57 protein-coding genes, 1 tRNA gene and 1 rRNA gene (1 of these 59 running past the window's edge) are annotated in these 56288 nt (G+C 61.4%); 23 read left to right on the forward strand and 36 right to left on the reverse strand.

The genetic code is table 11. From position 1 onward, the window contains the following. Both B5G16_RS01795 and B5G16_RS01800 read right to left on the reverse strand, forming a co-directional pair. Positions 1-115 (reverse strand): 16S ribosomal RNA (locus tag B5G16_RS01795); the annotation flags it as partial. A gap of 99 nt (positions 116-214) precedes the next feature. Then, complete coding sequence (locus tag B5G16_RS01800; protein ID WP_143260807.1) at positions 215-688, reverse strand: hypothetical protein; 474 nt, start codon at positions 686-688, stop codon at positions 215-217. A 128-nt stretch (positions 689-816) separates the two neighbouring features. Here B5G16_RS01800 and B5G16_RS01805 point away from each other — a divergent pair, with 128 nt between their 5' ends. Then, on the forward strand, positions 817-1446 hold the full coding sequence (locus B5G16_RS01805) for a YiiX/YebB-like N1pC/P60 family cysteine hydrolase (protein ID WP_087260529.1): 630 nt from the start codon (positions 817-819) through the stop codon (positions 1444-1446). A gap of 14 nt (positions 1447-1460) precedes the next feature. On the opposite strand, the gene B5G16_RS01810 is transcribed toward B5G16_RS01805, so the two are convergent. Together B5G16_RS01810 and B5G16_RS01815 are read right to left on the reverse strand one after the other, a co-directional pair. Further along, on the reverse strand, positions 1461-2132 hold the full coding sequence (locus B5G16_RS01810) for an MgtC/SapB family protein (protein ID WP_087260531.1): 672 nt from the start codon (positions 2130-2132) through the stop codon (positions 1461-1463). Between the two features lie 54 nt (positions 2133-2186). Next, positions 2187-3686: a S41 family peptidase gene (locus tag B5G16_RS01815; protein WP_087260533.1), complete on the reverse strand. Its 1500-nt coding sequence runs from the start codon at positions 3684-3686 to the stop codon at positions 2187-2189. Positions 3687-3819: 133 nt separating this feature from the next. Between B5G16_RS01815 and rpmI the strand changes: the two genes are divergently transcribed. The 3 genes from rpmI (at position 3820) to B5G16_RS01830 (ending at position 5862) form a co-directional block, all read left to right on the forward strand. Further along, entirely contained in the window at positions 3820-4014 is a 195-nt protein-coding gene (gene rpmI, locus B5G16_RS01820; protein WP_009598828.1) for a 50S ribosomal protein L35, read from the forward strand. Positions 4015-4134: 120 nt separating this feature from the next. Further along, positions 4135-4479: a 50S ribosomal protein L20 gene (rplT, locus tag B5G16_RS01825; protein WP_087260534.1), complete on the forward strand. Its 345-nt coding sequence runs from the start codon at positions 4135-4137 to the stop codon at positions 4477-4479. A 177-nt stretch (positions 4480-4656) separates the two neighbouring features. After that, entirely contained in the window at positions 4657-5862 is a 1206-nt protein-coding gene (locus B5G16_RS01830) for an MFS transporter (protein ID WP_087260536.1), read from the forward strand. 126 nt (positions 5863-5988) lie between these two features. On the opposite strand, the gene B5G16_RS01835 is transcribed toward B5G16_RS01830, so the two are convergent. Then, on the reverse strand, positions 5989-6924 hold the full coding sequence (locus B5G16_RS01835; protein ID WP_239405920.1) for a hypothetical protein: 936 nt from the start codon (positions 6922-6924) through the stop codon (positions 5989-5991). 159 nt (positions 6925-7083) lie between these two features. Between B5G16_RS01835 and B5G16_RS01840 the strand changes: the two genes are divergently transcribed. Together B5G16_RS01840 and B5G16_RS01845 are read left to right on the forward strand one after the other, a co-directional pair. Next, positions 7084-7740, forward strand: a complete 657-nt coding sequence (locus B5G16_RS01840; protein WP_087260540.1) for a DUF6250 domain-containing protein — start codon at positions 7084-7086, stop codon at positions 7738-7740. A 20-nt stretch (positions 7741-7760) separates the two neighbouring features. Then, positions 7761-8483, forward strand: a complete 723-nt coding sequence (locus B5G16_RS01845) for an MBL fold metallo-hydrolase (protein ID WP_087260541.1) — start codon at positions 7761-7763, stop codon at positions 8481-8483. Positions 8484-8670: 187 nt separating this feature from the next. On the opposite strand, the gene B5G16_RS01850 is transcribed toward B5G16_RS01845, so the two are convergent. The 5 genes from B5G16_RS01850 to B5G16_RS01870 all read right to left on the reverse strand — a co-directional run bounded on the left by B5G16_RS01850 (position 8671) and on the right by B5G16_RS01870 (position 12848). Next, complete coding sequence (locus B5G16_RS01850) at positions 8671-8991, reverse strand: heavy-metal-associated domain-containing protein (RefSeq protein ID WP_087260542.1); 321 nt, start codon at positions 8989-8991, stop codon at positions 8671-8673. A 31-nt stretch (positions 8992-9022) separates the two neighbouring features. Beyond that, complete coding sequence (locus B5G16_RS01855; protein ID WP_087260544.1) at positions 9023-11416, reverse strand: TonB-dependent receptor; 2394 nt, start codon at positions 11414-11416, stop codon at positions 9023-9025. An 85-nt stretch (positions 11417-11501) separates the two neighbouring features. Continuing rightward, on the reverse strand, positions 11502-11924 hold the full coding sequence (locus tag B5G16_RS01860) for a Fur family transcriptional regulator (RefSeq protein WP_087260546.1): 423 nt from the start codon (positions 11922-11924) through the stop codon (positions 11502-11504). A 130-nt stretch (positions 11925-12054) separates the two neighbouring features. Beyond that, a complete protein-coding gene (locus B5G16_RS01865; RefSeq protein WP_087260548.1) occupies positions 12055-12582 on the reverse strand; it encodes a hypothetical protein in 528 nt (175 codons plus the stop codon). Then, a complete protein-coding gene (locus B5G16_RS01870) occupies positions 12579-12848 on the reverse strand; it encodes a PqqD family protein (RefSeq protein ID WP_087260923.1) in 270 nt (89 codons plus the stop codon). The genes B5G16_RS01865 and B5G16_RS01870 overlap by 4 nt, the downstream gene beginning before the upstream one ends. Positions 12849-12922: 74 nt before the next feature. Between B5G16_RS01870 and B5G16_RS01875 the strand changes: the two genes are divergently transcribed. The 4 genes from B5G16_RS01875 (at position 12923) to B5G16_RS01890 (ending at position 17708) form a co-directional block, all read left to right on the forward strand. Continuing rightward, positions 12923-14890, forward strand: a complete 1968-nt coding sequence (locus tag B5G16_RS01875) for a RecQ family ATP-dependent DNA helicase (protein WP_087260550.1) — start codon at positions 12923-12925, stop codon at positions 14888-14890. A 24-nt stretch (positions 14891-14914) separates the two neighbouring features. Beyond that, positions 14915-15523 (forward strand): 3'-5' exonuclease, encoded by a 609-nt coding sequence (locus B5G16_RS01880; RefSeq protein ID WP_087260552.1) that lies wholly within the window; start codon positions 14915-14917, stop codon positions 15521-15523. Next, entirely contained in the window at positions 15520-16719 is a 1200-nt protein-coding gene (locus tag B5G16_RS01885) for a class I SAM-dependent rRNA methyltransferase (RefSeq protein ID WP_087260554.1), read from the forward strand. Before B5G16_RS01880 ends, B5G16_RS01885 begins: the two co-directional genes overlap by 4 nt. Positions 16720-16862: 143 nt before the next feature. After that, the gene (locus tag B5G16_RS01890; protein WP_087260925.1) at positions 16863-17708 is read left to right on the forward strand and encodes an alpha/beta hydrolase; all 846 of its coding nucleotides are present in this window, start codon (positions 16863-16865) and stop codon (positions 17706-17708) included. A gap of 145 nt (positions 17709-17853) precedes the next feature. On the opposite strand, the gene yidC is transcribed toward B5G16_RS01890, so the two are convergent. The 3 genes from yidC to B5G16_RS01905 all read right to left on the reverse strand — a co-directional run bounded on the left by yidC (position 17854) and on the right by B5G16_RS01905 (position 23940). Then, positions 17854-19797 (reverse strand): membrane protein insertase YidC, encoded by a 1944-nt coding sequence (gene yidC, locus B5G16_RS01895; protein ID WP_087260556.1) that lies wholly within the window; start codon positions 19795-19797, stop codon positions 17854-17856. A 56-nt stretch (positions 19798-19853) separates the two neighbouring features. Continuing rightward, complete coding sequence (locus B5G16_RS01900; RefSeq protein ID WP_087260558.1) at positions 19854-21470, reverse strand: CTP synthase; 1617 nt, start codon at positions 21468-21470, stop codon at positions 19854-19856. A 139-nt stretch (positions 21471-21609) separates the two neighbouring features. Beyond that, positions 21610-23940 carry a DUF349 domain-containing protein gene (locus tag B5G16_RS01905; RefSeq protein WP_087260560.1) on the reverse strand — a complete coding sequence of 777 codons (2331 nt, stop codon included), beginning with the start codon at positions 23938-23940 and terminating at the stop codon, positions 21610-21612. 250 nt (positions 23941-24190) lie between these two features. Between B5G16_RS01905 and B5G16_RS01910 the strand changes: the two genes are divergently transcribed. From B5G16_RS01910 to buk, 7 genes are all read left to right on the forward strand, one after another. Further along, positions 24191-24862 (forward strand): response regulator transcription factor, encoded by a 672-nt coding sequence (locus tag B5G16_RS01910; RefSeq protein ID WP_087260561.1) that lies wholly within the window; start codon positions 24191-24193, stop codon positions 24860-24862. Positions 24863-25054: 192 nt separating this feature from the next. Further along, on the forward strand, positions 25055-26146 hold the full coding sequence (gene proB / locus B5G16_RS01915) for a glutamate 5-kinase (RefSeq protein WP_087260563.1): 1092 nt from the start codon (positions 25055-25057) through the stop codon (positions 26144-26146). Between the two features lie 4 nt (positions 26147-26150). After that, entirely contained in the window at positions 26151-27407 is a 1257-nt protein-coding gene (locus B5G16_RS01920) for a glutamate-5-semialdehyde dehydrogenase (protein WP_087260565.1), read from the forward strand. Positions 27408-27511: 104 nt separating this feature from the next. Continuing rightward, the gene (gene crcB, locus B5G16_RS01925; RefSeq protein WP_087260567.1) at positions 27512-27883 is read left to right on the forward strand and encodes a fluoride efflux transporter CrcB; all 372 of its coding nucleotides are present in this window, start codon (positions 27512-27514) and stop codon (positions 27881-27883) included. A 118-nt stretch (positions 27884-28001) separates the two neighbouring features. Next, positions 28002-29204 carry an acetate/propionate family kinase gene (locus B5G16_RS01930; RefSeq protein ID WP_087260569.1) on the forward strand — a complete coding sequence of 401 codons (1203 nt, stop codon included), beginning with the start codon at positions 28002-28004 and terminating at the stop codon, positions 29202-29204. Between the two features lie 60 nt (positions 29205-29264). Then, positions 29265-30173 (forward strand): phosphate acyltransferase, encoded by a 909-nt coding sequence (locus tag B5G16_RS01935; protein WP_087260571.1) that lies wholly within the window; start codon positions 29265-29267, stop codon positions 30171-30173. Positions 30174-30228: 55 nt separating this feature from the next. Continuing rightward, the gene (buk, locus tag B5G16_RS01940; protein ID WP_087260573.1) at positions 30229-31296 is read left to right on the forward strand and encodes a butyrate kinase; all 1068 of its coding nucleotides are present in this window, start codon (positions 30229-30231) and stop codon (positions 31294-31296) included. Between the two features lie 66 nt (positions 31297-31362). Here buk and B5G16_RS01945 read toward each other — a convergent pair whose 3' ends face one another. The 3 genes from B5G16_RS01945 to aroQ are packed head-to-tail and all read right to left on the reverse strand — an operon-like array spanning position 31363 to position 34756. Further along, on the reverse strand, positions 31363-32811 hold the full coding sequence (locus B5G16_RS01945; protein ID WP_087260575.1) for a lipopolysaccharide biosynthesis protein: 1449 nt from the start codon (positions 32809-32811) through the stop codon (positions 31363-31365). 3 nt (positions 32812-32814) lie between these two features. Then, on the reverse strand, positions 32815-34287 hold the full coding sequence (gene pyk / locus B5G16_RS01950; protein WP_087260576.1) for a pyruvate kinase: 1473 nt from the start codon (positions 34285-34287) through the stop codon (positions 32815-32817). Positions 34288-34330: 43 nt separating this feature from the next. After that, on the reverse strand, positions 34331-34756 hold the full coding sequence (gene aroQ, locus B5G16_RS01955; protein WP_087260578.1) for a type II 3-dehydroquinate dehydratase: 426 nt from the start codon (positions 34754-34756) through the stop codon (positions 34331-34333). 113 nt (positions 34757-34869) lie between these two features. Here aroQ and thiL point away from each other — a divergent pair, with 113 nt between their 5' ends. Next, on the forward strand, positions 34870-35805 hold the full coding sequence (gene thiL / locus B5G16_RS01960; protein WP_087260580.1) for a thiamine-phosphate kinase: 936 nt from the start codon (positions 34870-34872) through the stop codon (positions 35803-35805). 141 nt (positions 35806-35946) lie between these two features. Here thiL and B5G16_RS01965 read toward each other — a convergent pair whose 3' ends face one another. The 18 genes from B5G16_RS01965 to trkA all read right to left on the reverse strand — a co-directional run bounded on the left by B5G16_RS01965 (position 35947) and on the right by trkA (position 52644). Continuing rightward, complete coding sequence (locus B5G16_RS01965) at positions 35947-36222, reverse strand: FtsB family cell division protein (protein ID WP_087260582.1); 276 nt, start codon at positions 36220-36222, stop codon at positions 35947-35949. After that, entirely contained in the window at positions 36223-36858 is a 636-nt protein-coding gene (locus B5G16_RS01970; protein ID WP_087260583.1) for a 7-carboxy-7-deazaguanine synthase QueE, read from the reverse strand. It abuts the gene before it with no gap. Beyond that, positions 36859-37401 carry a hypoxanthine phosphoribosyltransferase gene (hpt, locus tag B5G16_RS01975; protein WP_087260585.1) on the reverse strand — a complete coding sequence of 181 codons (543 nt, stop codon included), beginning with the start codon at positions 37399-37401 and terminating at the stop codon, positions 36859-36861. It lies immediately after the preceding gene. Positions 37402-37584: 183 nt separating this feature from the next. Beyond that, positions 37585-38163 carry an electron transport complex subunit RsxA gene (gene rsxA / locus B5G16_RS01980; RefSeq protein WP_087260587.1) on the reverse strand — a complete coding sequence of 193 codons (579 nt, stop codon included), beginning with the start codon at positions 38161-38163 and terminating at the stop codon, positions 37585-37587. 2 nt (positions 38164-38165) lie between these two features. Then, complete coding sequence (locus B5G16_RS01985) at positions 38166-38750, reverse strand: RnfABCDGE type electron transport complex subunit E (protein WP_087260589.1); 585 nt, start codon at positions 38748-38750, stop codon at positions 38166-38168. Next, positions 38743-39408, reverse strand: a complete 666-nt coding sequence (locus B5G16_RS01990; protein WP_239405921.1) for an RnfABCDGE type electron transport complex subunit G — start codon at positions 39406-39408, stop codon at positions 38743-38745. Before B5G16_RS01990 ends, B5G16_RS01985 begins: the two co-directional genes overlap by 8 nt. A gap of 12 nt (positions 39409-39420) precedes the next feature. Further along, entirely contained in the window at positions 39421-40395 is a 975-nt protein-coding gene (locus B5G16_RS01995) for an RnfABCDGE type electron transport complex subunit D (protein WP_087260593.1), read from the reverse strand. A 45-nt stretch (positions 40396-40440) separates the two neighbouring features. Further along, positions 40441-41790 (reverse strand): electron transport complex subunit RsxC, encoded by a 1350-nt coding sequence (gene rsxC / locus B5G16_RS02000; protein ID WP_087260595.1) that lies wholly within the window; start codon positions 41788-41790, stop codon positions 40441-40443. A 16-nt stretch (positions 41791-41806) separates the two neighbouring features. Then, positions 41807-42859 (reverse strand): RnfABCDGE type electron transport complex subunit B, encoded by a 1053-nt coding sequence (locus tag B5G16_RS02005; protein ID WP_239405922.1) that lies wholly within the window; start codon positions 42857-42859, stop codon positions 41807-41809. Continuing rightward, positions 42859-43281: a SoxR reducing system RseC family protein gene (locus B5G16_RS02010; protein WP_087260597.1), complete on the reverse strand. Its 423-nt coding sequence runs from the start codon at positions 43279-43281 to the stop codon at positions 42859-42861. The genes B5G16_RS02005 and B5G16_RS02010 overlap by 1 nt, the downstream gene beginning before the upstream one ends. 3 nt (positions 43282-43284) lie before the next feature. After that, positions 43285-44865: an NAD+ synthase gene (locus B5G16_RS02015; RefSeq protein WP_087260599.1), complete on the reverse strand. Its 1581-nt coding sequence runs from the start codon at positions 44863-44865 to the stop codon at positions 43285-43287. 259 nt (positions 44866-45124) lie between these two features. Next, positions 45125-45886 (reverse strand): zinc ribbon domain-containing protein, encoded by a 762-nt coding sequence (locus tag B5G16_RS02020; protein ID WP_087260601.1) that lies wholly within the window; start codon positions 45884-45886, stop codon positions 45125-45127. Between the two features lie 21 nt (positions 45887-45907). Further along, entirely contained in the window at positions 45908-46693 is a 786-nt protein-coding gene (locus tag B5G16_RS02025) for a Nif3-like dinuclear metal center hexameric protein (protein ID WP_087260602.1), read from the reverse strand. A gap of 90 nt (positions 46694-46783) precedes the next feature. Then, a complete protein-coding gene (locus B5G16_RS02030) occupies positions 46784-47452 on the reverse strand; it encodes a MerR family transcriptional regulator (protein ID WP_087260603.1) in 669 nt (222 codons plus the stop codon). A gap of 2 nt (positions 47453-47454) precedes the next feature. Then, complete coding sequence (locus B5G16_RS02035) at positions 47455-48900, reverse strand: methyltransferase RsmF C-terminal domain-like protein (RefSeq protein WP_087260604.1); 1446 nt, start codon at positions 48898-48900, stop codon at positions 47455-47457. After that, positions 48897-49517, reverse strand: coding sequence for a deoxynucleoside kinase (locus B5G16_RS02040; protein ID WP_087260606.1), 621 nt, complete (start codon positions 49515-49517; stop codon positions 48897-48899). Before B5G16_RS02040 ends, B5G16_RS02035 begins: the two co-directional genes overlap by 4 nt. Positions 49518-49587: 70 nt before the next feature. Then, on the reverse strand, positions 49588-51072 hold the full coding sequence (locus B5G16_RS02045; protein WP_087260608.1) for a GH3 auxin-responsive promoter family protein: 1485 nt from the start codon (positions 51070-51072) through the stop codon (positions 49588-49590). A gap of 231 nt (positions 51073-51303) precedes the next feature. Continuing rightward, on the reverse strand, positions 51304-52644 hold the full coding sequence (trkA, locus tag B5G16_RS02050) for a Trk system potassium transporter TrkA (RefSeq protein ID WP_087260609.1): 1341 nt from the start codon (positions 52642-52644) through the stop codon (positions 51304-51306). Between the two features lie 156 nt (positions 52645-52800). On the opposite strand from trkA, the gene B5G16_RS02055 reads away from it, so the two are divergent. Then, positions 52801-53073, forward strand: a complete 273-nt coding sequence (locus B5G16_RS02055) for a hypothetical protein (RefSeq protein WP_087260611.1) — start codon at positions 52801-52803, stop codon at positions 53071-53073. 115 nt (positions 53074-53188) lie between these two features. Here the strand turns inward: B5G16_RS02055 and B5G16_RS02060 are convergent, their stop codons facing one another. Then, a complete protein-coding gene (locus B5G16_RS02060) occupies positions 53189-54034 on the reverse strand; it encodes a 3'(2'),5'-bisphosphate nucleotidase CysQ family protein (protein WP_087260612.1) in 846 nt (281 codons plus the stop codon). A gap of 254 nt (positions 54035-54288) precedes the next feature. Between B5G16_RS02060 and rplU the strand changes: the two genes are divergently transcribed. Both rplU and rpmA read left to right on the forward strand, forming a co-directional pair. Then, a complete protein-coding gene (gene rplU, locus B5G16_RS02065; RefSeq protein ID WP_022308068.1) occupies positions 54289-54600 on the forward strand; it encodes a 50S ribosomal protein L21 in 312 nt (103 codons plus the stop codon). 21 nt (positions 54601-54621) lie between these two features. Next, on the forward strand, positions 54622-54882 hold the full coding sequence (gene rpmA / locus B5G16_RS02070; protein ID WP_087260614.1) for a 50S ribosomal protein L27: 261 nt from the start codon (positions 54622-54624) through the stop codon (positions 54880-54882). Between the two features lie 307 nt (positions 54883-55189). Here rpmA and B5G16_RS02075 read toward each other — a convergent pair whose 3' ends face one another. Next, positions 55190-55618: an META domain-containing protein gene (locus B5G16_RS02075; RefSeq protein WP_239405923.1), complete on the reverse strand. Its 429-nt coding sequence runs from the start codon at positions 55616-55618 to the stop codon at positions 55190-55192. Positions 55619-55828: 210 nt separating this feature from the next. Between B5G16_RS02075 and B5G16_RS02080 the strand changes: the two genes are divergently transcribed. Both B5G16_RS02080 and B5G16_RS02085 read left to right on the forward strand, forming a co-directional pair. Beyond that, positions 55829-55902 (forward strand) — tRNA-Arg (locus B5G16_RS02080). Between the two features lie 164 nt (positions 55903-56066). Further along, positions 56067-56288 carry the beginning of a 30S ribosomal protein S16 gene (locus B5G16_RS02085; protein ID WP_087260616.1) on the forward strand. 369 nt of this gene lie beyond the right edge of the window, so 222 of the gene's 591 nt are visible here — the first part of the coding sequence; it begins with the start codon at positions 56067-56069; its stop codon lies beyond the right edge, outside the window.

The raw sequence follows: 56288 nt of genomic DNA on the forward strand, positions 1-56288 counted from the left end.
CCCGTGCGCCGGTCGCCGGCAGTTGAAGCAAGCTTCAACCCCGCTGCCCCTCGACTTGCATGTGTTAGGCCTGCCGCTAGCGTTCATCCTGAGCCAGGATCAAACTCTCCATTGTAAAAAATGTTTTGTTTATAGATCTTTCGCTCAAATCTCAAAGGTATTGTTTGAAATCACTCTCGTGTGAGAGTGGGAAACTTTTAGCTGCTCAAATACTTCAAAGAACGCTGTTCACTATATTACTATAAGAACAATTTCTTTCTTTTTGCCGGGTCGGATCCTTCGATCTTCGCCGCGGTTCCGCCGCCATTTTTTTGGCGGGAAAGTGGTGCAAAGTTAAGTCAACTTTTTCAAACCACCAAATCTTTTCGAAAGATTTTTTCAGAAAATTTTCAGAACCTTTTCGCTTCTTCCTCGAATCGTTTTTCGATTTCAAAGCGGCTGCAAAGGTAAAGACTTTTTTCCGAACCACCAAATCTTTTTTGAAGATTTTTCCGACTTTTTTCAGAACCTTTCTGCTTCTTCTTCGAATCGTTTTTTTCGATTTCAAAGCGGCTGCAAAGGTAAGTTCTTTTTTCGAATCTCCAAAAGATTTCGGAACTTTTTCAAAATTTTTCAGAACCTGTTTCGTTTCGTTTTCAGAGCTGTTTCTCTGTCGAAGCGGGTGCAAAGATAAGGTCTTTTCGGACAAACTTCCAAATATTTTCCGGACTTTTTTTACCACCCTTTGGGGCACTCCCGGTCAGAATTCTATGAATCAGCAGTTTAGTTCCAAAAATTTTTTAATATCTTTGTTCCCATCCAAACACAACGAAAACCATGCACCGACTATTATATATAGGTATCTTTTTTGAGCTTGCCGCCTGTACGCCAAAACACCCGAAGCCGCTCCCGGGCGATCTTCTGTTCCAGGTCGGGAGAAGCTCCGCCATGAATGAGGCGATCGCGGAAGCAACCGACAACAACAACGAACTGACATTCACGCATGTAGCAATATTCTTCGAGGAGGGCGGCAGCGATTCGGTACTGGAAGCCACAAGTCCCGGCGGTGTGCGGATCACCCCGTTACAGGAATTTCTGGACCGGGCGGAGCGTGTGAAGGGAAGGCCGGGCGTCGTTGTGATGCGGCTGCGCGACACGGCAGGGCTTGCAAGGTCGGTCAAGCGGGCAAAGGAGTATCTGGGACTCCCCTACGACTTCTCCTATCGGCCCGACAACGGACGGCTGTATTGCAGCGAGTTGGTTTGGGAGAGCTACCGCGACACCTGCGGCCGACGCATTTTCCCGGCCCGGCCGATGAACTTCCGGGCGGCCAACGGTGCGATGCCCGCATTCTGGACCGAGCTCTTCGAAAAGTTGGGCGAGCCGATCCCCGAAGGCGTCCCGGGCACGAATCCAAACGACATGGCCCGCGAAGGAATTCTTACCGAAGTGGGGCGCTATTTTTAGCGCTGGACTTCCGTTCAGACGATCTTCTCGACCGTGATGTCGGGATTCGCCCGCAACAGGTCGATATACTCCTCCTCTTTGGCCGATCCTTTGGCCCGGATGACCAGCGTCGCCCGGTGTACGATGCCGTCGGGAGTCCGCGCCGCCTCCACCTCATAGGAGATCACCGAGTAGTCGCGGCTTTCGAGCCGGTCGAACATCTCATCGACCGTTGCCCGATTCGGAGCCGAGAAGACGATCATCGTGCGGCGGCGCCCCAGCTCGCCGAAAAAGAGCGTCAGGACCTCCAACCCGAAGAGGGTCAGCAGGGTCGCGGCGCCCGCCACGACATACATGTGCGCTCCGGCCGCCAGACCGATTCCGGCCGTGGCCCAAAGGCTGGCCGCGGTGGTCAGTCCGCGCACCAGCTGCCGGTGGATGATGATCGTCCCGGCACCGATGAAACCGATTCCGCTGACGACCTGCGCGGCGATCCGACTGGGATCGAGGCGCAGCCCGTCGTGCGAAGCCAGAAACTCCTCGAACCCGTATTGCGAAACGATCATCATCAGGGCGCTGCCGAGCGCCACCAGAAAATGCGTCCGAAAACCGGCATCCTTCACGCGGTACTCCCGATCGAGTCCGATCACCGTACCGCACAACCCCGCCACACACAACCGGACCAGTAAATTCCACTCCATATCCATCGTTTCACCTTTTAAAATCCATTCCTTCCGCTCCGAATGCGCCGTCCCGACGATTTACTTGTCGCGCAGGATTTCGAGCGCCTTTTCCAGGAGGGCATCGCGGCCCGAAAGCACGTCCTGCATCGTATTCTCCACCACGACATCGGGCGCAATTCCGCATCCGACAAACTCCCTGCCATCGGGGAGGCGCACCTCCTCGGTGCAGACATCGCACAGCAGCCCCGGAAGCACCTCATACGTAACCTTCTTTCCGGCAGAACCCGACGTGGCGACTCCGACGGTCGAGATATGGGACTGCGACGACGCCCAGGCGACGAAGGTTTCGGCGGCGTTCGCCGTAACGTCGTTGACGAGAATCACGGTCGGGACAACCAGCCGCCCGTCACGCTCCTCCGGAAAACGATACTCTTCCCGTTCGGGTTCGGAGAAGGCTTCGTCATTGTAGTGCTGATAGGCGACCCGCACGCGGGCGTTGCGAACCGTATCCTCAGGTTCGGCCCCGGCTCCCCTTGCTGCGAGAGCCGCATCATAGATGCGTGACCGCGACACGGGACCGTAAAGAACCGTATCCCGGGTCAGGCGGGAGAAGGTTTCCGCAGCCGTGTAATTGATTCCCTGCCTGTTATCCCGCAGGTCGAGAATAAGTTTGCGAGCCCGGGCCCGGATCTCGGGGAATGCGTTGCGGAAGGCCTGGGCCTCTCCGTACTCAAAAGAACCGATCTTCAAATAAGCCACATCGCCGGGATACCACATCAGCCGGAAATTCTCGTTCAACTCCGTCCCGCTGTACCCGGGCAGCGCTGCACAGGGCATATCCACATCCGGTTCGGCGCCATAGCGGGGGTTGACCAGCCGCACGGAGCCTTCCGACCCGTCCGGGCGGCGGAACTCCACCTCATGCGAGGTGCCGACCGGCCCGTACAGCAGGATCCTGACGGCCCAACGGCGCCGCGTCCGCTCCGTCGATGCCGGGATGCAGGGCATCAACCCCGCGATCCGCTCCCCGACGGGTTTTCCGTTCACGGAGAGGATCTCGGAGCCGGGCGGCAGGATCGCGGCCTTCTCACCGCAGACCTCGGAGACGACCACATGCCCCCCGACATCCATCAGACGGAGTACCCACCCCTCTTCGTAACCGATGGAGGTAAGCGGGAAATTACGGAATGTGCGGACATAGGTCCGACTGTTCCCCAGCGAAGCGTAGAATCCCGCGAGCAGGCGGTAGAACTCCAAATCGTCGCGGGTCTGCATCGCAGGCGTGATCAGGGCCCGGTAGAGCGAGTCCCAGCGCCCGACGCCGAAACGGTCCAGATAGGCGTAGTTGCGGTGGACCTCCATCCAGCATTTCGACAGGGCGAAGAGTTTCTGTTCGACGGTCCAGGCCCGGCCCCGTCCTCCGGGACCTCTTCGGATGGGCACGGGCACCACACGATAAACCATCGTATCCCCTTTCAATTCGACACCCACAGTCTGCATCGCGGGTTCCTGGGCCCAGCCCCCGGACATTGCCCCGACCGCAGCGAGCAATGCGATCCCCCAACAACCAATTCTCATGACGCAACATTTTTTGCCACTACAAATTACGAAAAAAGGCGGAGTTCTCAAAGTTTTTGCGGCAAAAGATTGCGGGAAGCGAAAAAATTCGTACTTTTGCAGGCTATGTTTAACTAATTAACTGTTTACGACAATGCCGAAAATGAAAACCAATGCCGCGGCGAAGAAGCGTTTTACCTTCACCGGCACAGGAAAGATCAAGCGTAAACACGCTTATCACAGTCACATCCTGACCAAAAAGACGACGAAGCAGAAGCGGAACCTCTGCTATTCGGGTACCGTATCTGCGGCCGACGAGGCCAAGATCAAGAACCTGCTGGTGAAGTAATCCACCGGTAGCGTCGGATAGCCGCCCGCAAGGGCAAACACATTCACAAACCGGGATGAACCAGCCCCGAAGAATACGGGAGAACCGTATCGCTGGCAGTCCTCAAAAAACTTTTACATTATGCCACGTTCAGTAAACGCTGTTGCGTCTCGCGCACGTCGAAAGAAAGTTTTGAAACTTGCCAAAGGCAACTTTGGATCAAGGGGAAACGTTTGGACCGTAGCGAAAAATACGGTCGAAAAGGGCTTGTGCTATGCCTATGCACACCGCCAGCTCAAAAAGCGGACATTCCGTTCGCTGTGGATCATGCGTATCAACGCCGCGGTCCGCGCGCAGGGAATGACCTATTCGCAATTCATCGGCAAACTCAACGCCAAAGGAATCGCCCTGAACCGCAAGGTGCTGGCCGACCTGGCAATGAACGAGCCGAAGGCATTCGAGGCAATAGTTAACGCAGTTAAATAACCCTTCACGCGAGGGTTGGCACGGCGGGCTCCCTCTGGGATGCCCGCCGTTTTTTCACTCCCCGGGGCGCAAGGCCCGGCCACCAAGACCACAAGCCCCGATCAGTCCCGCCCCCGAAATAACCACCTCCGAGAACCCCGAAAACCACCCAACCACTCCCCCACGCACTCAACCGACATGCAGAACTGGAAACGGACCTTCGCCATCATTTGGAGCGGACAGCTGATCTCGATCCTCAGCAGTTCGATCGTCGCCTATGCGATCATCTTCTGGATGAGCATCGAGACCCGTTCGGCCGAGGTGCTGACCCTGTCGGCCATCGCCGGGATGCTTCCGCAGGCCGTGCTGGGGCTCTTCGTCGGGGTCTATGTCGACCGCTGGGACCGCAAGCGCACGATGATCCTTGCCGACAGTTTCATCGCCCTCTGCACGCTGGGGCTCGCCGTGCTCTTCTGGCTCGGCACCGCCGAACTGTGGCACGTCTACCTGCTGCTGGCCTGCCGCTCCGTGGGTTCGGCCTTCCACGTTCCGGCCATGCAGGCCTCGGTGCCGTTGCTGGCCCCGCAATCGCAACTTACGCGCATCGCCGGCGTCAATCAGGTGATCTCGTCGCTCTCCGACATCGCGGGCCCGGCCCTGGGAGCTCTGCTGCTGGCCATCACGTCGATCGGCAACATCCTGCTGCTGGACGTTCTCGGAGCCCTCGTCGCCTGCACGACGCTGGCCTTCGTCCGCATTCCGAACCCCGAACGCCCGGCCCGGCATCCGGATCTGTGGCGGGAGTTCCGCGAAGGCTTCGCGGCCATGCACAACCAACCCGGACTGGGGTGCTTCTTCGGGCTGGCCATTGCCGTGTGGTTCTTCATCATGCCCGTAGGGGTGCTCTTCCCGCTGATGACGCTCAACCACTTCGGCGGCGGAACCGGCGAGATGAGCTTCGTCGAGATCATCTGGGGCATCGGAGCGCTGGCCGGCGGCGCCATCATGGGCGCCCGCAACTACCGCATCAACCGCATCGTGCTGATCAACCTGATGTATCTGACCGTCGGGGCCTCCTTCCTGCTGTCGGGGCTGCTGCCGCCGACGGCCTTCTGTCTCTTCGCCGCCTTCACGGCCGCCGCGGGTGTTTCGAGCAGCGTCTTCAACGCCTCGTTCGTCTCGGTACTCCAAACACGGATCGAAGCGGGACTCCTGGGGCGGGTGCTGTCGCTCTACCGCAGCTTCGGACTCCTGCCCTCGATCATCGGGCTGTTGAGCACGGGATTCCTCGCCCAGCGCGTGGGACTGACGACCACCTTCGTGATTGCCGGCAGTTTCATCTGCCTGCTGGGCGTGATCGCCTTCTGCATTCCCTCTGTTCTGCGGCTCGACAGCCGGAAATAAGCGGCGGAAAAGCGAGGGGCCCCATCGCAGAATCCCCCGGCAACGCATCCCGACACAGGCAAAAAAGCGGCGGCACTTTGTGGTGCCGCCGCTTTTTCCGCAAATGCCGACAGGGCAACCGGCAGGTTACTCCTTCGGATAGACGTAGCCGTTGTAGTAGATCCGGTACTGGCCGTTGGTCCAGACGCAGCGGACATCCGAGGCAGGATAGGTCGCGGTGTCGTAATCGAGCGGCGAAGTGAACTTGGCCTCCTCCGTACCGTCGACGATCTGCAAGCCCACGTATTGACCCTCCGAAACGCTGTACGAGAGATTCAGGGGCTCCGTACCATAGATATTCGCGTAGAGCGAGGCCCCGGCGGCGGAACCCTCGACATCGAAGGTCTTGCCCTTGCAGGAGGAGTAGGCCAGCGTAACGCTCTCATCGGCCGGGCGCACGACAAACGAACCCGACCAGTTCGAAGCCCCCGACTTGCCGTTCTCGATCGACGCGGCGATGTTGGCGATCCGGATCGTACAGGAACCGCCGGCACTGGCCGTGATCGTGGTCGTACCGCCCTCCATGTTGACCTGCGACTCCGAACCGCCGTAGGAGGAGTAGCTGTACAGTTTGAAATCATCCTGCATCTCGACATTCCACGTCGCACCCTCGGTGAGTTCCGACGCACCGTTGGTGCGGATCAGCAGCGACCCTTCGAGGTAGAAGTAGTCGGGCATCGGATAGTTCTTGTTGAAGGTGAGTTTATAACCCTCCTCCACGGTTTCGATCGTCGTCATCGAGTTGAACAGTTTCTTGTATATCAACACGTTGTTATCCTCGACGGTCTCCACGGCAACCTCTTCTCCCCCTTCGGCGCGCTGCTTGGCGACCTCGGCGGCCAGGATGGCCACACGCATGCCGGCGTTGGCAGCCTGCATGGCGACACGGTTCTGCGTGGCGGCGCAGTTGTAGATGTTCATTCCCGGCTGCACGGGCAGCAGGTCCTTGTAGGAGTCGTTCTCCTTCACACAGCTCGACAGCGCGAGGGCTCCGAGCGTCAGCATAGCAAAAATTCGATTCATGAGATGTTGTCGGTTAAACTTTTCCTATAAACGCACTCCGGAGGGATTTACTGCATCCGGAGACAAAAAAATAATCCCTCCGGATCAAAGGTACGATTTTTTTCGCGGACGGCCCGGGAATTTGGACATTTCGCGATAAAATCGTATCTTTATTCCACGATGAAACGATTCGCAATACTCCTATCAGCCGTTTTGACGGTCGGATGCGGCGGCTCCGCGACCTGGATCGCCGAGGACGAAACGGGCGGCGCAACGCTGGCCGAGCGTGGAGACACGCTGGAAATCACGGCTCCGGCAGGTCTGACCCTGTGGTACGCAACGCCGCTGCGGGGCAGCTATCGGATCGTCTATGAGGCCACGGTGCTCGTGGAGGGCGGCCCGCACGACCGGCTGGCGGACCTGAACTGCTTCTGGGCGGCGTCGGACCCGGAGCATGCGGAGGATTTCTTTGCCCGGTCGGAGTGGCGGGGCGGGATCTTTGCACGCTACAACTCGCTGGACCTTCTCTATGTGGGTTATGGCGGGAACGAGAACAGCACGACACGCTTCCGCCGCTATTACGGGCAGCGCTTCGGAGCCCCGGCCGACGAGGTGAAACCGCTCATCGGCGAATACACCGATGCCGGACATCTGCTGGTCGCCAACCGCCCGCTGCGAATCGAGATCGCCGTCACCGGCGACCGTACGTCCTACTCCGTGAACGGCGAGGAGCTCTTCTCCCGCAAACTCGCCCCCGGCGAAGGGGACGGCTACTTCGGATTGCGGTTGTTGAGCAACCGGACCCGGATCGTCGGATTCCGGATCGAACAACCATGAGAACTTATTTCATAACGATTATGTCACTGTTTTCCCTTTTCGGATGCGGCCATGCGAAGACCCCCGAATACCCGTCGGATACGCTTACGACACGCGACGGGACAGAGATCACATTTCATTTCTTCAAACACGCCTCGCTGTCGCTGACCATCGGCGGGAAGACGATCTACGTCGATCCCGTCGGTTCGAATGCGGATTACGGCTCGCTGCCGAAGGCGGATGTGGTGCTGATCACCCACTCGCATTACGACCATCTGGACGTGGCGGCCGTCGATCGGATCCTGACCCCGGACACGGAGATCGTCTGCGACCGGACATCGGCCGAAGCGTTCGAGATGAACTGCCACACGATGCGTCCGGGAAGCGTGGCCCTGCCGCGCGACTACGTGAAGGTAGAGGCGGTGGCGGCCTACAATACGACGCCGGGACACCTGCAATTCCATCCGAAGGACCGGGAGGATTGCGGCTACGTGCTGACGATCGGCGGCACGCGCATCTACCTCTCGGGCGACACGGAGCCGACACCGGAGATGAAGAGCCTGAAAAACATCGATATCGCGTTTCTGGCGGTGAACCAGCCCTACACGATGACCGTCGACCAGGCTGTCGAGGCGGTGAAGATCCTGCGGCCGGCGATCTTCTACCCCTACCACTACGGGGAGGTGGAGGAGAAGACCGACATCGAACGTCTGGCCCGCGAGCTGGAAGGCATCACCGAGGTCCGCATCCGGCCGATGGAGTGACCCGCCGCGAGGTGGCAGGATGTGCTCCGCGGCAAAAAAGCACACCCTCCACCGACCGGAAGGCATCGGTCCGTCTCGACATGAGCTGTCAATAAAAGCCGGAGGGCCCCCGCATGGGGGCCCTCCGGCTTTCGATAACAACCCTTCGGGGCGGGCAGCGCAAAACTCCCGTCCCGATCCGTTCCGGCTATTTTCCGGTGCCGGACTCCCGGACACTCCTGGGTTCGGCCTTGACTTTGAGCGACGCAAAGCCCTTGACGATGTTCTCGTCGTTGTTCTTCGAGGCGTCGTAAACGACCGTCACCTCCTTTTTCGGCAGGTCGACCCGCACGTCCTTGATCCCCTTGCCGAGCGACGGCACGTTGTTCATGATCTTCTGCACGCAGTGTTCGCAGTCGATGTCGGTTGCGAAGACCGTCGTGACGATCTTTTTCTGGGCGGGCTTTGCCGCCGTTGCGATGCCCGCGCCCATCACGAGCGCCAGGCATACCATCAGCAGTTTTTTCATCTATTCCGTTGTTTTAAGGTAATTTCCTGTTTTAATAAATGTTGAGCCGCATACCGATATAAAACTTGCGGCCCATCAGAGGTCCCCAGACGTTCATCGAGTTGAAGGCCGCCGAGTAGGGATTCTGCGCATTGAGGATCGGATCCTTCTGGATGTAGTCGGCGATGTTCTCGCAGCCGACGTAGAGATCGAACTTGCCCAGCTTGCGGCTCACCTGTGCGTAGAACATCGGGTAGCGCGGCGAATAATTATCATAATCAGGAAGAAGCGTTCCGGTACCATTATCGACAAAGCGGGGAACGCGGGCCGGGCCGTTCAACTGGGCCGTGGCATCGAACGTCCAGCGGCGGAACTTCGTGGCATACTGGATGTTGAGCAGCGTCTTGTACTGGCTGACCAGCGGCCGTTCGACCCGTGCCGACGTGCCGTCCGCCCGGCGGATGGTCATCTCGCTGTCCGTGTAGCGGAACGTGGCGAAGATGTCGAGCCGCTCGACGGGCGACCACGAGAAGTCGATCTGATAGGTATCGGTGTAGGAACGCCCGTCGGTGTTGTAGAAGACGAGCTGCTCGGCATACATCTCCTGATCGGCGACCACCGAGTTGTAGAACTGCGTGCGGAAGTAGTCGACGCTGATCGTCGCGTCGCCCGGCTCCACGAGTCCGAAGGTCTGGGTGAGGCTTCCGCCGAAGGTGAGGGCCTTCTCCATGCGGTCGATGTCGGCGAAGCGCCCGTCGACGGGCAGCCCGTCGCGGAAGGTCACGGGACGGATGGCGCGGCCCGTAGCCAGCACGCCGATGTTGTCCGTGATAAGGTTCGTCATGCGGTATCCCAGCCCGGCCGAGGCACGGAAGGTGGTCGAGGGGGTGATGTTCCATTTCAGATGGCCGCGGGGCGTGACGAAGAAGCGGTCGCACCAGTCGTTGTAGTCGCCGCGGATGCCCGCCACGATCGAAAACTTCTCCTTGACGGCATAGGTGTACTCGGCATAGGCGCCGGCTTCGCGCTCGTTGCGGTCGAGGTCGAAATCGCCCTCCTGTAAATCCGCGATCCAGGGCGTGCGGTTCAGCAGCCCCTCACGGTAATAGTCCAGATGGGCCTGGACGCCGAAGATCAGCGACGAGCGGTAGGTGAAGTAGTGGTTGTACATCAGGTTCAGCGCCACGGAGTTCTGGCTTCCGTCGTAATCGTTCAGCCCGAAGTAGGCGTCCTCGCCGAAATGGTCGTAATCGGCCACGAAGGCGAGGTTCGAACGCATCTCGTCCTGCTCGTCGGCGTCGTAGACGGCCGGTCCCACGGGCATGCCGACCTTGAAGTAGGCGTTGGCGTTGCGGTTGCGGATGTGCGACCCGTAGAGGGGCATTTTCTCATCGGTCTGCGTCCAGTCCCAGTCGTCGCGCATGGCGTCGCGCATGTCCGCCGTGTTCTTGTAGCCGAGCATGCCGCCGAGACGGTTCTCCTGCACGAACTTCCATCCCCAGCGGATCTGCGTGCCGTTGTCGGCGGCATAGAGCCACTTGTTCGCCACGTTGATCTGGTCCGAGAGGGGCAGGTCGCGGAACCCGTCGTCGTTGTGGTCCATCCGGCGCACGTCGGTGTCCATCGAGCCGTGGAGCAGGACGACGCTCGTGAGTTTCTTGTCCTTCGTCACGGGGAATGCCGACGAGAGGTTCACCTCGGGGCGCAGTTCGTCGTCGAGGTAGAGGTTCAGGAAGAGCCGCTCCTCATCGGTAGGCTTGCGGTGTTCGAGGTTGATCTGCCCGGTGATGGCCTCATGCCCGGCGGTGACGGAGGCGACGCCCTTCGAGACCTGGATCGAGTTGAGCCACATGCCGGGCGTATAGCTCAACCCGTAGGGGGCGCTCAATCCGTGCATGATCGGGCGGTTCTCGTCGAGGATCTGGGTGTAGGTTCCGGCCAGCCCGAGCATCTTGATCTGCCGGGCTCCGGAGATGGCGTCGCTGTACCCGACGGTTACCGACGCGGAGTTTTCGAACGATTCGGCGAGGTTGCAGCAGGCCATCTTGCAGAGGCCCGCGAAGGAGATCATCTCGCCCTTCATGATTCCGTCGCGCTTGACGAAGTTGCCCTGGAGGTTGCCCTCGACGACGACATCCTCCAACGCGACGCCTTCGGCGCGGAGGGCGAATTCGAGACGTTCGGCGCCGGTCTCGACGCGGATCGTGTCGTTGACATAACCGAGGTACGACGCCACGAGACGGTCATACCCCCTGACGCGGTGGAGCAGGAAGGCCCCTTCGGCATCGGTGCTTGCGCCGATGGTCGTGCCGGCCCAGTAGACCGAGGCACCGACGAGCGGCTGGTTGTCGGCATCGCGCACCACGCCGCGCAGGTCCTGGGCACGGGAGCTTCCGAGCCCCAGCAGGATGGCGCAGAACGCCATCATACAATGCAGTTTTTCCATGAAATGTTCGGTTTTGTTTCGCCGGCAAAGATAACGCACCGCAATTGCAACCCGATTGCAAAAGCGCATGGTGGAATCCGAAGATTCAGTTCTTTGAGCGGCAGGCGGGACAACGTCCCTTGACCAGATAGTTGATTTCCCGGACTTCATATCCAGCGGGATAATGAATCACGGGGACATGGACATCGTCCAGGCAGAAAGTCTTCCCGCAGACCTCGCAATGGAAATGGCAGTGCAGCTCCTCGATCCGACATGCGTGATCGTTGTGACAGAGGCAATACTTCGTGGCGCCGCTGCCGTCCTCGACGACATGCAGCAGATGGTGCTCGGCAAAGAGAGCCAGCGATCGGAAGATCGAGGATTTGTCGAGCGTATCGGCTTCCGTTTCGAGGTCGGCGAGACTGAACGTATGCTCGAAGCGTTCCATGACTTCGAGCAAGAGGATACGGACGGCCGTCGGACGAATACCGTGCTTCAAAAGAATTGCTTCACAGTGGCTGCTGTTCATTTTGTCCAGAAGAGCGACCGTATGCAACCGGTCATTCAACGAAAACAAGGGCGAGATACAAAACGGGGGAAGGCTCCATTCAGACCCCGCCACAGCGGGGCAAGCAAAGGTTTCGGAGCGGCCCGGAACGCTACGCCAGAGCCGGCGGGGCTCTCAACCCCCGGATCGACAGAACAACGTCCTGCGGAAGCGGCTGTTTGCGCAGGATTTCGTTTCCGGATGAGACAGCAAAAGAGAGGGGCTGAACGCATTCGGCCGCCATCGAGGGCGGGAGCTCCGCGACGATGCAACGGACGTATTTCTCGCTGTCGTCGGAGTGCGACGCCGTGTAGAGATTGATTTCGATGGAGTGGAGATCACACCCGCAGCAGGCACGCAGCGCACACCCGGGGCAAACGTCGCAACAGGCCTCCGGTTCCTCCGTGCGATCCTCCACCGTGCGGCTTTCCGCCCCGGAGACAGCGTTGTTTTTCCACGAAGTCTCCGCTCCGGACACCATTCCGGTCTCCGGCCCGGCATGGCAGTGCCCGGTGCAGAGATGCGCAACCGGGGCCTTCATGCCCGGACACTTGCAGGTCAACGACGCCAGCGCCGTCCCGACCGTAGCCGAGAGGTAGAGTGCACAGAGCACCAGAGCTATGCAGCGTTTCCACGTCATGGTTCGATGATTCCGCAGTCCGTCAGCCGTTCGATCCATTGCCGGGCGTCGTCGCACGCGACATCGGGCGCGACGTCGTAGCGTGCCATGAGGAGCCGTGCGGCCTCTTCGGGCGAGAAATCCCGCCCCTGCAACTCCTCCCACAGGTAGAGCGCCGAGGCATTGAGTGCAAGGATCCGCGTGAGACCGGCACCCTCGGGTGCGGGAACCACGACGACGTGTTCCCCGGCCAGTTCGCGCACGCTGTATTCCCGACGTATTCTCATGATCCGAATGCTGCGGTCGGTGCAAAAATAGGAAAAATTCTCCGAACCGCCCAAATTTTCCTACCTTTGTGGATATGGAATCCGCAAACGGGCATATTTACGAGGTGCTGCGCCGCTGGTGGGGCTTCACGACGTTCCGCTCCACGCAGGAGGAGATCATCCGCGCGGTGCTCGACGGACGCGACACGCTGGCGCTGATGCCGACCGGCGGCGGGAAGTCGCTGACCTACCAGGTCCCGACGATGGCCCGCGACGGGTTGTGCATCGTCGTCACGCCGCTCATCGCCCTGATGAAAGACCAGGTCGACCGGCTGCGGCGGCTCGGCATCCGGGCCACGGCAATCCACTCGGGGCTCTCGACGCGGCAGATCGACATCGCACTGGACAACTGCGTCTACGGCGACGTGAAGTTCCTCTACGTGGCGCCCGAGCGGCTGGCGACCGAAGCCTTCCGGCTGCGGGTCGTGCGGATGAACGTCTCGCTGATCGCCGTCGACGAGGCGCACTGCATCTCGCAGTGGGGCTACGACTTCCGGCCCTCGTACCTGCGGATCGCGGAGCTGCGCGAACGCCTGCCGGGGGTTCCGGTGCTGGCGCTCACGGCCTCGGCGACGCAGCCCGTGGCCGAGGACATCATGCGTCACCTGAAATTCCCCGAGCCGCACATCGTGCGGAGCAGTTTCGCCCGGCCCAACCTCTCATACAGCGTCCGCCGCACGGACGACAAGGAGGGTCAGCTGCTGCGCCTGCTGCACAACGTCCCCGGATCGGGAATCGTCTACACGCGGACGCGCGACGGCGCCGAACAACTCGCGGAGTTTCTGCGCACGGAGGGGGTTCCGGCGGCAGCCTACCACGGCGGACTGGGACATGCCGAGCGCGCGCTGCGTCAGGAGGAGTGGCTCGCAGGCAAGGTGCGGGTGATGGCGGCGACGAACGCCTTCGGCATGGGGATCGACAAGCCCGACGTGCGGTTCGTGGTGCACTACACGATGTGCGACTCGCTGGAAAACTACTATCAGGAGGCGGGGCGCGCCGGGCGCGACGGAAAACGGGCCTATGCGCTGCTGCTGGTGGCCTCCGACGACGAGGGGCGCATCGTGCGGCGCTTCGAACAGGAGTTCCCGCCGCTGGACCGGATCAAGGAGATCTACGAACGGATCTGCTCCTACCTGCAAATCGGAATCGGCGAAGGGGGCGAGAATGCCTACCTGTTCAACCTTTCGGACTTCTGCGCCCGCGAGCACCTCTATCCGGGGAGCGTGCAGAGCGCCCTGAAACTGCTCCAACAGAATGGCTACATGACGCTCACCGACGCACAGGACAATCCGGCGCGGGTGATGTTCTGCGTGAGCCGCGACGAGCTCTACAAGCTGCGCGTGAAACGCGACGACCTGGACCACTTCATCCGCACGCTGCTGCGGCTCTACAACGGCGTTTTCTCCGATTTCCGCCCCATCGACGAAGGAGAACTCGCAACGTGGAGCGGCTACTCGGTGGAGCGTGTGAAGGAGCTGCTCAAACAGCTCTGGCAGCTGCGCGTGATCCGCTACATCCCGTCGAACCGCTCGCCGATCCTCTTCATGAACGAGGAGCGGCTGCCGCGCGCCGACCTCTACATTGCGCCGGAGACCTACCGCCGACGTCAGGAGCTGATGCGCGAGCGCTTCGAGCGGATGCTCGCCTACGCCGCCAACGAGGAGGAGTGCCGGAGTACGGTGCTGGAACGCTACTTCGGGAGCGAGACGCCGACACCGTGCGGGATCTGCGACGTGTGCCTGGCCCGGAAACGGGCCGCACGGGCGGCAGAACATGCGTCGGATGCGGCCCCGCAGCCGGCGGAAGCCGCCCCGAAGAAGGAATCCGACCTCGACCTCCGGAATACGGTGCTGCGGCGTCTGGCCGCCTCGCCGGCCGATCCGCGGGAACTTGCCGCCGGATGTTCCTGTACGCCGGAACGGCTGGCCCGCGTCGTCCGCGAATTGCTCGAAGAGGGCAAAATCGTCGGCGACAAGGGCGGGATATTGAAAATTATTCCGTAATTTTGCAGGAACATTCACATCGGGATGACCACAGTCAACAACTTTACGGACAAAATCAGCAACGAAGAGGCGGCCGCTCTGCCGGCCATCGAGTTCGGGGGCGAAATCCGCATCGTCGACCACGAGCGCGACATCGCCGAGGCCTGCAAGGCCCTCGCGTCGGAGCCCGTCATCGGATTCGACACCGAAACCCGCCCGTCGTTCCGTCCGGGAGTTACGTTCCGCGTGTCGTTGCTGCAACTCTCGACGCCGACGGTCTGCTTCCTGTTCCGGCTGAACCGGATCCCGCTGGGGCGCCCGATCCTGCGGCTGCTCGAAGATCCGAAGATCCGGAAAATCGGTGCGGACGTCGCCGGCGACCTCCGGTCGCTGCGCCAGATCCGGCACTTCCGCGACGCGGGGTTCGTCGACCTGCAAGCCATCGCCCCGCAATGGGGCATCGAAGAGAAGAGCCTGCGCAAACTCTCGGCCATCGTGCTGGGACAACGCGTCTCGAAGGCCCAGCGATTGAGCAACTGGGAGGCCGCGACGCTCACCGACAAGCAGCAGCTCTACGCCGCGACGGATGCCTGGGTCTGCATCCGCATCTACGAACGCCTGCTCCGCACCCCGCAAAAACCGCTACGCCCATGATACCGCAAATCATTCTTCGCAAAGGCAAGGAGGAGTCGCTCCTGCGCCGCCACCCGTGGATCTTCTCGGGGGCCATCGACCACATCCGGGCCGAGGAGGAGTCGGACTTCGCCGAGGGTGCGCTCGTCGAGGTGTACAGCCGTTCGGGGGATTTCATCGCCCAGGGACACTACCAGATCGGCTCGATCGCCGTCCGTGTGCTGTCGTTCGAGCGCGAAGCGATCGACCAGGCGTGGTGGAACCGGCGCATCGCCGTGGCCCACGACGTGCGCCGCACGCTGGGGCTTACGGACGACCCGGCAACGACCTGCTATCGGCTCGTGCACGGCGAAGGGGATTCGCTGCCGGGACTGGTGGTGGACATCTACGGCACGACGGCCGTCATCCAGTGCCACTCGGTGGGGATGTACCGCTCGCGGCAGGAGATCGCCGCGGCGCTGCGTGCGACCTACGGCGAACGGCTGACGGCGATCTACGACAAGTCGTCGCAGACGCTCCCCTACAAGGCCGACCTGGGGGCCGTGGACGGCTACCTCCGGGGCCATGCGGAGCGCGCCTCGCAAGTGGTCCTCGAACACGGGGAGAGGTTTCTCGTCAACTGGGAGGAGGGGCAGAAGACGGGCTTCTTCCTCGACCAGCGGGAGAACCGCGAACTGGTGAAACGCTACGCCGCAGGGCGCACGGTGCTCAATACGTTCTGCTATACGGGCGGCTTCTCGGTCTACGCCCTCTCGGGCGGCGCAAAGGAGGTCGTCTCGGTGGACTCCTCGGAGCGCGCCGTGGAGCTGGCCACGGAGAACATGAAACTGAATTTCGGCGATACGGCGAACCATACGGAGATCGCGGCCGACGCCGTGGAGTACCTGAAAGAGATCGGCGACCGCTACGACCTGATCATCCTCGACCCGCCGGCCTTCGCCAAGCACCACAAGGTGTTGAGCAACGCCATGCAGGGCTACCGGCGGCTCAACGCCCGCGCGCTGTCGCAGATCCGCCCGGGCGGGATCCTCTTCACCTTCTCGTGCTCGCAGGCCGTATCGAAGGAGTTGTTCCGCACGACGGTCTTCTCGGCAGCGGCAATCGCCGGCCGGAAGGTGCGGATCCTGCACCAGCTGACGCAGCCCGCCGACCACCCGATCAACATCTACCATCCCGAGGGCGAATACCTCAAAGGGCTGGTCCTCTACGTCGAATAGGCGCCGACCGCCCAAGCCCCGCCGCGGTACCACGAAAATCCCGGCGTTCCGGCGGCCGACCCGTGCGGCACCACGAAAACCCCGGCATTCCGGCGGCCGACCCGCGGGACACCGACTGCTACCGACCCAACACACACCAACCCATGAAACACCTGCTGATCCTTGCGGCAACGCTGTGCCTTGCCGCCCCGCTGACGGCCCGGAGCCGTCTGGAAACCGTCACGCTCCACAGCGAGCTGCTCAACGCCGACAAGAGCTGTACGGTCTATCTGCCCGACGGCTACGACCGCGACACGACGCGCCGCTACCCGGTGCTCTACCTGCTGCACGGCGCCAGCGACACCCATACGGCATGGGTCGAGAAGGGCAACATGCAGCAGATCGCCGACGAGGCATTCGCCGCGGGGCTGGCCGCGCCGATGGTGATCGTCATGCCCGACGCCTCGGGCGAGGGCGAGAACCACACGGGCATCCACATGGGATATTTCGACGTGCCGGGCTGGCCCTACGAACGCTTCTTCTTCGAGGAACTTCTGCCGGAGATGGAGCAGCGCTACCGGATCCTCGGAGACAAACGGCACCGCGCCATTGCGGGGCTTTCGATGGGCGGAGGCGGCACGGCGGTCTATGCCCTGCGGCATCCGGAGCTCTTCGGATCGGCCTGCACGATGAGCGGGCTGCTGGACATCTTCCCGAGTCCGCGCAACTACGACAACGACTTCCAGCGTTCCGTCGTGGAGAACTCCCCGGTCGCACGGCTGCGGGGGATGTCCGACGCCGAGTTGGAAGCCGTGCGCACGGTCCGCTGGTGGGTGGACTGCGGCGATGACGATTTTCTGTGGCGCTGCAACCTGGACTTCTACGCGCTGATGCGCGAACGCAACGTTCCGATCCAATACCGGATGCGGGACGGCGGCCACTCGTGGCGCTACTGGCAGAAGGTGCTGCCCGATGCGTTGACTTTCTTCTCGATCGGTTTCGGCGAATAATCGGCGCACCCCGCCGAATGGAAAATCCCCACCCTGGCCAGGGTGGGGATTTTCCGTATCGACCGGTCCGACAGCCGGAACCGATCCGCAAGATTCAGCATCGTTTCGCGGCTCCACGGCTTCCGGCGCCGCGGCTTCGCGACCGCTACTTGCGTTTGGCGCGCTGCTGGGCCTCCTGCTGCCGGAGCAGCTCCTCGTAGCGCTGCTGGAATTTCGACTTCTTGCCCTTCGACTTCCGGGCGGCATTGGCCTGCATGATGGCGTGGATCTTCTCGTCGTCGACCATGCGCCGGATGACGAGCGTCTGCCCGATGGTGAAGAGGTTCGAGAGGAGGTAGTAGTAGCACAGACCGCTCGAATAGCTGTTGAACCAGAGGAGCATCATGATCGGCATCAGATAGACCATCATGAACTTCATGCCGGCCATCTGGGGTTGCGACGAGGAGGTCTGCTGGTAGCTGAACCACGAGTAGCCGAACAGCGACACGGCCATCAGCAGGGCGAACAGCGAGACATGGTCACCGTAGAAGGGGATCGAGAAGGGCAGGTTCAGCACGCTGTCGTACGACGAGAGGTCGTCGGCCCAGAGGAACGACTGTCCGCGCAGCTCGATCGACGCCGGGAAGAAGCGGAACATGGCGATCAGGATCGGCAGCTGGATCAGCATCGGGATGCAGCCGCCCATCGGATTGATGCCGGCCTTCTTGTAGAGCTCCATCGTGGCCTGCTGGCGCTTCATGGCATCCTCCTGCTTGGGATATTTCTTGTTGAGCTCGTCGACCTGGGGCTTGATCAGCCGCATCTTGGCCATCGAGACGTAGCTCTTGTAGGTCAGGGGCGAGATCACCAGCTTGACCAGGATCACCAGAATCAGGATGATGATGCCGAAGCTGGAAATGTAGTTGCGCAGGAAATCGAAGACCGGAATCACGCACCAGCGGTTGACCCATCCGAAGATCCCCCACCCGAGCGGCACGAGGCGTTCGAGGTGGATGTCGTCGCCGGCCGGGAACTCGACCTTTTTGAGGATCGAGTACTTGTTGGGACCGAAGTAGAAGGCGAAGTCATACTTTTCGGTCTGCGGCGTGTAGGGCACGGCCATCTGTGCCGAGAAGGATTTGAGCAGCGACGACTCCGGCGCAGCCGTATCGAAGCGCATGTTGGCATAGGTGACATTCTCCGGGGCGATGAAGACCGACGAGAAGAACTGCTGCTTGAAAGCCACCCAGTTGACCTGCGTGGAGACCTCCTTCGACTTGGACTCCTCGCTCATGCCCAGCTCCTCGATCGAGCTTTCGCCCGGGAAACGGTAGGCCAGCGTGGTGTACATGTTTTCGTTCTTGAAGCCCTTTTCGTTCTGGAAGGAGGTGTTCGACCAGTCGATCTGGATCTGGGTCTGGTTGGCCATCTCGCGGGCCATGTTCACCATCCGCACGTCGAAATCGACCAGGTAGTCCTGCTGCGGGGTCTTCGAGTCGTGGATCAGGTAGCGGTACTCCAACGCGGCGTCGCCGGAGACCGGCAGACGCATCACGACCTGCTTCACGCCGTCGTCCAGCGTCGCGACGGGCTCGGCCGTGAAGACGTACTCCATCGTGTTGACGGGGACGTTGCGCAGGCCGTTCTTGACGAAGAACGAGAGGTTGAAGCGTGCCGACGCCGGATCCATGAGCTGGACGAGCTGGTTCCGTTCGCCGCGCGGGGCGTATCGGGTGTAGTCTTTGAGCGTCACGTCGACAATCTGGCCGCCGAGCGTCGAGAAGGTCACCGTCATCACGTCGTTCTCGACCGTAAAGTACTCGGGATCGGCCTCCCGGGCAGCCGTCAGCGTCTCGCCCAGGGTTTCGACCTGGCGCTGACGGGCCACCGAAGCCAGCGAGTCGGCATCGGCCGGATCGGCCAGCACCGCATCCGACGCCAGCGAGTCAACCTCCGCCACCGGACGCGCAGCCCTCGCCACGGAGTCCATATAGGCGTCGTAAATGGCCTTCTGCTCTTGAAATTTCTTTTGTTCCTTATTGCTGAAATAGGCGAATCCGATGAAGAGAACCGCCACAATGGCAATACCGAGAATCGATTTTTTATCCATCAAACAATATAACTTGTATTCAATGAGTAATCAGTCTGCGGGAGACGCCGGACACTCTATTTTCCGTTGTGCTCCATGGCTGCCTTGACGAAGGCCACGAACAGCGGCGACGGGCTCAACACGGTGCTCTTGTACTCGGGGTGGTACTGCGTTCCGACGAACCAGGGATGGTTCTCGATCTCGATCACCTCGACGAGGTTCGTGTCGGGGTTCACGCCCACGGCCTTCATGCCTGCGGCCTCGAACTGTTCCAGATAGTCGTTGTTGAACTCGTAACGGTGGCGGTGGCGCTCCGAGATGTTGAGTTTCCCGTAGGCCGCGGCGACCTTCGATCCCTTTTTGAGCGTACAGGGATAGGCTCCCAGACGCATCGTACCGCCTTTGGCGGTAACGCCCTTCTGCTCCTCCATGAGGTCGATGACGGGATTTGCCGTCTGCTCCATCTCGCTGGAATTGGCGTCGGCGAGGCCGAGCACGTTGCGCGCGAACTCGATCACGGCGCACTGCATGCCGAGGCAGATGCCGAGGAAGGGAATGCCGTTCTCACGCGCGAAACGCACGGCTTCGATCTTGCCCTCGATACCGCGGTTCCCGAATCCCGGAGCGACCAGGATGCCGGCCATCTTGCCGAGCTGTGCGGCGACATTCTCGGCAGTGATCTTCTCGGAGTTGACGTAGTGCAGCCTGACCTTGCAGTCGTTGACCGCCCCGGCGTGGATGAACGACTCGCTGATCGACTTGTAGGCGTCGTGGAGTTCGGTATATTTGCCGACGAGGGCGATGTCGATCTTGTTGGCGGGGTGTTTGATCTTGTCGACGAAGGCGCTCCATGCGGTCATGTCGGGTTCCTTGTCGGCCGGGAGGTTCAGCTTGTCGAGGACCACCTCGTCGAGGTGCTGTTCGTGCATCTTCAAGGGGACCTCGTAGATCGTCGGGACGTCGATGGACTCCATGACGGCGTTGGCGTCGACATTGCAGAAGAGCGCGACCTTGCGTTTGAGGGCCGTGGTGAGCGAATGTTCGGCGCGCAGCACGAGGATGTCGGGCTGCAAGCCGTTTTCGAGCAGCGCCTTGACGGAGTGCTGCGTGGGTTTGGTCTTCATCTCGCCCGACGCGGCCATATAGGGGATCAGCGTCAGGTGGACGAGGGCCGTATTCTTGTAGCCGAGCGAGTAGCGGAGCTGGCGCACCGATTCGATGAAGGGCTGCGATTCGATGTCGCCGACCGTACCGCCGATTTCGGTGATGATGACGTCGTATTTCTTGGTCTGACCCAGCAGCTGGATGCGGCGTTTGATCTCGTCGGTGATGTGGGGGATTACCTGAACGGTTTTTCCGAGGTACTCGCCCTTGCGCTCCTTCTCGATGACACTCTTGTAGATGCGTCCCGTGGTGACGTTGTTGGCCTTCGAGGTGGGATGGTTCGTGAAACGCTCGTAGTGCCCGAGGTCGAGGTCGGTTTCGGCACCGTCTTCGGTGACGTAGCACTCGCCGTGCTCATAGGGGTTGAGCGTCCCGGGATCGACGTTGATGTAGGGGTCGAGCTTCTGGATGGTCACCGAATAGCCCCGCGCCTGCAACAGCCGCGCGATCGAAGCGGAAATAATACCCTTCCCGAGCGACGACGCGACACCGCCCGTAACGAATATGTACTTGGGTCTGGTAGATTTCATTCCTTTTTTCTGTTTTTTAGAATCAGTCTCTATAATGTATCTGTTCGTTCTCCCTGTTCATTCTCCCTCTGTCATTCTCCCTCTGTCATTCTCCCCCTGTCGTTCTCTCCCTGTCATTCTCCCCCACCCGCGGTTTCCGTCAGGCGTTCTCCTTTTCATCGGACTCCTGACGGTCGATGAGCTTCACCTTCTCGATGGCTGCGGCCATCTCCTCGCGGGCACGGTCGATCTTGGCGCGCACGTCGGCCACGAGCGACTCGGCGTTCTTCGACTTGGCGAAGAAGCCGATGTTGTTTTCCAGCAGGGCGATCTCCTGCTCCAACTGGCGGACCTTGTTGTAGAGACGTTCGCGCTCGGAGCGGAGCCGGCGGTCGCCGGAGCCCTTCATCGAGGAGATCTTCTCGCGGAAGCGGCCCATCGAACGGTCGCGTTCCGTACCGCGCAGGACGTTGAAGAGTTCGTCGACAGCCGCCTTGTACTTCTTCTGGATGGTCTCCTTCTGCTTGATGGGCACAAATCCGATCTCGCTCCACCGGCGCTGGAAGTCGCGGATCACCTCGTAACCGCCGGTGCGGACATCGGCGGCGGCCATTTCGTCGAGCAGGGCGAGTTTCCGGCGGAGGTTCTCCTCATACTCGCCGTCCACGGCGGCGAAATGGGCGGCCTTGCGCTCGAAGAACTTGTCGCAGGCGGCGCGGAAACGCTTCCATACGGCATCGGAGTGGCGCCGCGACACGGCTCCGATCTGTTTCCAGCGGGCTTGCAGGGCGATGAGCTCATCGGTCGTCTTCTTCCACTCCTCGCTGCCCGAGAGCGACTCGGCGGCCTCGCAGATCTCGTTTTTCAGTTGGAGGTTGTGCTCCATCTCGACCTTCAACGCGGCATAGAACTGCCGTTTGGCTTCGAAGAAACGGTCGCAGGCCGTGCGGAAGCGTTCGTAGATGCGGTTGTTGTCCTTCTTGGGTGCGAAGCCGATGGACTTCCAGGTCTTCTGGATTTCGAGCAGCTTGTCGCTGGCGCGGTTCCACTCCTTGCGGGTGGTGAGGGGCTGCGCCACGAGCTCCTCGGCGGCCTCGCAGAGTCCGGTTTTGAGTTCGAGGTTTTTCAGCTGTTCGGCTTTCAGGGCCTCGAAGTGCTCCTGATGCAGTTTGTTGATCCGGCTCGACGCAGCCTTGAAACGCTCCCAGAGCGCCTCCTTGTACTCATTGGCGACAGGGCCCGTCTCGCGCCACTCGTCGTGGAGCTTCTGCAACTTGTGGAAGGCCTCGACCACGGAGGGTTCGAGCAGCAGTGCCTCGGCCTGTTCGCAGAGGGCCACCTTCTGCTCGTAGTTCTTCTTCAAATCGAGATCCCGGAGTTCCTTGTTGATCTTGATGAAGTTGTAGAAGTTCTCGACATGGAGGTTGTAGGTCTCCCACAGATCCTTGATATACTGCTGGGGAACGAGTCCCGTATCGCGCCAGCGTTGTTGGAGTTCGCGGAACTTGTTGAACGTATGGTTGAGCGTCTCGTCGGAGTTGACCAACTCTTTGAGTTCCTCGATGATCTGCTGCTTGACTTTGAGATTGGCCTCCTTCTCGGCTTCGAGATTGGCGATGAATTCGTCGCGACGGCGGCGGTACTCCTTGAAGAGCTCTTTGAGCTGCACTTCGGCGCCGTCCACCGCGGGAGCGAAATCCTCCTCGGCGCCGCCCTCCTCGATGAACCGGCGGCGTGCGGCCTCGACCTCGGCGCGGCGGACGCGGTAGAAGGCGATTTTCAGCGCCTCGACGTCACGGCGGATCGACTGCACGGGCTGCTCTTCGAGCATCTGCGCGAACATGGCGACCAGCTCCTCCTTGCCCCTGCCGACGAACTTCTCCTCGGAGGAGTTCTTTTCGGACTCGGCGAGCTGTTCGGCTTCGGCCTCCTCGTCGGTCTCGCCTTCGAGTTCGAGTCCGGCGTCGTGGGCGGCCAGTGCGGCCTCCTCATCGGCGAAATCCACCTGCTCGACGGCCGAAGCGTTCTCGTCCTCCTCGGAGTCGGGATCGGCGACGGGCGCCGCAACGGCGATCCGGGCACGCCGGGCGCGCGGTGCGGGCTCTGCGACGGCCGCTTCGGCCTGCGGGGTCTTCACCCCGGCAGCAGGTTCTTCCGTGACGGCCGCCGTCTCCGCAGCAATTTCCGCAGGGGCTGCAACCGGCTCTTCCGCCGTTTCCGCATTCGCAGGCTCCTCTCCGGCAGACACGGCCGGAGTCTCCCCGGCCTCCGGGGCCGCTTCGGAGATTTCGCCCGCAGGCGCCGCATCGGACGTCGCCCCGGCGGATACGGAGGTCTCCGTCGTCGGAGCGTCCGTTTCGGGGGCGTTTTCGGCGGCGTTCGTTTCGGATTCGGAGAGTCCGGCGGTCTCGGCGGGAGCCGCCTGCGCATCCTCAACCACGGGGTTGACAAGCTCTTCGGGAGCAGGAAGTGTCGGTTTTTCAGTAGCCATCACAGTAGAGTTTTTGGTTCCCCACCACGCGGTGGGCACATAAATCCCGCAAATATAACCATTTTATGCGGAACCCGAAAGAGAAATCGCGAAAACCTGCAAGCCCCTGCATGCGAATTCCGAAAGCACGGGGCTCCGACGCAAAGAGCGGCAAAAAGATGCACGAATTCGGGGGAAAATTCGTATCTTCGCAAAGTTATCCGAATGGCGCCGAACCATCCGGAGCATCGAACCTGCAACCGCCGCAACCATGAGCCACCGCATCCTGCTGGTCGACGACGAAGTCGACATTCTGGAATTCGTCCGATACAACCTCGTGCGCGAGGGATACGAGGTCTTCACGGCCCAGAACGGCGCCGAGGCGCTGCAAGCAGCCGCGGCATGTCGTCCGCACCTGATTCTGCTGGACATGATGATGCCGGTGATGGACGGGGCGCAGACCTGCCGGGCAATCCGGGAGGACCCGGTTCTGAAAGACACGATGGTGGTCTTCCTCTCGGCGCTGGGCGAGGAGGAGCAGCAGCTGACGGGCTTCGGCGTGGGGGCCGACGACTACCTCACCAAGCCGATCAAGATGAAGCTGCTGGTGAGCCGCGTGCAGGCCATCCTGAAACGGATCGACGCCGATCCGGCCCCGGAGAAAGCCCCCTCGACGGGCATCACGGTCGACCGCGAGCGGTACATGGTGCTCCGCGACGGCGAGGAGATCAGCCTTCCGCGCAAGGAGTTCGCACTGCTGGACCTGCTGTGCTCGTCGCCCGGGAAGCTGATCCCGCGGGAGGAGATCTACGCGAAGATCTGGGGCACGGAGGTGGTCGTGGGCGACCGCACGATCGACGTGCACATCCGGAAGCTGCGCCAGAAGATCGGCGACGAGCGGATCGTCACGGTCAAGGGCGTGGGCTACAAGTACGAGCCGTAGCACGCGGGGAGGGGCAGGGAGCGACACGTGCAACCCGCCGGAAGCAGCGTCCAGACAGGAGCCGGCCCCGGAGCATCCCGCCGCCGCACAATCCGAAAGGAGAAACGGCCCGGAGCATCCGCCCGGCATCAGTTTCGGACATGCCCGGAAACGATCGGTCCCGGACAACGAACAGGTTAGAAAGGTTAAGATATGACACACAACGGAAAATACCGCCGCATCGTCATCAAGATCGGCAGCAACGTGCTGACGCGCGACGACGGACACCCCGACACGACGCGCATCTCGGCGCTCGTGGACCAGATCGCCCGCCTGCACCGTGCCGGCGTGGAGGTGATTCTCGTCTCGTCGGGAGCCGTGGCTTCGGGGCGCAGCCTGCTCGAATCGCGCGTCGGGCGCATCGACACGGTTTCGGCCCGCCAGCTCTACTCGGCCGTCGGGCAGGTGAAACTCCTGAACCGCTACTACGACCTCTTCCACGAATACGGCATCGCCTGCGGACAGGTACTCACCACGAAGGAGAGCCTCTCGACGCGCCGCCAGTACCTCAACCAGCGCAACTGCATGGAGGCGATGCTCTCGGCGCGGGTGATCCCGATCGTGAACGAGAACGACACGATCTCCGTGACGGAATTGATGTTCACCGACAACGACGAACTGTCGGGGCTCGTGGCGGCGATGATGGGGGTCGACGCGCTGCTGATTTTGAGCAACATCGACGGCATCTACGACGGATCGCCCGCAGACCCTGCCTCACAGGTAATCCGCCGCGTGGCTCCGGGCCGCGACCTCTCGCAATACATCGACACGACGCGCTCGTCGCGCGGCCGCGGCGGCATGACCTCCAAGAGCCGGATTTCGAGCCGCGTGGCCGGCGAGGGAATCGAGGTGGTGATCGCCAACGGACGGCGCGACGAGATCCTCACGGACCTCGTGCTGACCGACCGCGACGTGGTCTGCACACGCTTCGAAGCGGCGCCGAAAGCCGCCTCGGGCGTCAAGAAGTGGATCGCCAGCAGCGAGGGTTTCGCCAAAGGGGCGCTGCGTCTCGATGCCGGAGCCGCCGAGGCGGTGAGCCGCAGCAAGGCGGCGAGCGTGCTGGCCGTGGGCGTCACGGCGGTCGAGGGGGAGTTCGAACGCGACGACATCGTGCGGATCCTCTCGCCCGAAGGGTCCCTGTTAGGCGTGGGACGCATCGCGTGCGACAGCGCCACGGCACGCCGCAACCTGGGCCGCAAAGGCCTCAAACCGCTGATTCACTGCGACTATCTTTATCTGGAATAGACCCATGGAAACAAACTACCGAGCCTTGTTCGAGGCAGCCCGCCGGGCCGGCGCCGCTCTGGCCGACACACCCGCCGAACGGCTTTCGCAGGCCGTCCGCACGGCAGCCGGACTGCTCCGCACCCATACCGACACCATCCTCGCGGCCAATGCCGCCGACCTTGCGGCGATGGATCCCTCCTCGCCGCTGTGCGACCGCCTGCGGCTGACGCCCCAACGCATCGCCGCCATCGCGTCGGACATGGAGTCCGTCGCGGGGCTTCCCTCGCCGCAGGGCGAGACGATCGCCGCCTGGCAACGTCCGAACGGCATGACGATCCGCAAGGTGCGCGTCCCGTTCGGGGTCGTGGGAATGGTCTGCGAGGCGCGGCCCAACGTCACGGCCGACATCTTCTCGCTCTGCATGAAGACCGGCAACGCCTGCGTATTGAAGGGCGGCAGCGACGCCCGTCGCTCGAACGAAGCGCTTGCGGAACTCCTCCACGAAGCGCTGTGCCGCGAAGGGATCGACGAGGCGGCCTTCACGCTGCTGCCTTCGGACCACGCGGCGGTGGGCGAACTGCTGAACGCCGTGGGCTACGTCGACGTGGTGATTCCGCGCGGCGGTGCGGGGCTGATCCGCTTCGTGCGGGAGCACGCCCGAATCCCGGTAATCGAGACCGGCGCGGGGATCGTGCACACCTACTTCGACGCCGCAGGCGACCTCGACAAGGGCCGCGCGGTGATCTGCAACGCCAAGACGCGGCGCGTGAGCGTCTGCAACGCCCTGGACTGCCTCGTCATCCACCGCGCGCGGCTCGGCGACCTCGCCGCACTGTGCACCCCGCTGGCCGAGCACCGGGTCACGATCTACGCCGATGCCGACGCCTTCGGCGCCCTGACGGGCCACTACCCTGCCGGACTGCTCGTCCCGGCTGCGGAGGAGCACTACGGCACGGAGTTTCTGGACTACAAACTGGCGGTGAAGAGCGTGTCGTCGCTCGACGAGGCGCTGGCCCACATCGCCCGCTACTCGTCGCGCCACAGCGAGGCGATCGTCACCGAGGATGCGGCAGCGGCCGATGCCTTCACGCGGCGGGTCGATGCGGCGTGCGTCTACGTGAACGTCTCGACGGCCTTCACCGACGGCGGACAGTTCGGATTCGGAGCCGAGGTAGGGATCTCGACGCAGAAACTCCACGCCCGCGGTCCGATGGGGCTTCCAGAGCTGACGACCTACAAGTACATCGTCTCGGGCGACGGGCAGACGCGCGAAGGTTGAACAAAGTGACAAAAAATCCGTCTGTTCGGGCAAAAAATGAAACGATTCGTAATCATTTCACCCTTAAATTTGCACGTCTGTAAAATAATACCTATTTTTAGCTTATGGTTCGTGAACTTTTCTGCGTAGGGCTCGGAGGCGCGGCCGGAAGTATCGTCCGATACGTGATTTCGGCATGGATGCTGGGCGGGCAGACGCTGCTGGGGTTTCCGGCGGGGACGTTCACGGTCAATGCCGCAGGATCGCTGCTGATCGGGGTTCTGATGCAGACGCTCTCGTCATCGACGGCGGGCTGGCTGCTCATCACGGGCTTCTGCGGAGGGTTCACCACCTTCTCGACCTTCTCGGCGGACACCGTGCGCCTGCTCCGGGCCGGAGATTACGGACCGGCGGCGGGTTATGTCGCATTGAGCGTGGTCGTGTGCCTCGCCTTCACGACGCTGGGCATGCACCTGGGGTCGCAGATGAAGGGTTAGAGCAAGGGGGGGGGAGATCAGCCCGGCAACAGCAGAAGGATGCGAGGGAGAGGCCGGGGAGAGGGGCCGAGAGAGGGCCGAGGAATGCAAACATATAAACTTTAACAACTGATACATTATGGTAATTCTCGTATTGAACTGCGGATCGTCGTCGATCAAATACCAGGTGATCGACATGACGGACGCTTCGGGCAAACTGCTCGCCAAAGGACTCGTGGAACGCATCGGCCTGCCGGAGGGTGACCTGACGCACAAACCCGTCGGCAAGACGCCGTTCGAGGTGCACCAGCCGATCCCCGACCACACGACGGGCATCAAGCTGGTTCTCGACGCCCTGACGGACCCCGCACACGGCGTGATCTCGTCGCTCGACGAGGTGAAGGCCGTCGGCCACCGCGTGGCACACGGCGGCGAATACTTCCCGGAGAGCTGTCTGGTGACCGGGGACGTGAAGGAGAAGATCCGGTCGCTGTGCCAGATCGCACCGCTGCACAACCCCGCGAGCCTCGAAGGAATCAACGCCGTGGAGACCGTACTCCCGGGCACACCGCAGGTGACGGTCTTCGACACGTCGTTCCACCAGACGATCCCCGCCGTGAACTACATGTACGCCCTGCCGTACGAATACTATGAAAAATACCGCGTGCGCAAGTACGGCTTCCACGGCACGAGCCACAAGTATGTGGCGCGCGTGGGCGCCAGACTGGCCGGACTGGACTTCGAGAACGCGAAGATCATCACCTGCCACATCGGCAACGGAGGATCGGTGACGGCCGTGCTGAACGGCAAGTCGTTCGACACGTCGATGGGCTTCTCGCCGCTCGACGGTCTGGTGATGGGCACGCGCTGCGGGCAGGTGGACGCCAGCGCCATCACCTTCATCGGCGCAAAGGAGGGCATGAGCTATGCCGAACTGGAAACGATGATGAACAAGAAGTCGGGCGTTCAGGGCCTGACGGACATTTCGAGCGACATGCGCGACATCGACCACGCCTACGAGGAGGGCAACCCGCGTGCGATTCTGGCGCGCGACATGTACTACCGCCGGATCAAGAAATTCGTGGGCGAATACGCCGCAGAGATGGGCGGCGTGGATCTGATCGTCTTCACGGGCGGCGTGGGCGAGAATTCGAGCGACATGCGCGAATCGGTCTGCACGGGCCTGGAATTCATGGGTGTGAAGTTCGACACGGAGGCCAACCGGGGCGCCCGCGGCGTGAACAAGCTGCTCTCGACGGCCGACTCGAAGGTCAAGGTCGCCGTGATCGCCACCGACGAGGAGCTGATGATCGCCACCGACACCTACAACCTGGTGAAATAGTCCACCGACTCCGACACCAAACCAACGGAAACAAACACGAACAACCAAAACCTGATAATTATGATTCAGCATCTTACCGAAATCGTCGAAGAGGCGAGAAAACGGGGCAAAAGACGTCTGGCCGTAGCTTACGGACAGGATTCGCACACGCTGGAAGCGGTTTACAACGCCTATAAGGAAGGGCTCGTGGAGCCGACGCTCTACGGCGACAAGAAAGTGATCGAGCAGGTCTGCGCGGAGAACAACATCGACATCAAGGCCTTCAACATCGTCGACGAACCGAACGACGTGAAGTGCGTGCAGCAGGCCGTAGCGGCCGTCGTCGCAGGGAATGCCGACGTGCTGATGAAGGGTCTGGTCTCGACGGACAAGTACATGCGCGGCATTCTGAACAAGGATGCGGGTCTCTTCCCGCCGAAGGGCGTGTTGAGCCACGTCTCGATCGTGGAGATGCCGTGCTACCACAAACTGCTGATCATCTCGGACGTGGCGGTGATCCCGCTGCCGGACTTCAAGCAGAAGATGAAACAGATCGGCTATCTGGCGCAGACGGCCAACCTGCTGGGCATCACGACGCCGAAGATCGCCTGCATCGCCCCGTCGGAACAGGTTCTTCCGAACGTGATCTCCTCGACGGACGGAGCCCTTCTGGCGAAGATGGGCGACCGCGGACAGCTGGGCAACGTGATCGTCGACGGACCGCTGTCGCTGGACGTGGCGCTCTACAAGGAGGTTGCCGAACACAAGAAGGTGAAGGGTTCGTCGGTGGCCGGCGACCCGGACTGCCTGCTCTTCCCGAACCTGGAATCGGCCAACGTCTTCTTCAAGAGCACGACGCACCTGTGCGGCGGAGAGCTGGCCGCCATGGTGATGGGCACGAACGTACCGTGCGTGCTGACGTCGCGCGGCGATACGAGCCGCACGAAGCTCTTCTCGATCGCCCTGGCCTGCCTGGCCGTAAGAAAATAAGACGCAGCCCGAAACCACACAACCAACCAACCTAACCTGCTGAACCGAGAACTTTATGGGCTACAAGATTTTAGCGATAAATCCCGGCTCAACATCCACGAAGGTCGCCCTCTATGACGAGGAGCGGCCTTTGTTGGATCTGACCCTGCGGCACTCCACCGAGGAGCTGCAACGCTTTACCGACGTAATCGACCAACTGGACTGGCGCCGGGGACTGATTCTCTCGGCGCTGCGCGAAGCGAACTTTCCGCTCCGGGAGCTCTCGGCCGTCATCGGCCGCGGCGGACTGATCCGCCCCATCCCGGCGGGAGTCTACGAAGTGAATTCGCGGATGCGCTACGACCTGCGCAACGCCGTGATGAAGCACGCCTGCAACCTGGGCGGGCTGCTTGCGGCGCAGATCGCACACATGGCCAAAGTGAAGGCCTATATCGCCGACCCGCCGGTGGTGGACGAAATGGACGACCGGGCGCGCATCACGGGCATGCCGATGTGTCCGCGCAAGTCGGTGTTCCACGCCCTGAACCAGAAGGCCATCGCACGGCTGCACTGCGAAAAGACCGGAAAGGTCTACGAAGAGACGAACCTGATCGTGGCGCACATGGGCGGCGGCATCTCGGTGGCGGCGCACCGCCGGGGAAGGATCGTCGACGTGAACAATGCACTGGACGGCGACGGGCCCTTCGCTCCGGACCGTGCCGGAAGCATCCCGTCGAGCGATCTGATCAAGGTATGTTTTTCGGGCCAGTACACGAAGGAGGAGCTGTTGAAGTACGTGTCGAGCAAGGGCGGACTGGTCGCCTATCTGGGGACGAACTCCGTCATGCAGGTGATGGAGCGTATCGCACAGGGCGACCAGCGGGCCCGGAAGGTGCTGGATGCCATGTGCTACAACGTCTCGAAGCAGATCGGTGCAATGGCCGCGGCGCTCGAAGGCCGGGTGGAGGGCATTCTGCTGACGGGCGGCATCGCCTACAACGAACCGGTCGTGGAGTATATTCGCCGCCATTGCGGCTTCATCGCCCCGGTCACGGTCTATGCCGGGGAGAACGAACTCGAAGCATTGGTACAGAATGCGCTGGTGGTACTCCGGGGAGTCATCACACCGAAGGTCTACAAATGACGCCTCCGCCCGGGGACGGGCAGAGAGGGAAAAGAGGGAGCAACGAAATCCCCGACGACAGATCGCCTACTTGCGGGCGATCTGTTTTTTTACGATGGCGCAGACCTCGCGGAAGGCTTCGAGCCGGCAGCCCCACGAGAGCCCGACATAGACGAGCACCCCGACGGATACTTCGGCCAGCAGACGCAGGATGTCATTCCCGGGCAGCCAGAGGGCCGTCGCGCGTACGGCGGCATACATGGCGGCGGAGACCAGCGCGACGGGCAGCAGCGTAACGAGGATCCGGCGGATGGACAGCGTGGTAAAGCGGCGTGCGGCCCCGAAGTTCACGGCCATTTCGCAGGCGGCGATCACGACCAGCCCCCAGACGACGGCCATCACGCTGTGGGGGATCGTCACGGCGAAGACCACGGTCATGAGGATCTTCTTAACGATTTCGAGACGCACGATCAGCGGTCCCCGGCATTGAGCCTTCAGGACGTTGCTGGCGACAAGCCCGACGGTATAGAAGATGCCGGAGAGGCAGACGACCTCGAAATAGGGCACCGTGGGCATCCATTCCCGGCCGAGCAGAACGGCGAACATGTCGTGCGCCACGGCCGACATGCCGAGCATGAGGGGGAACATCACGTAGGCGACGACCATGACGACCTGACGGTAGCTTTCGGCGAACTTCGGAGCGTCGTCGCGGATCTTCGCCAGCGCCGAGAAGGTGACGTTCTGAATGGCCTGCATGCCGGTGGTTGCGGGCATGTCCTTGAGCTTCACGGCCTGGTCGAAGGAGCCGAGGGTTGCGGGCGAATAGAGCTTCCCGAGGAAAAACTGGGGGATCTTGCCGTAGAAGTTCGAGATCAGATCGGTGGCCATGAGGCTGTATCCGAAGGGGGCCATTTCGCGGATGGGCGCGATGCCGCATGCCCCGCGGGGGCGCCACTCGCTGAGCCACCACAGCAGCGCGGCCCTGACCGCCGCCGCCAGCACGCGCTCGGCCACAAGGCTCCAAATCCCCCACCCGGCCAGGGCCAGGGCAATGGCCGCGAGCCCGCCGACGAGCGACGAGAAGAAGGTCACCTTCGAGAGGAGTTCGAAACGGAACTGACGGGTGAAGATGGCGTTCTGGACGGTGCACAGGGCGTTGAGCGGCAGAAGCAGGAAAAAGACCGGCGTGATGCGGGCGATTTCGGGCATGTCGTACCAGCGGGCGACGAACGGCATGGTTGCGACGAGCAGGAGATAGAGGGCCGTCGCAACGAGGATGTTGAAGAGGAAGACCGACTTGTAGTCGCAAGGGCCCGGATTGCGGTGGCGGACAAGGCTCTGCGAGAAGCCGCCGTCGACGATCACGAGCAGGACGGTGACCACGGCCGACGGAATGGACATGAAGCCGAGGATCTCCCGGGTGAGCAGCCGCAGGATCACGAACCGCACGGCCATGGTGAGGAGCATCGAGCCGAACTTCTCGGCCATGCTCCACGCCACGCCCCGGGCGACTTTCGCTTTGAGCTCTCCGGCCAACGTCTACCGGTGCTGTGCCGCGATCATCTCGTTGCGCAGACGGATATTGCGGACGTTGGCGATTTCGACGTAGGAGGCGCCGCCGTCGGGGCCGAAGCTGCCGCCGACGATGGCCAGCAGGTCCTCATCGTCGAGTTTGCGATACTGGTCGATGAATTCCAGGGCATCGACCAGGAAATGGTACTTGTCGGCGAGCTCCTGGTTGCGGAGGATCGGCACCACGCCGTAGGAGAGGGCGAGGATACGCTGCGCATGGAGCTGGTAGCAGACGGCCATGACGGTTTTCCGGCCGCGGAAGGCCGCCAGATAACGGCCCGTACGGCCGGTCTTGGTGTCGAGGACGACGTACTTGATCGGGAGGTTCGTCGACGCCCGCACGGCGGAACGCGCCAGCTGGGCGGTGATTTCGTGGTTCACCGAGACCATGTTCATGTCGATCATGGGCTGGAAGTGCTCTTCGTCGCGTTCGATGGCGCGGGCCACGCGGGCCATGGTCTCGACCGCCTCGACGGGATAGTCGCCCATGGCGGTCTCGTCGCTCAACATCACGGCGTCGACGCGCTCGTAGATGGCGCTGGCGACGTCGCTGACCTCGGCGCGCGTCGGCCGGGGCGACTTGACCATCGAATAGAGCATCTGCGTGGCGATGATCACGGGACGCTTGGCGCAGATGCACTTCTCGACGATGCGCCGCTGGGCATTGGGGATCGCCTCGGCGGGGAGTTCCACCCCGAGGTCGCCGCGGGCCACCATGATGCCGTACGAAGCCTCGATGATCTCGTCGATGTTGTCGAGCCCCTCCTGGTTCTCGATCTTGGAGATGATCTTGATCTTGCTGCCGTGGGCGTCGAGGATCTCCTGCACGGCCTTGACGTCGCGGGCCGAGCGGACGAACGAATGGGCGATGAAGTCGACGTCGTTGCGCACGGCCCACTCGATGAAGCGGCGGTCCTTCTCGGTCACCGAAGGGAGGTCGATCGAGACGCCGGGGACGTTGACGCTCTTGCGCGAACGCATGGCGCCGCCGACGAGGAATTCACAGTCGAGCTCCGTGTCGGACTTCCCGACGACGCGGATCTCCAACTCGCCGTCGGCGATCAGCATCCGGGCTCCGACGGGGATGTCGCGGACAATGGTGGGGACGTTCATGTAGACGACCTTCCGGGTGGTGAGGTCGGAGCCGTCGGAGCCGCGCACGGCGACCCGGTCGCCGGCCCGGAAATTGATGCTGTTGCCATATTCGTCGGCGATGGTCGTCACACGGATCTCGGGGCCCTTGGTGTCGATCATGATCGGGATGGCGGGATTGACCCGATGGACGGTCTCGACGATCTTCGTGGCCCCCTCCTCGGAGACGTGGGCCGAATTCACGCGGATGACGTCCATCCCGGCATCGAAGAGTTTCTGCACGAACTCCTCGGTGCAGCGGAAATCCGACATCGTGGCGACGATCTTGGTTTTTTTCATGCGATACATAAAGCTCTCGTTTTTCGTTATCAGATACATTCAGCGGTCCCGGCTATCGGACGGGATTCAGCAGCGCCTCGACGCCCAGCCGGTAGGAGTCGAGACCGAAGCCCATGATCGACCCCCGGACGACGGGTGCGAGCATCGACGTATGGCGGAAACCCTCGCGGGCGAGGATCGAGGAGATGTGGACCTCGACGACCGGCACGGAGACCGCCGCCACGGCGTCACGCAGGGCGACCGACGTATGGGTATAGCCTCCGGCGTTGAGCACGATTCCGTCGTAACGGCCCTCGGCCTGCTGGATCGTGTCGATGAGCACGCCCTCGTGATTCGACTGGAAATAGTCGAGTCCGACTCCCGGGAAGCGCGACTTCAACTCCCCGAAGAGCTCTTCGAAGGTGCGGGTTCCGTAGATTTCGGGATTGCGCCGACCCTGCAAGTTCAGGTTCGGGCCGTTGAGAATCAGGATTTTCATGGTCAATCAAATTTATATTCCGGGCAACCTGACAGCGCATCGCTGTTTCAGGGGACAAAGGTAGTCATTTTCGCCGAAAAATCGGTATCTTTGCGGCAAGGCAGATCAAAAACATGACCGAGTTCGGATTCATCGACCACATACGCCGGCGTTTTGCCGATCTTCCCGATCAGGGATTCGAGGGTATCGGCGACGACTGCGCCGTGCTTCCGTTGGGCGGGGAGGCGCTGGTTTTCACGTCGGATCTCCTCACCGAGGGGGTTCACTTCCTGCGCCACGCAACCTCGGCCCGGGAGCTGGGCGGCAAATCCCTTGCCGTAAATTTGAGCGACGTGGCGGCGATGGGGGCACGCCCCGTTGCGACGCTGCTGTCGATCGCCCTGCCGCCCGACGCCTCCGGAGTGTGGGCCGAGGAGTTCATGGAGGGTTACCGGGAGCTGTCGGCGCGCTTCGGGACACCGCTCGTCGGGGGCGATACGACCCGCTCGGAGTCGGGCGTTACGATCAACGTCACGGCGATCGGCCGCAGCCCGCTCACGCACCTCAAACGCCGCCGCGATGCCCGCCCCGACGATGTGATCTTCGTGGCCGGGGAGCTGGGGGCTTCGGGCGCCGGACTTCGGGACCTGCTGGCGGGGCACCCCGACACCCCGCCGGCCCGCATACACCGCAACCCGCTGCCGCAGGTCGACGAGGGGATCTGGCTCGGCGGACGCCCCGAGGTGCACGCCATGATGGATCTTTCGGACGGACTGGCTTCGGATCTGCGCCACATTCTCGACGAATCGGACTGCGGCGCGGAGGTGGAACTCGAACGCATTCCCGTAGCCGCCGGCGCGGACCTGCGGACGGCGGCGTGCGGCGGCGAGGACTACAAACTGCTCTTCACGGCGGCCCCGACGGCGACCCGACAGCTGGAAGAGGAGTTCCTCGCCCGTTTCGGCACCCCGCTCCACCGGATCGGGCGCATCACGGAACGCGCGGGCCTGACCTGGCTGCAAGCGGGCAGTCCCGTCCAGCTGGACTGGCAGGGATTCACACACTATTGATCCGGCAGGGGCCGCGAAGGCGCCACGGTTCCGTTTCCGCGGGGCAGCCGCCCTCCGCAGCACAAAGTCTTCCGCACACCAAAAAGCCCTCCCACCCGCAAGGTGAGAGGGCCTTTCCTGTCGTACCTCCCCTCCGCCGCCCTACTCTTCGAGGATGTAGACGTGCTCGTCGCGCCGCTGCATGCGGTAATGCTCGCGGGCATACTCTTCGAGGTAGTCGTCGTAACGCAGCCGTTCGAGCAGGGTGCTGTCCCGGGCGATCTTCCCGACATAGAAGTCGCGCTCGCGGTTCAGGGCGTTGATCTGCCGCTTGATCTTGACGGCATGCAGGGCGTTGCGCCCGATCACGAAGACCGAGAACACGACGATGATCGCCGTCAGGGCGATCCAGAAGCGGCGTCCGGGCTGAATCTTCATTTACGGAATGTGCATGTACTTGTGGGTCTGGATGGAGATGTTCCAGCGGGGATGCGCCTTGGCATACTCGACCAGCAGGGGCATCACCCGTTCGGCGACGCTCCACTCGGGTTGCAGGTAGAGCAGACAGTGTTTCCGCACCCGGGCGGCATTCCGCTCGGCCCATTCCAGATCCGCCTCCCCCTCGACGATGACCTTCAACTCATCGGCCCGTCCGAAGGCCTCTTCCAACGGGGGCTGCTGCCGTTTGGGCGAAAGGCATACCCAGTCGAAAACGCCGCTGAACGGATGGGATCCCGACGTTTCGAGGAAGATTTCGAGCCCCCGGGCGCGGAGCGTCTCGGTCAGCACGCCCAGCGGATAGAGCAGCGGTTCGCCGCCCGTGATGACGATGGCCTGCGCGGGGCACGACGTAGCGCGGTCGATCACCGTCTGCACGTCGGTCGGGGGATAGAGTTTCGGATTCCACGTGTATTTGGCGTCGCACCAGCGGCACCCGACGTCGCAACCTCCGAGACGGATGAAATAGGCGGGTTTCCCGGCATGGAACCCCTCGCCCTGAATGGTGTAGAAGTCCTCGACGAGCGGCAGCAGCCGCCCGCCGTCGAAGAGTGCGGGATCGATCGTAAGGGCCATCTATTCCGTGACGACGTAAATATCTTTCAGACTGCGCCCCAACTGGTCGTAGTCGAGGCCGTATCCGACGATGAATTCGTTTCCGATCTCCATGGCGCGGTACTTGATGGGGCGCGTCTTGCGGTAGGAGCCGGGCTTGAAGAAGAGCGTGCAGACCTCGATGGAGGCGGGCTTGCGGGCTTCGAGGTCGCGGATCATGTGGTCGATGGACTCTCCGGTATCGACGATGTCCTCGACGACGATCACATGGCGGCCCTCGATCGAGCCGTTGAGTCCGATGAGGCTGCGGACCGTTCCGGAGGACTCGGTACCCTCGTAGGAGGAGAGTTTCACGAACGAAAGTTCGTTCTGGAATTCGATTTTCTTGATCAGGTCGCTCATGAACATGAACGAACCGTTCAGAATACCGAGAAACAGGGGCGTCTCCTTGTCGGCGTAATCGTGGTTGATCCGTTGGGCCACGGCCTCGACGGCGCGGTCTATTTCAGCGGCCGGGATCATGATTTTGAACTCCTTGTCGTGAAGTTTTATGGTATCCCCCATGGTGTTTCAGAATTTTTAAGGGTTTGGGATTTTAGAATAGTGCAAAAATAGGAAATTGCAGGCAAGAAACGAAGAAACGGAACTGTTTTTTTACAAAATTCGGTCCGAACGGCCCTGCATGCAGAGCGACGTTCGGACCGAACCGCAACAAACCGGAGAATCGGCTCCGGCCGCGTTCCGTCTCTATACCAGTCCGGAGAATCCCATGAAGGCCATGGCCAGGATACCGGCCGTCACGAGCGCAATGGGAATACCCTTGAAGGCCTTGGGGACATCCTCGAAGTCGAGGCGTTCGCGGATGCCGGCGAAGAGAATCAGCGCCAGCGCGAATCCCAGGGCCGTCGCCACCGAATAGGTAACGCTTTGCAGGAGATCGAACTCCTTCTGGATCATGAGGATCGCCACACCCAGCACGGCGCAGTTCGTCGTGATCAGCGGAAGGAAGATGCCGAGCGCCTGATAGAGCGACGGAGAGAGTTTTTTGAGCATGATCTCGACCATCTGCACGAGCGCCGCGATCACGAGGATGAAGACGATGGTCTGCATGTACTCGATGTGCAGCGGAACGAGGATGTAGGTCTGAATGGGCCATGCAACGAGGGCCGTGAGCGCCATGACGAACGTGACGGCAGCGCCCATGCCCATCGAGGTCTCGACCTTCGACGACACGCCCAGGAAGGGGCAGATGCCGAGGAACTGGGCCAGGACGACGTTGTTGACGAAGATGGCGCCGATGATGATTGCGAAATAGGAGATCTCCATGACTACTTCTTGGCTAATTTGTTAAACAGAACCATCAGATATCCCAGTACGAGGAAGGCTCCGGGTGCCAGGACGAAAATCAGCGGCGTGTAGTCGGCGAATCCGAGATTGATCCCGAAGATGGCGCCGCTGCCGAGGATCTCGCGCACGGCGCCGATGACCGTCAGCGAGAGGGTGAAACCGATGCCGATCCCGACGCCGTCGAGCATCGAGTCGAAGGGCGAATTTTTCGAAGCGAAGGCTTCGGCACGCCCGAGGATGATGCAGTTGACGACGATCAGCGGGATGAAGACGCCGAGCGAGGCGTAGAGTGCCGGCACGAAGGCCTGCATCAGCATCTGGATGATCGTGACGAACGAGGCGATCACGACGATGAAGGCCGGGATGCGGACCTTGTCGGGGATGAGGTTCTTGATGAGCGAGATCACGAGGTTCGACATGATGAGCACGGCCGTCGTGGCGAGGCCCATGCCCATGCCGTTTTCGGCCGAGGTCGTGGTACCCAGCGTGGGGCACATGCCGAGCACCAGCACGAACGTCGGGTTGTTTTTGAGGATGCCGCTCAAAGCGATTTTCAGTTTATTCATGTTGCCCTCCTTCCTGAGCCGCAGGCTCGTTGGTTTGTGTAGCGACGGTATGCGTAGCGCCGGATGCGGTGTCGGTAGCCTCGACGCCGGTCGCTACGCTCTTGTAGGCCATCCAGGCACGGTTCACGGCATCGACGTAGGCGCGCGAGGAGATCGTCGCGGCGGTCAGCGCATCGACGTCCCCGCCATCCTTCGTCACGGCGAGTTTGCCGCCGACGAGTTTCTTGTTTTCGAGTTTCTGGCCCTGGATGCTGCCCAGCAGGACATTTCCTTCGTCGGCCATTTTGGTTCCCAGTCCGGGAGTCTCGGACTGTTCGAGGACGTTGACATTGACGACCTCTCCGTCGGGCGTGAAGCCGACCATCAGGCGGACGACGCCGTTGAAACCCTGCTTGGTCATGGTCTGCACGGCATAACCGGCAACTTCGCCGCCATTTCTGGCGGTATAGACCGTAATGGGCAATTCATCGATCGTCAGGGTCTGCTCCTCGGTCGACTCGAACGCCGGGAGCACCTCGGTGAGGGCGCTCTTCGTAGCGGCCTCCTTGGCCAGTGCGATCGGCTCCTCGGTAATCATGTTGACGACACCGACGCCGGCCGAAGCCACGAGGGTGATGCCGAAGAGGACGGCGGTCATGTTGACAAGTGTACTTTTCATGGTTCCCTCCTCCTATTTTACGCCGAAGCGCTTGGGTTTGACATACTTGTTGATCAGGGGCACGCAGGCGTTCATCATCAGGATGGCGAACGACATACCCTCGGGATAGGCGCCCCACAGACGGATGAGCATCGTGACGACGCCGATTCCGACGGCGAAGATCACGCCGCCCTTGACGGTCATCGGCGAGGTCGAGTAGTCGGTGGCCATGAAGACCGAACCGAGGATGGCGCCTCCGGCCAGCACATGGAACAGGGGCAGCTGCCAGAGCAGGGCGGGATTTTCCGTTCCCTTTGTTCCGAGCGCCACGAAGAAGGCGAACAGGGCCATCGTGGCGAGGATCGTCACGGGGATGTGCCACGTGATGACGCGGCGCCAGAGCAGGTAGACGAAGCCGAGGAGGAGGGCCAGCGCGGCAACCTCACCCAGCGAACCGGGCATGTTGCCGAGCAGGAGGTCCTGCACGCCGAGGGCATCGGGTCCGACGGCCCCGTGCTTGACGGCGGCCAGCGGCGTAGCGCCCGAGAGGGCGTCGAAGGCGCCCTGAACGGGCATGGGCCACGTGGTCATCTGCACGGGATAGGCGATCAGCAGGAAGACGCGCCCGACGAGTGCCGGGTTGAAGGGGTTCTTGCCGAGGCCTCCGAAGGTCATCTTGGCGATGGCGATGGCGACGAAGGCGCCGATGACGACGATCCACCAGGGAATCGAGGCCGGGAGGTTGAAGGCCAGCAGGACGCCGGTCACGACGGCCGACCAGTTGGAGATGGTGAGGGGGCCATTGACGAAGAATTTCTGGATCAGGAATTCGAACACCACGCAGGCAGCGACCGAGATGGCCGTCACGCGGAGCACGTCGACGCCGAAGACGATGGTCGAGACAACCAGCGCGGGCATCAGGGCGATCACCACGTCGCGCATGATGCAGGCCGTCGACTGGGAGGTCTGGACGTGCGGTGCGGGGGCGACAATGAGTTTGTTTGCCATAAGTGTTATCGTAAAATTTTGACTTTTCGGGTTAACGTGCGGCGTTTACTTTTTGGGCGCTGCGGCAGCGGCACGGGCGCGGATGCGGCCCATGACGGTCTGTTTTCCGAGGCGCACCCAGTCCAGCAGCGGCAGGTAGGCCGGGCAGGTGGACTGACAGCAGCCGCACTCGATGCAGGAGGTGATCATGCGGGCTTCGAGTTCGTCCCAGTTCTTCTTCTGGGTCATCTTCGAGAGGAAGTAGGGTTCGAGACCCATCGGGCAGGCCGAGACGCACTTCGCGCACTTGATGCACTGCGAAGCCTCGCGACGGCGGGCGTCGCGCTCCGAGAGGACGGTGATACCCGAGCAGCCCTTCGTGACGGGCGAGTCGAGGTTGACCATCGCACGGCCCATCATCGGGCCGCCGTTGATCACCTTGCCGGCATTTTCGGGCAGGCCCCCGGCGGCGGCTATCAGCGCCGAGACGGGCGTACCCATACGCGTGAGGAGGTTCCTGGGCTCCCGGAGGTTCTTGCCCGTGATGGTGACGACGCGCTGGATGAGCGGCATGCGCTTCTGCACGGCCTGGTAGACGGCGAAGGTCGTCGAGGCGTTGCAGACCACGGCGCCGATGTCGATCGGCAGGGCGGGCGGAGGCGGCACCTGACGTCCCGTGACGGCGGCGATCAGCTGTTTCTCACCGCCCTGCGGATAGCGGACCTTCAAGGGCACGACCTCGATACCCTTGTATTGTGCGGCGATCTTCGAGAGGTGTGCAATGGCATCGGGCTTGTTGTTCTCGATACCGATGTAGGCCTTCCCGACGCCGACGGCCTTCATCAGGATCGTGACGCCGACGACCATCTCCTCACCGTGCTCCAACATCATGCGGTGGTCGGAGGTCAGATAGGGCTCGCACTCCACGCCGTTGATGATCAGGCATTCGGCCTTCTTGCCGGCGGGGATCGAAAGTTTCACATGCGTGGGGAACGTGGCGCCGCCCATACCGACGATGCCGGCCTCCTTGATGCGGGCGATGATCTCCTGTGCCGACAGGCTGCACTCCCGGACGAGTTTGTCCGAGCGGTCGATTCCTTCGGCCCACTCGTCGCCTTCGCGCTTGATGGTGATCATCATCTGCCGCAGCCCCTGTCCGTTGGGAACCATGTCGACGGCCGTCACGGTACCCGAAATCGGGGAATGGATGTTTGCCGACATGAAGCTGCCGGCCTCGGCGATGAGCTGCCCGGTGAGCACCTTGTCACCCTTGGCGACCTTGGCCACGGCCGGGGCCCCGATGTGCTGTGCGAGGGGGATGTTGACCGCCTCGGGCAGCGGAAGCACCTCGATGGGCTTGGCGCAGCTCAATTTATTTGCCGACGGATGGACTCCGCCTATTGGAAATGTCTTCATATCTCGCTAACGATTTTTACGATTCATGACTGGGCTCCTTCGGAGCCTCCTTTGCAGCAGCCTTTTCTGCGGCCGGAGCAGCCTTCGGAGCCTCCTTTGCAGCAGCCTTTTCTGCGGCCGGAGCAGCCTTCGGAGCCTCCTTTGCAGCAGCCTTTTCTGCGGCCGGAGCGGCCTTCGGAGCCTCCTTTGCAACAGCCTTTTCTGCGGCCGGAGCGGCCTTCGGGGCGGCCGGGGCTTTCGGCTCCTTCGGCAGCGGATCCATGCCGACGAGCTTGATGGCTCCCGTCGGGCACTCGTTCACGCACTTGCGGCAGAGTTTGCACTTCTGCGGGTCGATGTAGGCGAGGTTGTTCTCCACGGTAATGGCCCCGAAAGCGCAGACCTTCTCGCACTTGCCGCAACCGATACACCCGGCCTTGCAGGCCTTCATCACGACGGCGCCCTTGTCCTTCGAGACACACGAAACATACACCGCACGGTTCTTGGGCCACTTCTTGCGCAGTTCGATCACCATCTTGGGGCAGGCCTTGACGCAGGCGCCGCAGGCCGTACACTTGTCGGGATCGACCTCCGGAAGACCCGTTTCGGGATTCATGCGGATGGCATCGAAGGCGCAGGCGGCCACGCAGTCGCCGAACCCGAGACATCCGAACGCACATCCCGTCTCGCCGACATAGAGCGAGGCGGCTACGGCGCAGGATTTCGTGCCGTTGTACTCATTGGTGCGGGGACGTTTCTCGCACGTGCCGCCGCAACGGACCGTAGCGACTTCGGGCTGTTTTTCGGCGGCCGCCTTTCCGAGGTAGGCCGCGATGGCCTTCATGCAGTCGCCGCCGCCCACGGGGCAGAAGAGATCGGAGATGTCATCGCGCTTGACCAGGGCATCGGCCATACCGCGACAACCGGCGAAACCGCAGCCACCGCAGTTCGCTCCGGGCAGCATTTTCTCCACCTCGTCGATCCGGGGGTCCTCCTCGACGCGGAACTTCTGCGCCACGAAGTAGAGGATCACGGCCGCGAGCACACCCAACACGCACAGTGTCAGAATCGTGTAAAGTAATACTTCCATCAGATTTTAGTTATTGTAAATTGAATTGTGTGTTCGATTCTGCGCCGGCAGAGCCACAGCACGCCGTAATAGAGGACCACGGCGGCGAGCGAAACCGCGACGCCGACGCCTTCTCCGGCGCCGAAGACCCCGACGGAGAGGATCAGCGCGGCGAGCAAAACGACAAGCGCACCGCCATAAGCCAACAGGACAGCGATGCGCCCGGCCTTTTTCCGCACGCCGACACAGACCGCCTCTCCGGGCGCATAGCAGCCGGCTTCGGGCGTCGGAACGACGACGATCTTCTCCTGTGTTTCGGCCATTCCGCAGGCCTGACGGGCCTTGCAGGCTCCGCAGGCGCTCCGGGAGGTGATTTTCACATGAACGACACCCTTTTCAGCGCACTGCACGATACCTTCGTGCTCGATGATCCCGGTATCCACGCCTCAATCTCCGTATTTGTTCGTGAGGGGCATGAGCCGTTCGTGCCCGAACGAGCAGGACGACAGGCGCAGGACGGGCGGGAATTGGTAACGTTTCTTCTCGTTGCGCATGATCATGGCGTGGATCTTCTCCACGACCTCGGAGTCGAAGCCGGCATTGACGATCTCCTCGCGGTGCTGTCCCTCCTCGATCATCCGGAAAAGGATGGCGTCGACGACCTCATAGGGCGGAAGGATATCGCTGTCCTTCTGCCCGGGGTGGAGTTCCGACGAGGGCTCCTTGACCAGGATGCTCTCCGGGATGATATCGCCGTACATACGGTTGATATAGCGGGCCACGTCGTACATTTCGCTCTTGTAGAGGTCGCCCGTGGGGCTGAACGCGCCGGCCGTATCGCCGTAGAGGGTGCAGAGTCCCAGGGCGTTCTCGCTCTTGTTCGAGGAGTTCAGCAGCACATAGCCGGTCTTGTTCTGCAAGGCCATGAGCAGGACCGTGCGGATGCGGGTCTGGATATTCTCCTCCGTGGCGTCGAACTCCGTACCGCCGATGACGGGTTTGAGCGTATCCACGACGCTGGTGTAGATCTCCGTGATGGGGATGACGTTGTACTCGATGCCGAGGTTCCGGGCCAGCTCCTTGGCGTCCTCGACGGATTCGTCCGACGAGAAGTGCGAAGGCATCAGCAGGGCGCGGACGTTTTCGGGGCCGAGGGCGTCGGCGGCGATGCAGGCGACGACGGCCGAGTCGATACCGCCCGAGAGACCGATGGCGGCCTTTTCGTAATTGTTCTTGCGGAAGAAGTCCTTCAACCCGCAGCGGGCCGCCTCATAGACGAGGCGCGTGCGGTCGTTGTAGGTCGAGGGCACGGCGACGGGAGTGGCTTCGGCCTCCGTATCGAAGATCTGGAAGTCCTCCTCGAAGTTCTTCATCATCAACACCAGTTCGCCGCGTTTGTTGAGCGCCCCGGAGGTTCCGTCGTAGACGATCTCGGAGGAGCCGCCGACCTGGTTGACCATCACGAGGTTCTTGCCCTCGACGAAGGCCAGGTTGCGCATCATTTCATAGCGGTAGGTCATGGTGCCCTTGCCGTAGCGGCGGGCGTTGATCGAGAGGATGGTCTCGACGGACTTGTCGAAGTCGTGTTCGCGGCTGAGGTCGTCGCCGACGATGACCGCGCATTTGTGGCCCTTGATGGTGGCGTATTCATACCCCTTCGAAGGGGAGAGGAAGCCCATTTCGCGGCGGGCGGAGATGTATTTCTTGCCGATGAAACGCAGGACCTTGCGATCCTGGATGAGCGCGGCGGCGCTGATCGTGCCGTTCGTGGTCAGGATGGGAAGTCCGACGATGGCCGCAATTCCGTCGCAACAGGAGGCGATCTCCACCAGGGCGTCTTCACAAAGTTCGAGGAAGGTGGTTTTGCGCAGAAGGTCGAATGCCGGGGTTCCGCTGACGGCCTGCTCGGCGAAAATCACCAGATCGGCGTGCCGGGCCTTTGCCTTGTTGATGGAATCGATGATTTTCGAGGTATTCCCGTCAATATCACCGATTGTGTAGTTCAGCTGGGCGATAGCAATTTTCATGTCAGTAATTTAAGTCGGAAAAATCCATCGCGGCAAAGTTAACTATTATTTGGAAAAGTCGGAAATCTTTTCGATGTTAATAAATTAACATTCGGAGAAGTTTCAAAATCTTTAAAAAATCGGATACAAAAACGGGATTCCGCATCCATTCGGAATCCCGTTTCGGTATCAGACTTTTCATTTTCGGAAGAGCCCCCGTCCTTTCATTTTCGGAAGAGGGTGTGCGCCGGGGAGAATCCGCCGCCTTCCATGCCGGAGGTTACTCCTGCGCGGCCTCGGGGTCGGCGACCAGGATACGCCCGCAATATTCGCAGACGATGATCTTCTTGCCCTGACGGATGTCGACCTGGCGCTGGGGAGGAATCCGGTTGAAGCAGCCTCCGCAGGCATCGCGCTTGACGGTCACCACGGCCAGTCCGTTGCGGACGTTGCGGCGGATCCGCTCGTAGGCGGCCAGCAGGCGTTCGTCGATCTTCGACAGCACGCGTTCGCGCTGTGCCTCGTACTCGGCAACCTGGGGTGCGGTTTCGACCTCGATGCTTTCGAGTTCGGACTTCTTGGCCGCGAGGTCGGCAGCGCGCTCCTTCGAAAGGTTCTCGGCCTCTTCGAGTTGGAGTTTCTTGGCCTTGATTCCTGCGGCATACTCTTTCAGACGCTTCTCGGCCAGTTCGATTTCGAGTTCCTGGTACTCGATCTCCTTGGTGATGGCATCGAACTCGCGGTTGTTGCGGACGTTGTTCTGCTGCTCCTTGTAGTTGCCGATCATGATTTTGGCCTGATCGACTTCGCGCTTGCGCTGCTTGATGAGCGAATTGAGCTCCTCGATCTCGGCATTTACATGCTCGATGCGGGTGGTCATACCCGCCATCTCGTCTTCGAGATCCTGCACTTCGAGAGGCAGTTCACCCTTTACCTTGTTGATTTCGTCGATCTTGCTGTCGATCTTCTGCAACTCGTAGAGAGCCAGAATCTTCTCCTGCATCGAATAATCAACGTCGGTGGTTTTCTTTTGCGTTGCCATATTGTACTGTATAGTTTATACTTACACGAGATAATTCACCGGATTGCGCGAGCGCTCACTCTTGCGAACCGCAAAGGTACGTAAATTTTTCGACAAAATGTCAAATAAAAGTTGAATTGCGCAATATTCGCTCTCAAAATGGCCTATATCGGCCACGGTGAGGGCCTTATCGGGGGTCATGAAGTCGTTGTATTTAAGGTCTGCGGTGATGTAGAGACCGGCTCCGGCGCGCCGGGCGTCGGGGATGAGCGAGGCTCCGGCCCCGGTACAGAGGGCCACGCACCGCACGTCGTGCGCCACGATGTCGCTGTGGCGGATGGCCTTCACGCCGAGGCGTTCGCGGACGAAGCGCAGGAAGTCGAGCGTCGCGACGGCCTCGGGCAGCTCGCCCACGACGCCGAAACCGACCCCCTCGGCCACCTCGGAGGGTTGCAGCACGCGCAGATTCCGGATTCCGAGCATCTCGGCCAGACGCCAGCTCATGCCCCCGGGGGCGCTGTCGAGGTTCGTATGGCAGGCGTAGAGGGCGATGCCGCGGCGGATGGCGCGCTCGACGCACCGCTGCACGGGATCGGCCGAATTGAAGCGTTTCAAGGCATGGAAGACGATCGGATGGTGCGTGATGACCAGGTCGCACCCTTCGGCCTCGGCTTCGTCGAGCACCTCCTCCGTGACATCCACGGCCAGCAGGGCCCGGTGCACCTCGTCGTCCGCACGTCCGACGACAAGTCCCGCATTATCATAGGATTCCTGCCACCCAAGCGGAGCAAAACGTTCGATAACGTCGGTTATTTCTCTGATTTTCATAGCAACAAATAGTTTTCAAGGTTCTTCTCCGCCTTCATACCCCATTTTCCGTTCTCAATTTTCCAGTCCCGGCCTCCGGTCCCCGGCGGTTCAGAAGAGCGACTGTTCGTAGAAGGCGAAGAGCTCCTTGTTCTCGACCTCCTCCTTCTTGCGGCGGGGTTTGCGCCCGGTCTGCCGGGTCGGCTGTCCGGGGAGTTTCGGCTCCTCCGCTTCCGGCGCAACGGCCGGTTCGGTGCCGGAGAGATCCGCCCCGTCGGCGATCTTCACCACCGCCCGGCTCCGGCGGCGGGCCGGCTTCTCCGCTACCGGCTGCTCCGGCTCGGCGGATGCAGGCGTCTTCGGAGCTTCGGGATCCGCAGGAACGCCGGCCGTCCTCTCCGCAGCAGGTTCCGGCCGCAGATCCGACTCCTCGTCGAGGAGTTCGCCGTCGCCCGCTTTCAGATCCTCGCGGACCTCCGCCAGCAGGGAGCGGATCCGTTGCAGACGCTCCATCAGCTCCGTGTCGCGTTCGACGGATCCCGCCGCGGAGCCGTTGCGCAGGGCCTTCTTGGCCCCTTCGAGCGTCATGCCGCACTCCTTGACCAGGTGGTAGATCATTTTCAGGTTCTCCACGTCCCGCGGCGAGAAGAGCCGGTTGCCCTTCTTGTTGCGCTTCGGACGGAGAATCGCGAACTGCGACTCCCAGTGGCGGATCAGCGACGTGTTGACGTCGAACATCTCGGCCACTTCGCCCATCGTATAAAAAATCTTTTCGGCCATATCTATTGTTTCATGATTCGCAATGAGTTGGGATATAGGTTGTTCACCCGGTTCCCGATTCGTTTGGCAAAGCCCAGGCCGCGTCCGCGCACGCAGACGAGGTTCATTCCTTCGGCCAGACCTGCCGCCGCGATCTCCTGCCGCCGCAGGTAACGCACGGCCTCCTCGTCGGCCAGTTCCGCAACGGGCAGCGCCCCGCGGTCCAGCCCCGTGAAAAAGGCCAGCGCCGGATCGGGTTTCAACACCCCCTTGAAGATCGTCCCCAGCGCCACGCCCGAATAGATCACGGGCAGCGCTCCGGAGAGCGTCTGCACGGCTTCGGCCTGCGCCGCGGGCCACGCATAACTGGTATCCCCCGCCACGCCGAAACGCATTCCTCCGGGGTCCTGCAACCAGCGGGCCAGTTCCGACGCGCTTTTCCGGTCGACGGGCGCAAGCACCGTCCGGCGCGCTTTGGGGGTCCGCACCCGGTCGCCGGACTCCGCCGACTTGCGCACCACGGCAGCGAAAAATCCCTCGCCGCACGCCCGGTGGGGATAGAACCGGAAGGTCCGGAACGCCCCGACCCGTCCGCAGACCACGCCCCACGACGCCTCGACGTCGACCGGCGCAGCCTCCGACACCTCCTCACCGGTCCAGGCCAGCATCCGTTCCAACGAACCCTCGTCCTCGTTGCGGTTGAAGGTGCAGGTGCTGTACACGAGCGTACCGCCCGGTTTGAGGGCCCGCCACGCTTCGCGCAGGATCCCGTCCTGACGTGCCGCGCAGAGCCGCACGTTCGCTTCGCTCCACTCGCCGCGGGCCGCGGGGTCCTTGCGGAACATCCCCTCGCCCGAGCAGGGGGCATCCACCGCCACGACGTCGAACCACGCCTCGAAATCGCCCAGCGCCGCGGCCTCGCAGCACGTAACGACCACGTTTCCCGTACCCCACTTGCGGACGTTGTCGGCCAGCACCGCGGCCCGGCGGCGGTCGATCTCGTTGGCCACGACCAGGCCCTGCGGTCCGACCAGCGAGGCGTAGAGCGTCGTCTTGCCGCCCGGAGCTGCACAGAGGTCCAGCAGACGGGCTCCTTCGAGGTTGCACCCCGACAACAGACGTCCCACGAACTGCGACGAGGCCTCCTGCACGTAATAGGCCCCGGCGTGGAAATCGGGGTCGAACGTGAACGAGGGGCGCCCGGCGAGGTACCACCCTTCGCGGCACCAGGGAACACGGCGCGCCGGGGTCAGATTCGGAAGCGTCTCCGGGAATCCGCCGGCAAACGCCTCCGCAGAGCCGGACGGGCGCTCCGACAAACTCTTCGTCGGGCCCATCACCGGGCACTTCGCCGGGTGCAGCCGCACCGACGTCGGAGCCTCCGACTCCAACGCCTCACACAGAGTCCGGCCCTCCTCCGGGCCGAGGTCCCGCAGGACCCGTTCGACAAATTTTTCGGGCAGCATCATCGCTGTTCCCGGGCTTTGAGGGCGTCGAGACGGCGACAGATCCGCTCGAAAACCGCCGGGTCCGAGACGAAATCCTCGCGGTCCTTGTCCACGACGAACACTTCGCCTTCGTAGATCGTGTCGATCCAGTGGTTATACTTGTCGTTCAGCCGTTTCAGATAGAGTTCGTCGATGTTCATCTCATACTCCCGGCCCCGTTTGCGGATCTGCGAAATCAGCGTCGGGACGCTCGCCTTCAAGTAGATCAGCAGGTCGGGCTGCGGAATGAGCGACGTCACCAGCCGGAAGATCTTCATGTAGGTCTCGATGTCGCGCGTCGTCATCAGCCCCATCTCGTGGAGATTGTCGGCAAAGATATGCGCATCCTCGTAGATCGTGCGGTCCTGGAAGATCACCCCCGACCGGCTGTCCGAGAGCATGTCCATCGTCTGCTGGATCCGGCTCCCGAGGAACGAGATCTGCAAGTTGAACGCCCAGCGGTTCATGTTCTCATAGAAATCGCCGATATAGGGGTTGTCGCACTCCTCCAAATAGCACTTGGCGGCGTAGCGCTCCGTAAGCATCCGGGTCAGCGTCGTCTTGCCGCTCCCGATATTTCCTGCAATGGCTATGTACATGGCGACTGAATAACTGAATATTAAAAATACCTTGACAAATATCTGAACGCCGGAACGTTTCCGGTCGCCGTCATCTTGAATTCTCCGTTTTTATCCCCGCAAAGGCCTTCACGTCCTCGATGACCCGACGGTCGTTCATCAGACGCGGAACCTTGTTCTTCCCGCGGGCCCGCATCCAGGCCAGGAAGCATCCACGCTCCAAACGGATCACCCGCTGGCGTTCGAGCGTCGTGCGGCGCTTGGCATCGTAATCCGAATTGACGGCCCGCAGCTCCTCGTCCAGCGCCGCGGCAAATGCCTCCGGGCTCTCCGGCTCGCGGTCGAACTCCACCAGCCACTCGTGGGCGCCCCGTTCGCGCAGCGACATGTAGCACGGCGCCACCGTGTATTCGCTCACCACCGCCCCCGTCTTCCGGCACGTCTCCGCAAGCGCCCGTTCCGCATTGTCGACGATCAGCTCCTCGCCGAAAACGTTGATATACTGCCGCGTGCGCCCCGCAAAGCGGATCCGGCAGGGATTCGTCGAGGTGAACTCCACCGTGTCGCCGATCTCGTAGCGCCACAGTCCGTTGTTCGACGTGATCAGCACGGCGTAGACCTTCCCGCATTCGACCCCTTCGAGCGGCACGATCTCGCTGCCGTGCCGGAACTCGAAGAAGGTCCCGTAGTCCAGCATCAGCAGCATGTCGTCCCGCGTCGGGTCGTCGGCCAGCGCAAAGAAGCCCTCCGAGGCGTTGTAGGTCTCCATGTAGTGCATCCCCGCCGAGGGGATCAGCTCCTCGAACGTCCGCCGGTAAGGCGTGAACTCCACCCCTCCGTGGGCGAACATTTCCAGATCGGGCCACACTTCCAGCAGGTTCCGCTTCCCGGTGTATTCCAGCACCCGGCGCATCAGCGCCAGGTTCCACGACGGAACCCCCGCAAAGGCCGTGATCCGTTCGCCCGTGCATTCGCGGCAGATCGCCGCACACTTCGCGTCGAAATCCGGGATGATCGCCGTTTCGATCCGCGGGGCCCGGAACCAACCGCTCCAAAAGGAGGTCTCGTGGATCAGCAGCGCCGAAAGGTCCCCGACCAGATTGCCGCCCTCCCGTACGCACGACCCGCCCAGCGTCAGCGTCTTGCCTTCGAGAACCCGGCTCTGCGGGTAGTTCGCCGCATAGACCGTCGCCACGTCGCGCATGCCCAGCGTGTGGTTCCGCCACAACGACTCGCGTGTCACCGGAATGTATTTGCTCCGGTCCGAGGTCGTGCCCGACGAGCGCGCGAACAGCGTCACACGCCCCGGCCACGATACATCCCGAACCCCCTCCCGCATCCGGTCGATGTAGGGTTTGAAATGCTCGTAGTCGAACGTCTCGACCCGCGACTGGAACTGTTCCACCGTGTGGACATGCCGCAGGTCGTAACGCTCCCCGAACTCCGTATCGCCGCCCCGCCGCAACAGCCGGCGGAACATCCGCATCTGCGTCTCGGCCGGATGGCGGCGGAAACGATCGATCGAGCGTTCCCGCTGCGAAAACCAGGCCCTGAGTATGAAATTCCGAAAAGACATTTTTTTTCAACAGGCAACCGAGGCGCATCTCCCGGCAGGCAAAACCCGTCTCCCGGTCCGACTCACCCCCGCAATCCTTCCATTCCGTTTCCCGTCAAGCGGCGAGACGCAACCCCGACCGGCTAAATCCGGCTCCCGGTCCGACTCATCCCCGCAATTCTTCCATTCCGTCAAGCGGCGAGACGCGTCCCCGGCAGGCAAGGCCTGCCTCCGGTCCGGCTCCGCGGCCCGTCAGTTAAAATAATACCCCACTTTCCCCACCGAGCCCGGCATGGCAAAGACCACGACCCGGTCGTAAGGATTGATCTCCATGTTGTCCACGGCGATGAAGACCTTGTCCCCGCGCACGATGCCGCCGATGATCGTATCCTGCGGAAGACCCAGGTCCTTGATCCGCGCCTTCGTCGCCGGAGCGTTCGGCTTCACGATGAATTCCAGCACCTCGGCATCGCTGCCCGTCAGGCACTTGATCGCCTGCACGTCGGTCGACATCGTGAAACGGAAGATATTCGACGCCGTCACCAGCTTCTTGTTGATGATCGTGTCGATGCCGATCGACTCCGCCAGATTGATGTAGTTCAGGTTCTCGACCTCCGCGATCACCTTCTTCACCCCCATGCGCTTGGCCAGCATCGCCGCCAGAATGTTCGTCTCGCTGCGCCCCGTGACGGCCACGAAGGCGTCCATGTTCGACAAGCCCTCCTCCATCATGGCATCCGTATTGCGGCCGTCCTCGTTGATGATCAGCGTCTTGTCGAGCATCTCGGCCAGCCGGTAAGCCTTTTCGGCGTTGTAGTCGATGAGCTTGATGTTCACCTCGTCCTGCAACTCCATCGCCACCCGGATGCCGATCCGCGACCCGCCCAGAATCATCATGTTGCGGATCTCGATGTTCGACTGCCCCGAAAACTCCATCACCTCGCGCACGGCATCCTGACGCGCGATCACGTAGATCACGTCGCCCGCCATGAACTCCTCGCCCGCACGCGGGATGATCGTCTGACCCCCGCGCGTGATGGCCACCGTGCGGTAGCTCAACGGGGCCGGGTCATCGGCAAATCCCGAAAGCACCTGTCCTACCAGCGGAGAGGTCGGTTCCAGACGGAAAACCACCAGCGACAGCTTCCCGCTCGAAAAATCCACGTACTCCGTCGTCGACGTATGCCCCAGCAGGTTGATCACCTCGCGCGCCGCAACCTTCTCCGGATAGAACAGGTAGTCGATACCCATGTCGATGAACATCTCCTTGTTGTTGGGTTCCAGATACTCGTTGTTGTCGATGCGCGCGATGGACTTCCGCGCCCCGAGCTTCTTGGCCAGCATCGCCGCCACGATGTTGTCGTTCTCCTCGTGGTTCACGGCGATAAAGAGGTCGCACTTGCGGACCGCCGCCTTGCGCAGCACCGCAAAGGTCGTCGAGTCCCCCTCGACGGTGATCACGTCGGCCAGCGCCCCCACCTCGGCCAGCAGTTTCTGATCGCTGTCGATGACCGTGATGTCGTGTCCGTTTCCGCTGAGCATCCGGGCCAGATGGCTCCCCATCTCCCCGGCTCCCGCTATTACGATTTTCATACGCGACTCCGATTAAATACGCATTCAACCCGCTGCCGTTCAGAACGGTACGGACCCCGACCGCTACCTGTCGGGCAACATTTTTGCAATTTATCCTACAAATATATACATTTGTCCCCGAAAGCCAAAATTTAAACCCCCAAAAACCGTCCCGCCATGCCCGCCTGGTTAATCGTCCTGCTCTGCGCCATCGCCGCCGTCGCCTTCTTCGTCGTGGGGATGTCCCTCACGCTGATGATCAAGGGGCACCACATCGACTCGGAGATCTCCACCAACAAGGAGATGCAGCGCCTCGGCATCAAGTGTGCCGTGCAGGAGACCCGCGAGGCCGACGGCAGCGCCGAGTGTTCCGACAGCCACGCGGCCGCCGGTTGTTCCGGAAACTGCGGCGCCTGCGACATCGAACACAAGACGACCCGGCAGGCCTGACCTCCGACATACCATCCAATAAAAAGTCCCGGTCCGTATCGGAAGACCGGGACGGTTCATTTCAAATCCCATCTGCGGCGGACGTCCGACACCGGACGCCCCCGGCCCGGACGGATCAGAACGGGCAGAATTTCGACCGGCAGTGGAACCACGGGTTGTGCAGGTCCTCCTCGTTGTAGCGCAGCTCCCGCTCCTCGGGCAGCGCCCGCGTCGAACCGCCCGCCTCCGCGAGGATCAACTCCCCGGCGGCCGTATCCCATTCATAGGTGTGCGTCGTGCGGACATAGTAGTCCACCCGGCCCTCGGCCAGCAGGCAGAACTTGTAGGAACTCCCCTGCTCGACAATTTCCAGATCGGGGAAACGCTCCCGCAGGCGCGCCACATGCTCGTGCGTCTCGGGGGTCTGGTGCGAACGCGACAGGGCCACCCGAAGGTGGTCGTGGTGCGACTCCCCGGCCAGCGGCAGCGGCGTCCAGCCCCGAACGATCTCCTCATAGCTATAATCCACCGCCGCATCGGGAGCGACGCCCTCCTTGACATACGAACCCGAATCCCGCCCCGCGACATACATCTTTTCATAATAGGGCACATAGATCACCGCTCCCATGCAGACGTTGTTCTCCATCAGCGCGATGTTCACCGTGAATTCGTTGTTTCCCTTGATGAACTCCACCGTCCCGTCCAGCGGATCCACCAGCCAGTAGAGCTCCCAGTTGCAGCGCTCCTCGTAACGCATCTCACGCCCCTCCTCCGAGAGAATCGGAATCCGCGTCGGACCCAGATACTCCCGGATCGTGCGGTGAGCCATCCGGTCGGCCAGCGTGATGGGCGTACGGTCCTCCTTGAGGCTGATATCGTAATCGTCGCGGTTCCTGTATACTTTCATGATCGAGGCTCCGGCTCTGACTGCCGCATTGAAAAGCGGAGGCAGCAGATACATGCGCACCTTGTCGTTTATCATCGTAACTCGTAATTTTGGGTCGGATACTTGTGTTGCCATGGTAAAGGTAGCAAGAATTTATGAGACCGTAAAATTTTTCGGCACCCGTATCGGCTCTTCCCGTCAAAGTGTACAGATTCGATCCGAAAACCGTCATCCGCCCCACGCCAAAACCGTGCCCCGGAGCCCCGTGCGAAATTTTTTCTGCGCGACCGTATGGTTTATCGGAAATTATCCGTATATTTGCAACCCGAATTCATTCAATTACACGTAGAATGTACGTAATCGTAGAGATCGCAGGTCAGCAGTTCAAGGCTGAAAAAGGTCGGAAACTTTATGTTCACCGTCTCCAGGGCGAAGAGAATTCGTCCGTAAGTTTCGACAAAGTCCTGCTCACAGACAACGACGGTCAGGTCAAAGTCGGTGCACCTGTTGTAGAAGGCGCCGCAGTAAAGTGCAAGATCCTCAAGCATCTGAAAGATGACAAGGTTCTGGTGTTCAAGAAAAAACGTCGCACCGGCTACCAGAAGTGCAACGGACACCGCCAGTATCTCACCCAGATCCTCGTGGAAGAAATCGTTGCATAAACCTTTAAAAACTGAATCATCATGGCACACAAGAAAGGTGTAGGTAGTTCGAAGAACGGCCGTGAGTCGGAAAGCAAACGACTCGGCATCAAACTGTTCGGCGGTCAGTTCGCAAAGGCGGGCAACATCATCGTTCGCCAGCGCGGAACGGTGCACAACGCCGGTGAGAATGTCGGCATGGGCAAGGACCACACGCTCTTTGCGCTCGTCGACGGCACGGTTGAATTCTGCAAAAAGGGAGAAGGCAAATCGTATGTCAGCGTAACCCCGCTGAACGAGTAACAAACGCTCCTTCGACAAACAAAAACGGCTTCCCGATTCTCGGGAAGCTTTTTTTGTTCCTTTTCCAGGGGAGGGGGGGGGTGAGTGAAGGGGCCGGCGACTGAAAGCACCCTGCTGGCCACAAAGGGAAACTGGTGGCTGAAAGCCTCCACTACATCACAGAGGGATCGGCCGACGACTGAAAACACGCTGCTGCGCCACGAAGCCCCCCAAAAAGAAGCCGACCAACCGAACGCAGGAACGCCTCCGGGCACAAAAAAGCCGCGTCCCGGGATGGGACGCGGCCGGTCTTCCGGACAGAGACACCCTATTTGGATGCCGGCTCTGCCACACGGAACTCGGCGACCACCCGCTTCTGACCGTCGAGCAGTTTCAGCTCCGAGCCCTTGATCTCGTAGCCGTCCACCCCGTTGAGCATCTGCACGAAAGCATTCTCATACTCCATGTCGGGACACGCCATGCGGGTCATGCCGAGGTTTTCGAATTTCAGGCTCTGCCCCGAAAGGGCGTACTTCCCGAAAAAGCGGTTGCAGTTGGTACGTCCGGCCACCATCGTGTCGGCGGCATTGAATTCCAGGGTGAAGGCGTCGGCCTCCGCCTCGATGGCCGATGCGGGGATCGTCTCCATCCGGGAGAGTTTCCACGAGGTGCCTTCCAACGGCAGGTTCTTCGTCCGGGAACCGCCGCAGGCGGTCATGGCAAGAAGCAGCGTGGCTGCTGCAAGGATTTTTTTCATGATCGTATATAATTTAAGGTGTTGTTGCTCGGAGCGCTCAAAACCCGGACCAAACGGCCGAACGGATCCGTCATTCCGGAGACAAAGATACGCCACATTTGCGGGAAAACAAGAATTCCGGAGCAAAAAACGCCTTTCCGCAGAAATCCGAAGGGTTTCGCTTGGCAGTTGTCCCATTTTTTCTTAATTTTGCAACGTTTTCCGCAAAACGGTCCCGTAGCTCAGTTGGATAGAGCAGCAGATTTCTAATCTGCCGGCCGCGCGTTCGAGCCGCGCCGGGATCACGGTCCGGGGTGCGCACACGCATCCCGGATTTTTTCGAAATCCCCGTAAAATACGGTTTTTTACCCCTATTATTTTGTCAGTAGGATTTTTTTCCCTACATTTGCACGCTTAAAAGCCCGAACGGGTGAGCGTTTTTAGTTTTTTTAACAAAATTTTATAGCAAATGGCTGTTAAAATTCGTCTGGCACGTCACGGCAAGAAGGGTTTCGCCTTCTACCACATCGTTGCCGCAGATAGCAGAGCGCCACGTGATGGTAAATTCATCGAGAAGTTGGGTACCTACAACCCCAACACGAATCCTGCTACGATCGATCTGAACTTCGAGAAAGCTCTGGATTGGTTACTCAAAGGCGCACAACCTACGGACACTTGTCGGGCTATTCTC

Origin of the sequence: Alistipes sp. An66 (assembly GCF_002161445.1) — a bacterium.
Lineage (GTDB): Bacteria > Bacteroidota > Bacteroidia > Bacteroidales > Rikenellaceae > Alistipes > Alistipes cottocaccae.

Excerpts from the sequence above, each read along its gene's own strand:
- B5G16_RS01805 (WP_087260529.1), top strand. The coding sequence starts at position 817 with ATGCACCGACTATTATATATAGGTATCTTTTTTGAGCTTGCCGCCTGT.
- B5G16_RS01810 (WP_087260531.1), bottom strand. The coding sequence starts at position 2,132 with ATGGATATGGAGTGGAATTTACTGGTCCGGTTGTGTGTGGCGGGGTTG.
- B5G16_RS01815 (WP_087260533.1), bottom strand. The coding sequence starts at position 3,686 with ATGAGAATTGGTTGTTGGGGGATCGCATTGCTCGCTGCGGTCGGGGCA.
- rpmI (WP_009598828.1), top strand. The coding sequence starts at position 3,820 with ATGCCGAAAATGAAAACCAATGCCGCGGCGAAGAAGCGTTTTACCTTC.
- rplT (WP_087260534.1), top strand. The coding sequence starts at position 4,135 with ATGCCACGTTCAGTAAACGCTGTTGCGTCTCGCGCACGTCGAAAGAAA.
- B5G16_RS01830 (WP_087260536.1), top strand. The coding sequence starts at position 4,657 with ATGCAGAACTGGAAACGGACCTTCGCCATCATTTGGAGCGGACAGCTG.
- B5G16_RS01835 (WP_239405920.1), bottom strand. The coding sequence starts at position 6,924 with ATGAATCGAATTTTTGCTATGCTGACGCTCGGAGCCCTCGCGCTGTCG.
- B5G16_RS01840 (WP_087260540.1), top strand. The coding sequence starts at position 7,084 with ATGAAACGATTCGCAATACTCCTATCAGCCGTTTTGACGGTCGGATGC.
- B5G16_RS01845 (WP_087260541.1), top strand. The coding sequence starts at position 7,761 with ATGTCACTGTTTTCCCTTTTCGGATGCGGCCATGCGAAGACCCCCGAA.
- B5G16_RS01850 (WP_087260542.1), bottom strand. The coding sequence starts at position 8,991 with ATGAAAAAACTGCTGATGGTATGCCTGGCGCTCGTGATGGGCGCGGGC.
- B5G16_RS01855 (WP_087260544.1), bottom strand. The coding sequence starts at position 11,416 with ATGGAAAAACTGCATTGTATGATGGCGTTCTGCGCCATCCTGCTGGGG.
- B5G16_RS01860 (WP_087260546.1), bottom strand. The coding sequence starts at position 11,924 with ATGAACAGCAGCCACTGTGAAGCAATTCTTTTGAAGCACGGTATTCGT.
- B5G16_RS01865 (WP_087260548.1), bottom strand. The coding sequence starts at position 12,582 with ATGACGTGGAAACGCTGCATAGCTCTGGTGCTCTGTGCACTCTACCTC.
- B5G16_RS01870 (WP_087260923.1), bottom strand. The coding sequence starts at position 12,848 with ATGAGAATACGTCGGGAATACAGCGTGCGCGAACTGGCCGGGGAACAC.
- B5G16_RS01875 (WP_087260550.1), top strand. The coding sequence starts at position 12,923 with ATGGAATCCGCAAACGGGCATATTTACGAGGTGCTGCGCCGCTGGTGG.
- B5G16_RS01880 (WP_087260552.1), top strand. The coding sequence starts at position 14,915 with ATGACCACAGTCAACAACTTTACGGACAAAATCAGCAACGAAGAGGCG.
- B5G16_RS01885 (WP_087260554.1), top strand. The coding sequence starts at position 15,520 with ATGATACCGCAAATCATTCTTCGCAAAGGCAAGGAGGAGTCGCTCCTG.
- B5G16_RS01890 (WP_087260925.1), top strand. The coding sequence starts at position 16,863 with ATGAAACACCTGCTGATCCTTGCGGCAACGCTGTGCCTTGCCGCCCCG.
- yidC (WP_087260556.1), bottom strand. The coding sequence starts at position 19,797 with ATGGATAAAAAATCGATTCTCGGTATTGCCATTGTGGCGGTTCTCTTC.
- B5G16_RS01900 (WP_087260558.1), bottom strand. The coding sequence starts at position 21,470 with ATGAAATCTACCAGACCCAAGTACATATTCGTTACGGGCGGTGTCGCG.
- B5G16_RS01905 (WP_087260560.1), bottom strand. The coding sequence starts at position 23,940 with ATGGCTACTGAAAAACCGACACTTCCTGCTCCCGAAGAGCTTGTCAAC.
- B5G16_RS01910 (WP_087260561.1), top strand. The coding sequence starts at position 24,191 with ATGAGCCACCGCATCCTGCTGGTCGACGACGAAGTCGACATTCTGGAA.
- proB (WP_087260563.1), top strand. The coding sequence starts at position 25,055 with ATGACACACAACGGAAAATACCGCCGCATCGTCATCAAGATCGGCAGC.
- B5G16_RS01920 (WP_087260565.1), top strand. The coding sequence starts at position 26,151 with ATGGAAACAAACTACCGAGCCTTGTTCGAGGCAGCCCGCCGGGCCGGC.
- crcB (WP_087260567.1), top strand. The coding sequence starts at position 27,512 with ATGGTTCGTGAACTTTTCTGCGTAGGGCTCGGAGGCGCGGCCGGAAGT.
- B5G16_RS01930 (WP_087260569.1), top strand. The coding sequence starts at position 28,002 with ATGGTAATTCTCGTATTGAACTGCGGATCGTCGTCGATCAAATACCAG.
- B5G16_RS01935 (WP_087260571.1), top strand. The coding sequence starts at position 29,265 with ATGATTCAGCATCTTACCGAAATCGTCGAAGAGGCGAGAAAACGGGGC.
- buk (WP_087260573.1), top strand. The coding sequence starts at position 30,229 with ATGGGCTACAAGATTTTAGCGATAAATCCCGGCTCAACATCCACGAAG.
- pyk (WP_087260576.1), bottom strand. The coding sequence starts at position 34,287 with ATGTATCGCATGAAAAAAACCAAGATCGTCGCCACGATGTCGGATTTC.
- aroQ (WP_087260578.1), bottom strand. The coding sequence starts at position 34,756 with ATGAAAATCCTGATTCTCAACGGCCCGAACCTGAACTTGCAGGGTCGG.
- thiL (WP_087260580.1), top strand. The coding sequence starts at position 34,870 with ATGACCGAGTTCGGATTCATCGACCACATACGCCGGCGTTTTGCCGAT.
- B5G16_RS01965 (WP_087260582.1), bottom strand. The coding sequence starts at position 36,222 with ATGAAGATTCAGCCCGGACGCCGCTTCTGGATCGCCCTGACGGCGATC.
- B5G16_RS01970 (WP_087260583.1), bottom strand. The coding sequence starts at position 36,858 with ATGGCCCTTACGATCGATCCCGCACTCTTCGACGGCGGGCGGCTGCTG.
- hpt (WP_087260585.1), bottom strand. The coding sequence starts at position 37,401 with ATGGGGGATACCATAAAACTTCACGACAAGGAGTTCAAAATCATGATC.
- rsxA (WP_087260587.1), bottom strand. The coding sequence starts at position 38,163 with ATGGAGATCTCCTATTTCGCAATCATCATCGGCGCCATCTTCGTCAAC.
- B5G16_RS01985 (WP_087260589.1), bottom strand. The coding sequence starts at position 38,750 with ATGAATAAACTGAAAATCGCTTTGAGCGGCATCCTCAAAAACAACCCG.
- B5G16_RS01990 (WP_239405921.1), bottom strand. The coding sequence starts at position 39,408 with ATGAAAAGTACACTTGTCAACATGACCGCCGTCCTCTTCGGCATCACC.
- B5G16_RS01995 (WP_087260593.1), bottom strand. The coding sequence starts at position 40,395 with ATGGCAAACAAACTCATTGTCGCCCCCGCACCGCACGTCCAGACCTCC.
- rsxC (WP_087260595.1), bottom strand. The coding sequence starts at position 41,790 with ATGAAGACATTTCCAATAGGCGGAGTCCATCCGTCGGCAAATAAATTG.
- B5G16_RS02005 (WP_239405922.1), bottom strand. The coding sequence starts at position 42,859 with ATGGAAGTATTACTTTACACGATTCTGACACTGTGCGTGTTGGGTGTG.
- B5G16_RS02015 (WP_087260599.1), bottom strand. The coding sequence starts at position 44,865 with ATGAAAATTGCTATCGCCCAGCTGAACTACACAATCGGTGATATTGAC.
- B5G16_RS02020 (WP_087260601.1), bottom strand. The coding sequence starts at position 45,886 with ATGGCAACGCAAAAGAAAACCACCGACGTTGATTATTCGATGCAGGAG.
- B5G16_RS02025 (WP_087260602.1), bottom strand. The coding sequence starts at position 46,693 with ATGAAAATCAGAGAAATAACCGACGTTATCGAACGTTTTGCTCCGCTT.
- B5G16_RS02030 (WP_087260603.1), bottom strand. The coding sequence starts at position 47,452 with ATGGCCGAAAAGATTTTTTATACGATGGGCGAAGTGGCCGAGATGTTC.
- B5G16_RS02035 (WP_087260604.1), bottom strand. The coding sequence starts at position 48,900 with ATGATGCTGCCCGAAAAATTTGTCGAACGGGTCCTGCGGGACCTCGGC.
- B5G16_RS02040 (WP_087260606.1), bottom strand. The coding sequence starts at position 49,517 with ATGTACATAGCCATTGCAGGAAATATCGGGAGCGGCAAGACGACGCTG.
- B5G16_RS02045 (WP_087260608.1), bottom strand. The coding sequence starts at position 51,072 with ATGTCTTTTCGGAATTTCATACTCAGGGCCTGGTTTTCGCAGCGGGAA.
- trkA (WP_087260609.1), bottom strand. The coding sequence starts at position 52,644 with ATGAAAATCGTAATAGCGGGAGCCGGGGAGATGGGGAGCCATCTGGCC.
- B5G16_RS02055 (WP_087260611.1), top strand. The coding sequence starts at position 52,801 with ATGCCCGCCTGGTTAATCGTCCTGCTCTGCGCCATCGCCGCCGTCGCC.
- B5G16_RS02060 (WP_087260612.1), bottom strand. The coding sequence starts at position 54,034 with ATGATAAACGACAAGGTGCGCATGTATCTGCTGCCTCCGCTTTTCAAT.
- rplU (WP_022308068.1), top strand. The coding sequence starts at position 54,289 with ATGTACGTAATCGTAGAGATCGCAGGTCAGCAGTTCAAGGCTGAAAAA.
- rpmA (WP_087260614.1), top strand. The coding sequence starts at position 54,622 with ATGGCACACAAGAAAGGTGTAGGTAGTTCGAAGAACGGCCGTGAGTCG.
- B5G16_RS02075 (WP_239405923.1), bottom strand. The coding sequence starts at position 55,618 with ATGAAAAAAATCCTTGCAGCAGCCACGCTGCTTCTTGCCATGACCGCC.